We start from the raw sequence: 57,671 nt of genomic DNA on the forward strand, positions 1-57,671 counted from the left end.
GTCGTCGCACCCGCGGTGATCAACGAAGTCGTCGCGGCCGCACTCAAGATTCGTGGCGTCCGCGCCGGCAAAGCCGGACCGCTACCGGCCGCGCGTGCCCAGTTGTGGCGCTGGCGCGAAATGCTGATCGAGGCGGTGCCACTGACGATCGGTTTCGCGCTGCTCACCGTCCTGTCGAAAGTCGACGTGCTGATGCTCGGCCGGATGGACACCTTCGACTCCGTCGGCCTCTACACGGTGGGGTACAAATTCGCCGACCTGTTGTCGATGGTTGCCTCCACGGTCGTCGGGCCCGTCACCACGCTGCTCGTCGCGACGTGGCCGGCGCAGAGCGAGCAGTTCCGGCAGCGGACGCGTGAAGCGGCGATGCTGCTCGCAGTCCTCGGCGCGGCGGCGACCGCCGCATTCTGGCCGACCGCGGACGGTGTGCTGGCGCTGCTCTACGGAGAGCGGTTCGCCGAAGGTGCCGATGCCTCCCGAATGCTCGTGGCCGGCAGCGCACTGTCGATGCTCACCGAACTGGGCCTGATGGTTCTCGTCGCGACCGGCCGGCACCGCGTCTACCCCTGGGTCGCGCTCGCCGCGCTCGCCGCGAACGTCGCCACGAACCTGGTGCTGATCCCCCGGATGTCGTTCGAGGGCGCGGCCCTCGCGACGGTCCTCACCGAGGCGGTGATGGTGGTGGCGATCTGGGTCGTGGTCGCCCGGACGGTTGCGGTCCGGCGGCTGTTCCCGTTCGCCCAGGCGTCGGCCATCGCCATGCTGGGTGTAGCAGTGACCGTATGGGCGTCGCTGCTCGCCGAGCAGTTCGACGTGCCGTGGCCGATCACCGCCGTCGTTGCTCCCCTGTGTGTGTTCGCAGGTGTTCATTTCCTTCCCATCACCGGTGGGCTGGGACTCGTCGGGCTCGTGAAGTCTCGGTGAGTCCGCGCCGGGCACAGCAGTACGGAGAAACAGTGAGACGGAGAACGGTGCTACGGAGACGACTGCTGAGCGCAGTGGCGGTGCTGGTCGTGCTCGGTACAGTCGCGTGCGGAAGTACCGAGCCCGCCGGGTGCCGCACCGATCTGTCGGCCGACAGCCTCGGTGTGGCCACGGGTTCGGGGCTCGACACTCTCGGGGATGCGGATCTCGACCGGTACTTCGGCGCCGCCGCGGACAGCGGTGCGGCGTGGGTCCGGTTCGACTTCGACTGGTCGATTCTCGAGCCGAGCCGGGGAGAATTCGACTGGTCCGGAACCGACCGGGTCGTCGATGCGGCCCGCGCGCACGGACTGCAGATCCTCGGATTGCTGACCCACACCCCGGAGTGGGCACGCGCCGGTGACGCAGACGATACGCACGGCCGGCCCGCCGATCCGGACGAGTTCGGGCGGTTCGGCGCGGATGTCGCGCAGCGGTACCGGGACCGGGTCTCCCACTGGGAGATCTGGAACGAGCCGAACCTCGCGGTGTTCTTCGGACCGCAGCCGGACCCGGTGGCGTATGCGGCCCTACTGGAGTCCGCCTCGAGTCGTATCCGTGCGGCGGTGCCCGGCGCCGTGGTCGTGAGCGGCGGATTGTCCCCGGCGACCGACAACGGGACGGATATCGCTCCGACGACCTTCCTCTCGGAACTCTACGAACTGGGTGTGGCGGAGAGTTTCGATGTGGTGGGCATGCATCCGTACAGCTACCCCGCCTTGCCCTCCGACGCCTCGACCGAGAGCTGGAACTCCTTCTACCGGATGCGCGACATGCGCGACATCATGATCGGGCACGGTGACGACGGAAAGCCGATATGGGCAACCGAATTCGGATCTCCTACCGGAACCGGCACCGATGCGGTGGATGCGGAGCGGCAGGCAGAGATACTGCGCGACGGCATCACCGAGCAGCGGCGCCTCGGTTTCGTGGACAAGCTGTTCGTGTACAGCCTCGTCGATCGTGGCACCGACGAATCCGATCGCGAACAGAATTTCGGTGTCGTCGACCATGCCCTTGCACCGAAACCCGCCTGGCACGTGATGCGCACGGCGGCAACGACACCCGGATGCCTCTGATCAGACGGATTCACCTGCGGGCCGGAGCACGTCGCGTGCGGCGCGACGCACCGGCCTCACCCAGTCGCTGCCGCGCTCGGCGAGCTGGAGCATCCATCGGGCGCGGCGGCGGCGGACGGGTGTGGCAACGACGGTTCCGACCCGGTATTCGCCGTTCGCCCAATGCGATTTGAATTCCGAGACGCCGACCATGTAGTCGAATCTCGCGATGCCGAGGGCGTCGTGATGGTCGGCGAGCCATCGCTGCAACAGCTGACCGGGTTGGTACCGGCGCACATCGGGATGAAAGCGGGCCATCCACATCTCGGCCACGTCGCCGGTGCGGAACATGATTTCGTGTGCGCACCACCGTGTTCCGACGACCAAGCCCACCACGAGCAGAGTTCCCGCCCGCGCTTCGGCCTCGAGCAGAGGTTTGGTGAACGCCGCGAACGACGGCCCGAAGAAATTGTCGCGGTCGGTGTGCTCGTCGGCTGCCGCTGCGACGGCGACGATGTCGTCCCAGCGTCGCTCGAGGTGTTCCGGATCGCGGATCACCTCGACTCGCGCGGGTGTACCGGCACCCTCGAGTGCTCGTTCGGCACGGCGCAGTGTCTTGAGCGTACGACTGCCGCGCAGCGTCGTCGCACCGGCGCCGCTCGGCAGATCGATGGTGAGGCATCGATCGTCCACCTCGACGCCGACGTTCCACAGCGGCGACGTACGCAACACCTCCACCAAGGGATCCGCTACGTCGATGTGGGTGAGTTGCAGCGACATCCCGGTTGCGGCGATCCCGTCCACCAACTCGGCGAGAGCGTGATCGTCGGCTGCGACGAACGTGCCGATCGTGCCGAGGCCGTGCCCCGGAAAGCGGAGGGTCTGTACGCCGAGTCGATTGCGCCGGTGGAGCGGAGCCACCGCCACGAGTCGTCCACCGCGGCGTGCCGTACCCACTGCCAGTCGTCCCCGCCCGAGGTTCCGGTGCCAGTTCAGCGCGTACGACGGTCGCGCGGCGACACGTGTGCCCACGTGCCGCGTGAGGTCGGACCATTCCGGGACGAGGGCGTCGACTGCACTGCCCTCGACGATGTCGAAGGTCATTGTCCGGGGCGGCGTCCGCGCTCCGGCTCGGACCGCCGGTGCTCTGTGTGCCGGCCTCGCATGTACCCAGCTCCTTCTCGGGAGTGCGCGACGCGAAACCGGCCGCACGGGACGCGCCGTGTCGCGCCCCCCGAGAACGATCGTAGGCGGACGACTCACCGTTACGGCGTCCGCACCGAGCTACACCTCTCGGCTCCCGGCCGAGTCGACGCGTCTACCGGACTCGGGGCGCCGCGAACGGTGCCGCGGGTACATCGGCTCCGCTGCCGAGCGCGGAGATGACGCCCTCGAGGATCATGTCGAGAAGCTCGGCCGATGTCGCGAAGTTGATGCGCACGTAGTTGCGGCATCCGCTGCCGAACCGCAACCCGCCCTCGACGAGGATCCTGCCGCGCTCCCGCACCCGTTCGACCGGATCATCGAATCCGAGCGGACCGACGTCGATCCAGGTGAGATACGTTCCCTCCGGGAGGTGGTGCCGCGCAGCGGGGATTCTTTCTCGAAGCACGGCGTCGACGTGCCTGCGATTCCGTTCCAGGACCTGCATGAGGTCGCGCTGCCATGCGTCACCGTGCCGCCACGCGGCGAGCGTGGCGACCACTCCGGGCACGGACACCGCGCCGTACAGGTCGAACGGTTCGGCGTCACGCCGTCTCAGCAGCCGTTCCGATCCGTAATGCACCACCGCGCACCGTAACCCGGCGAGATTGAAAGACTTTCCCGCGGATGTGATCGTGACAGTGCGTTTCGCCGCGTCCGGGCCGAGTGATGCGAACGGGATGTGCACGTGGGGCTCGAAGACTATTTCGGCGTGGATTTCGTCGCTGACCACCAGCAGGTCGAACCGTTCGGCGATGTCTGCGATCTGTTCGAGCTCCGCGCGGGTGTGAACACGGCCGGTGGGATTGTGCGGGTTGACGAGCACCAGTACGCGGGGGCGGTGGCGCGCAACCCGCTGCTCGAAGGCTTCCATGTCCAGCACCCACCCGTCGCCCCGATCGACGAAGGGGAAATCGAGCTGCTGCAGGCCCATCCGGCGGATGGAGGCGAGAAACGGCGGATAGTTCGGGGTCTGAACGACGACCGAGTCACCGCGTCGCGTGCTCAAGTGGAGGATCAGTTGCAGGGCCTGGATCAAGTCCGTTTGCTCGCGGACCGAGCCCGGGTCCGGTTCCCATCCGTACCGGTCGCGCATCCGCGTCGCGAATTCTTCACGCAGCGGGGTGCCGTGCACCCAATTCGGGTAGCCGAGGTCGGTCTCGATCTGTTCGTGGAGCGCACTGCGGATGACCGGTGCAACGGGGAAGTCCATGTCGGCGACCCACGCGGGCAACAGGCCTTCGTCGACGGCTCGAGCCCACTTCGCCCCCGCGCGAGCCGACAACTCGGCGATGTCCAGGTCGTCGAATCCTGGGAAAGAAATCCTGCTCATCGGGCCTCCTCGGATGCGGAGAGCAGCAGATCGCGCGTGATCTCGATCTGACCGTGATGCTGCGCAAGCTCTTCGAGGACGTGGAGCAGGACCCCGTCGACCGACACCACGTCACCCCGGTACTTCTCCGGTACAGCATGCGCCAGCCGGGCGGCCGGGTCCACCGCAGCGAGATCCTCGGCCAGCCGGGTGCGCTGCTCGGCGACCATCCGCGCCAACTCCGCGACGGTGCCCGATGCACCGAACTCCGACTCGCGGTCGCGGTTGCTCTCACGGCCGAGGACGATGTGGCCCACCCAGAACTCGACGAGCGCGCAGCAGTGATAGGTGATCGCCCACACCGAGTTGGCGCCCGGCAGCGGCGGTGCCGTGTTCGCGCCGGCGTCGCCGAGCTTCGTCGACGCGGACAGCATCCCGTCGAAAGCACGATCGACGAAGTAGAGGTACTCGTCGGTTTTCATCGCCCTACCGCCGTTCATCCTCATGTTCGAGTGAGCTGAGAATGACACGGTTCGGGGAAATCCGCGCGGCGAACTCAGGCGACTTCCGCGGGTCTTTCGCCGGTGACGAAGAAGATGAGCCGATCGGCCACGTCGGCGGCCTGGTCTCCGAACCGCCCGTAGAAGCGCGCGACGAGAACGGTGTCCACGGCCGTCGGAACGTCACCGTCCCAGTTCTTGCCTTCGACGGTGGCGAGGATCCGCGAGTGCACCGCGTCCAACTCGCGCTGGAGCGCACGGACACTCTGAATCGCCTCGAGGTCGAGATGAGTGAACACATCGCGCAGCACGGCTGCGATCCGGGCTGCGACGTCAGCCATCACAGCGAGGTCGTCGTGCAGGGCACCTCGCACGAGCAGGTCCGGGAAGCGACGGCGTGCAACGCGCGCGATGTGGAGCGTGAGTTGCCCCATCCGGCTCAGATCACCGCTGATCCTGACTGCAGAGAACACGAGTCGGAGGTCCGCGGCGACAGGCCCCTGCAAGGCGAGGATCTTCATGGCCCGATGGGCGCAGTCCGTGGTCAGCTCGTCGAGGCGGGCGTCGAGGTCGAGCGTGCTCTGCGCCGCCAGCAGGTCACCGCGGAACAGCGCCTCGGTCGCCGACGAGAGGCCCTCCGCGGCCACAGCGCCGAGTTCCCCCAGCCGTTCGAGCAGTTCGTTCAGTTCGCCCTTGAACACTTCCCTCATGCAGCACTCCTCTCGGTAGCGCGCGGAAGTCCCATTCTGCTGCGGTGGGTGCCACCACAAGCTGAATGCCCGTCCCCCCACGTTCTACACAGGCTGATGATTCACTTCTTTGCGCTCGGTGTCACTCCGGGTGTCGGCAGGCGAGAGATCGTCCATGCGCGCAAGGTGAGCTTTGATCCATTCTGTACTTCCCGGTGTCGCGACGTGCTCATGCGTTGTACCGGCGATGCGGGTAGTCAAGGCAGTCCTTCGAGGTAATGTGCCGACGTTGCTCGGCTCGCAGGCCACCCCACACCCCCGGAGTGACCGCCATCACTATATAGCGAGACCGCGAGGATACAACTCGGCCTAGTCCGAAGCTCGGGGTGTGGAGTCCGGTGCAGGAGCCGAATCGCTGGACGGCGGCCGATTTCCCTGGTCGTCTCGGTTCCGGACGATCTCCTGGGCGTACTCGCGGTTGACCGACTCGCTCACCGGAGCATATGTCTCCTCCGCATGCGGCGGGTGCCCCTGCGGCGTGTCGACCTGCCCCTCCCCGCTCCGGTAGCGGGGATGAGGGGTGTTTTCCTGGGGCTCGAAGAGCGACTTCGAGAGCGCCGCGATGGGCCGGGTCGGCGGTGCCGGATCGACGAACGGAACGGGCCCGGACGACGGGTCGCGGTCGGGCACAGGCACAGGCGTCGGCATGGGAGGCCGGCGCTGCGGGTCCACGGGCACTTGCGAGCGCGCGTGCGGTTGTTGCGGGTGCGATTGCGGGCGCGGGTGGGGTTGCGGCTGCGGGTGCGGTTGCGGGGAGAGGGCAACACTGCTCGGCTCGGGCGCCGTCGGGGCGGCCACCGGCTCGTCCTTCTCGGGTGCCGGCGGCTTCTCGACGGACAAGACGACCAGCCTGGTGGGGACCTCGATCTCGGCCAGCGCACGAAGACTGTTCTCCACGGCGGCGCGGTCTTCGCTACCCGTCGTGACCACGATCAGGGCAAGCCCGACCTTCTCCTGACGCAGTTGCTTCCACCATTGCTCGGTCAAGCCGCACCGGATGATGCGTTCGGCGGCGTCGTCGCCGAAGACGTCCGGGTCCGCCTCCACCCCGGAACCGTCGAGAACGAGAATCGCTTCGCCGAGCGAGGCGCGCTGCTGCAGCATCACCACCGTGTCGAGCGGCAGGCGTGGGGTGCCGGAGGTATCGACCTGCAGGGCCGTGCGATACCGGCGGGAAGTCCGCCGCGCCCATGCCGGCGTGACGGTCCTGCCGAACCGGCCGTTGAGGGCGACCAGCAGCTCCGCGACCACGATCAGCGTGAACAGGAATGCGACCGCAGCCTCTGCCTTCGGTTTCGGCGAGACCTTCGTGCCGCTTCCGGCGGGCGCGGCCAGCACCTGGAGGTGTTCGGCACCGGCACCGGAGCGCACGGCACGAAGCTGGTCGAGGCGGGAATCCAGTTCGGCCTGCAACACCGGGTCCGGGCTGCCGTCGTCCGTGCTGTCGTCGGCACCGGCCGCGAGTTCGGCACGGAGACCCGCGACGATTCCGTCGAGATCCGCGATGCGCGATTCGAGTGCGGTGCGGTTCCGGGTGCCCTGAGCCTGGTCGAGCGCAGCAACGACCACCTGAGCGAGCCGGTCCGCTTCCTCCTGGGACCCGTCGCGTGCCGTCACCGTGAGCAGTGTCGGCGACGTTCCGTAGTCCACCCAGATGTTGCCGGACAACGCAGCCGGATCCTCACCGACCTCCGCCGCGATGGCGGCCACCACGCGGGAATCCTCCGACAGCGCGACGTAGGGAGCGATCAGCTGCCCGAGCGACGCGTCCGAGCCCGACACCGCTGCGCTGCTGCGAATCTCCACCACGACGGTCGACTCGTAGACGCCGGGTCCGCTGTCGCGGACGAAGAACACCGCGAGTGCCACCACCGCCGCCGCGACGGCCGCCGGAAGCGCGACCCGCGCCAGTTCGCGAGCGTGCCCGAGGAGATCGACGGCCGGAGGGACGCCGAGTTCACGACGCAACTCGGCGTCGCGGATGTTTCCTTCAAGCACGTCGCGGACCCTTTCGCGGAACTGCCGTATGGGGGGAAATGTCGCTTTTAGGTCGCGAAAATCCGGCCGAACGTTACCTCACTCCGGAGCGCGCGGCTACACGCCGAGGAGCCAGCGAGGGCGCGACCACATCTGCCAGTTCTCGACCACCTGCGCACCGGCCGAGACATACAGCGGGGTCACCTGCGGGCTGGTGAGACCGCACATCGGCACCGGACCACGCAGTGCGAACGTGCGGGCTGCCGCCGCATCCACGAGACGCCGCGCGTAGCCACGACGCTGCCGTCCCTTCCTCGTCCCCAGCGACCACACGGTTTCGATCTCGCCGCCGTCCGAAATCAGTGTGCAGGACTGTAAGCGAGCGTCGTCGAAGATGCCCGTCGCCGTCAGGCCGGGTGCTTCCGGAACGGTGTCGGCGTACGCAATCGCCGCGGTCCCCGGCGACACCCCGAACGCACCCGCAGCCAGGTCGCGCGCGTCGGACATGTCCTCACGCCCCAGGACCCGCAACGCGTCGTCCTCGGGTGCGAGGACCGGAACGAACACCGTCAGGTCGAGAGCCCCCGCGCACACCCAGCCGCGGTCGGCGAGCACCTGTGCGGCGGCGAGGCCTCGTCCGGCGAGCAACACGATCGCCGGGAAGCCGGCTGCGGTCACGATGTCGTATACGTGTTGCGCATGCGCGGTGACGTCGCCGTTGTGGACGAGCGCGAGGTTGTAGTCGGGATCCGGTGCTCCGGTGATCCCGGCCCACCATCCGTCACCGTCCAGGTACGACCCCGCAGTGGTGAGCGGCCGCATACTGCGTCCGTAGGCGCGGCGCAGGACGTCGAGCGTCACGGTGGTACCTGAGATGGAGCCGGGTGTCACTCGTGATCCTCCTGCTTCTCGGCACATCCGAGTTCGACCGGTACGAGATGAAGTTATCGTCCACTACCTCGCACACGCATCGGCGGCACCCCTGGAAGGGTGCCGCCGATGTGCGACGGAAGGGGACGTCAGGAAGGAGTGCCGATCAGGTCGCGAAGAAACTCGACGACCCCGCTGGGCAACTCGAAGCCCGGAACCGCCGGGATCGCGCCCGGTCCCGCGGTCGACCTCTGGCGCGCTCAGATCGAAGGCCTGCTGCCTCGGATCCGCCTCTGCCGGACGGTCCCGTCGGCGACGTACGCCGGAAACGGTACCGTGCCCGAGCTGTGCTGTCGCGACAACCGTTCTGGCAGAACTTGTTTCGACGTTCGGTATGCCGGAAATGCCGGCGGGAAGAGTGAAGCCCCGGGCGACTCTGGTGGAGTAGACCGGGGCTTCTGCGTAGGCCGGCGATGGGGGTTACCGGCCTGCGCAGTCGCCCGCACGATGGGATGTGAGGGCAACGGAAGAGACTTTATCCCGATGCGATTGCTACTCGCGAGTACACCGGAAAAGGGCAGGAACAGCGTGTGACGGCACAGTGCCTCGTTCAGGACACGCTGCGCGAGCGCCTTCCGTGAGCCGGTACCCCTGCTCGGAGCGCCGGGCCGCACTCATGCCCACAGCGCGGACGCCATGTCCGGCAGCGTTCGGTCGATATCGTGCAGTGACAAGACGCGCTGCCGGGCGATATCGGATATCTCGCGTCGCGCTACCGGGTCGTCGAGGAGGCGCGTCAGCGCCTCGGCGAGAGCCTCCGGATCACCGGGCCGCACCAGCACACCGGCGCCGTCTGCGAGGTATTCCGCCGTGCCGCCGTGATCGGTGCCCAGTACCGGCACGCCGTGCGCCATGGCCTCCAACACTCCGAGGGGCCCCGCTTCCGGTGACGTGCTCGCCGAGACCAGGACGTCCCACGTATCGAGCACCTGCGCGGGAGGGACATGCCCGAGGAAAACGACGCGTCCACGCAGATCGGGCATCGCAGCACGGGTGCGCAACTCGTCGAGGAATGCCTCGTCGCCGGGAAACGGCGTGCCCGCGATATCCAGCCGGACATCGGGAATGCGGGAGACCGCTTCCAGAAGAATCCGGTGCCCCTTCCACTCGGTGATCGAGGCCAGGATGCCCACGCGCGATGCGCCTGGGCCCGCCGGGTCGCGGCGACGCTCGCCGACGGATACACCGTTACGAGCGACGACCGTGCGAAATCCCAGTGCCCGGACGGGTTCTGCCGTCGCACGCGACACGGCGACAGCGGTGCCGACGCCTGGTCGGCCGAGTCGGGCGACGAGGATCTGACGTCGAGACGACAGGGTGTCGTGTACGAGCCATGCCGCGCGTCCGGCGCGCCGGGTTCCGGCGACGGCCAGGGAGACCGCCGGCAGCGCGAACAACGAATTACACACGACTCGAGCATGTTCCGTGGACTGTGCGCGGCGGATCCGGGCTCCGGCCCTCGCCCACCTCACGGGAAGAGATGCCAGGCCGAGCACACGACGGACACCTTGCTGTCCCTGCATCCCGAGCGGCGGTACCACCAGTCGCGCCACCTCGCCGGGCAGAGCGTCGGCGAGAGGCCCGTCGGGACATGCCACGATCACGCGTCGTCCTTCGTTCCGTGCGTGGTCGATCAGCGCGAGCATGACCTTCTCCGCGCCCGATCGCTGCCCGGTGTGTGCGACGAAAAGCAGCGGGTCGGTCACCGCGCAGCGACCGACCCGTGCGCCTCGTACAGCAGTTCGGTCAGACGGTGGGCCGTGGTCCGGATATCGAAGTGCTCGGCGATGCGCTCGTGGGCCGAAGCGCCCATCTCGCGACGGCGGATTCCATCGGCCAGCAGCAGACGCATCGCGGCGAGGAGCGCGTCCTCGTCGTCGTGGTCGATGAGCAGGCCGGTGTCGCCGTCGACCACCATTTCCGGAATCGACCCCACCGTCGAGGCGATCACGGGCAGTCCAGCGGCGCCCGCTTCGAGAATCACGTTGGGAGCCTGATCCATTCCCGACGGGAAACACATGAGGTCGGCGTCGGCGAGGATGTCCCACAACCGGTCGTCACCGCTGGTGAGGTCGTCGATCACGGTCACGGCGCGACCGGCCGGCACGGCATCCTTGGTCACGAGAACCAGATCGCACGCGTCGGCGAGGTGCTTCTGGTGCAGGCGCAGCAGGGTGTTGCCACCCTTTCGTTCCATGCTGGTGCCGATGAAGACGATGGTCGGTCGCGCTCGCCCCGTGCGATCGGGGAGCGCTCTCTCGCCGGTGAGAAACGGCGACCAGATTCCCGGGGCCATCGTCGTGACCTTGTCGTCCGACAGGCCGTACGTCGGCCCGGTGAGCGACGCCGCGGTACGACGGCCGTTCGCGACAACGGTCAGCGCCGCGTCGAGGACGGGTTGCTCGAAACGCACCGCCGCCCGAACGGCGAGGCGGGTGAACCGGGTCGCCGCGCGGTAGGGCAGGAGGTAGGCATTGAGTTCGTTGGTGCTGTCGGTCGTGACCACAGTGGGGAGTCCACGCACCATGTCGGCAGAGCCGAGCATGCAGTTTTGTGTGTAGACGTGCAGAACATCGACGTCGCCGTCCGCAAGGCGTTCCCGCAACCGGCAGCGCAGTCCGCGCGAATGCACGAGTTGTCCCCGCAACGCCTGCAGGTCGAGATCGAGCCGTCCGAGGCCGGGAATCGGCGCGCGCATGATCCGGCCGAGCAGAGAAGGCCCACCCGCGTCGAGGAATTCGACCTCGACATCGTCGCGCTCGGCGAAGGCACGGCGCAGGGAGTGGTGCACAGTTGCATGGCCACCGATGTTCTCGTTCACGAACAGCGCTTTCAGCGGTGCTCCCACGCACTCACGACCTTCCGTTTCGTCCGTTCCCTCCCGATCGAGCCATCGAAATCGGGAGGTTGCCCGTTACAGCCGTGACATGGTGCGGCGAAGGCCGACCGCGAAGCCCGCCTCTCCGATCGCATTCCTGTCGTCCACGGGAAGCGGCGGCGTGGCGATTCCGCGCCGCGCTCAGCTGGGACGGGCGTCGGGATGTTCGTGAACGAAGTTCAGATACGCCTTCGACGGCGTCGGGCCACGCTGCCCCTGATACTTGGATCCGACCTTTGCGCTGCCGTAGGGATTCTCGGCGGGGCTCGTCAAACGGAACAGGCACAGCTGGCCGATCTTCATCCCGGGCCACAGCGTGATCGGCAGGTTCGCGACGTTCGACAGTTCGAGGGTGATGTGACCGTCGAATCCGGGGTCGATGAAGCCGGCCGTGGAGTGGGTCAGCAGCCCGAGACGCCCGAGTGACGATTTGCCCTCGAGGCGGCCCGCGAGGTCATCGGGCAGGGTGCACCGCTCCATGGTGGATCCGAGCACGAACTCGCCGGGGTGCAGGACGAACGACTCTCCCTGCGGCACCTGCACGAGCGTCGTCAGCTCGTCCTGCTGCTTGGCGGGGTCGATGTGGGTGTAGCGGGTGTTGTTGAAGACACGGAACAGGCTGTCGAGTTTGACGTCCACACTCGACGGCTGCACGAGCTCCGGATCGTAGGGGTCGATACCGAGATGCCCGGAGGCGACCTGGGCGCGGATGTCACGATCGGAGAGGAGCACGGGGTAAAGGTTAACAACCACCGAAGATCGGCGACGAAGACGTCGTCAGCTCTCCGCGTCCTGCCGGAGTTGTGCGGACATCGTGAGCAGCAGTTCGGTGCACTGCTCGACCACGTCGTCTGCGTCCAGGGGAACCGTGCCGTCGAGCCACGCGGTCATCGCCTGCGCGAGCCCCCCGACGACATAGTGCGCGGCCAGGTCGAGGCGGGGTGTGTGAGTGATCGAGTAGATGTTCTCGGCCTGGGCGGTGACGAGCCCGGCGAACATTCGCGTCGAAGCGAGGCGTCGCTTGGCGAGTTGGGGATTGGCCTGGCTCACGGAGAACAGCATCCGCCCGAGCCGCGGGTCCTCGCCGATCTCGCGGACGATGTTCTCGACGCAGGCGCGGACGATCGCGCGGTCGTCGCCGGGCTGCGCACCGACGACCGCGGCAAGAGTGCTTTCCGCGATCCGCTGCACCGCGTAGTCGTACACCGCTCCGGTGAGCTCGTCGCGGTCCGCAAAATTCTCGTAGAAGTACCGTGATGCCAAGGCCGCCCGCTTGCAGACGCCGCGGACCGACAAAACGGGTTCGCCGTCGGCTCCACCGAGGATGTCGAGCCCGGCTTCGATGAGCTGAGCCCGGCGATCGGCCTGCCGTTCCTCACCCGCGCGTCCGCCGTAGAGCCGTCCTGTTGCCATGCGCCCATCTTCTCAGACCTCTTTACGCGACGCGCATATCTGAGTACATTCGTGTTCAGTTGAGTCGGCCGACAAGGAGCACGATGACGATCCTCGAGAAACCCGCAGGTCTGGACGACACCATGGACGGTCTCGGGCTCGCCGCGGGTGCGGCGAACATCATCATGCAACTCTCCTGGCCCCAGGTGGGCTACGGCGTCTTCGAGAGCCGCGTCGAATCCGGGCGGTTGTTCGATCACCCCCTCAAACGCACCCGCACCACCCTCACCTACCTGGCGGTCGCGGCACGAGGCACCGACGACGAGAAGCGGCTCTTCCGCGACGGCGTGAACAAGGCCCACGCTCAGGTCCGGTCGACCGCCGCCAGTCCCGTGAAATACAACGCCTTCGACCACGAACTGCAACTGTGGGTCGCCGCGTGCATCTACCGCGGCTTCGAAGATGTCCACCGTTCCCTCTACGGGCCGATCCCCGAGGACGCCGTCGACTACTTCTACCAGCGCGGAGCCGCCTTCGGGACCACGTTGCAGGTCCCTCAGTCCAAATGGCCGAAGGACCGCGACGCCTTCGAGCAGTACTGGAAGGAGGGACTCGAGAACGTCCGCATCGACCCGGTCGTGCGGGAGCACCTGCTGTCCATCGCGCGCATGGAATTCCTGCCCCAACCGATCCCGTTCCTGTTCGGCCGGCTCAACCTGTTCTTCACCGCGGGCTACCTGCCGCAGCGGTTCCGCGACGAGATGCTCATGGCGTGGGCGCCCCGCGATCAACGGCGCTTCGAACGGCTCATGAAGGCGCTCGGCGCGCTGAACAAGCGACTGCCGGTCGCGCTGCGCGAACTGCCGTACCGCGTCCTTCTCGCCGATACGCGCCGGCGGATCAGGAAGGGACAGACCCTCGTGTAGGGGTGCAGCGACCGATCGGGGAGTCTGCTAAAGTTTGCTCCTAGCTCGAGCGGAGCCGGTGAAAACCGGCAAAAGCCCAGCGTGCCGATGTAGTTCAATGGTAGAACATCAGCTTCCCAAGCTGAATACGCGGGTTCGATTCCCGTCATCGGCTCAGAAACGAAGGCCCCGGCCGACGCATCGCGTCGCCGGGGCCGTCTTCGTCCTCGAACCTTCAACGCTGGACCCGCTCAGCGCATGGGCAGCGCGCGGTCAGAACTCGAACACCACACGAGCGGGCACGGCTCCGCTCAGCACATCGCTGATGGACTCGTTCACCGATTCCAGGGGACGCGTTTCGGAGATGACCTGGGTGCGCCCGGCTGCGTGCAGCGCGAAGACGTCGGCCAAGTCGTTGCGCGTCCCCACAATCGAGCCGATGACGGACTTTCCGCCGAGCACCGTGTCGAAGATCGGCACCGGCAGCGACGCATCACCGGCCGGCAGCGCCACGCACACGAGTCGCCCGCCTCGACGCAGCGAGGCGTAGGCCTGCTGGAAGGACGCGGCCGAGGCCACCAGCGCAAGAGCCACATCCGCTCCACCGAGCCGGGCAATCGCCTCTACCGGATCCTCTGCCTTGGCGTTCACAACGTGGTCTGCGCCGAGACGCCGCGCCATCTCGAGCTTGTCGTCGGAGACGTCCACCGCAATCACGAAGCCACCTGCGATTCTGGCGTACTGCACCGCCAGGTGGCCCAGTCCGCCGATGCCGAAGACCGCGACGGTCTGGGCGGGACGCACCTGCGCCACCTGCACCGCTTTGTAGGTCGTGACTCCGGCGCATGTCAGCGGACCCGCATCCACGGAGGACACGCCATCGGGAACGGGGGTCGCGAAAGCAGAAGGGACAACGGCGTACTCACCGAAACTCCCGTTCACGGAGTACCCGGAATTACGCTGGTTCTCGCAGAGCGTCTCCCAGCCGGAGATGCAGTATCGGCAGGCGCCGCACGCATATCCGAGCCACGCGATAGCAACCCGGTCCCCCACCGCGCGATCGGTCACCTCCGACCCGATCGCTTCGACACGGCCGATGCCCTCGTGACCGGGCACGAACGGCGGCGACGGCTTGACCGGCCAATCACCGTGTGCGGCGTGGATATCGGTGTGGCAGAGACCGCTGACCTCCATCTTCACCAGCACGTCGGTGGGTCCGGGGTCGGGCACGGGCAGATCTTGGATCTCGAGCGGTGCTGTGAAATCGGTGACGACTGCTGCTTTCATCGCGATTCTCCTGTGGTGGGCGGGCCCGCACATCCACGAGCCGTTCGACCCCGAGAGCCCGCATGCTCCCCGAACCCGAAGAGCGTGCATCCTTCTCCCGGCGTCGTGTCTCCATCCTCGACCACGAGGTGTCGGGATATCAGGCTTCTCGGTCACGGATCGGTATGCAGTTGCTACCCGCTCCCTTCGCGAGATGTTCCGCTCAACGCCATGGTGCGTCGCTTCCGCAGCGACGAGCGGGCCGACTAATGGTGGAACAGCACCGGCTGACCTTCACGTGGAATCGGAGTCTCCAGCCGATCGAGGAAGTCGACCTCGGTCTTGATCTCGGCCAGAAGCGCGGTGGCGAGGTCGTGACTCAAACCGTTGCGGACGACAATCCGCTGCACCGTGACGTCCGCGAGGTCGTCGGGCATGGGATACGCGGGTACGAGCCACCCTTTCATCCTCAACCTGTCCGACAGGTCGTAGAGGGTCCACTTGTCGGTGTAACCCTTTTTCAGCATCCACGCGAACACCGGAATGTCGGAGCCGTCGTTCCACAGTTCGAATGCCGGAAGCTTGGCTATTTCCTGCGCGAGATACTGCGCGACTGCCAGCGACTCCTGTTGGACTCGCGTGTAACCGTCGGACCCCAGGCGAAGGAACATGTAGTACTGCAACAGCACCTGCGCGCCCGGACGTGAGAAGTTCAGCGCAAAGGTCGGCATGCTGCCGCCGAGGTAACTGACGTAGAAGATCAGTTCGTCCGGTAGCGCCGCTTTGTTCCGCCAGACCACCCAGCCCACGCCCGGATAGACGAGGCCGTACTTGTGGCCCGACGTGCTGATCGACGCCACCCGGTCGAGCCGGAAATCCCACACCAGGTCCGGCTGGCAGAAGGGCGCGATCATCGCTCCGGACGCGCCGTCGACATGGATCGGGACATCGACGCCGGTGTCGGCGGCGATGCGATCCAGTGCCGCACTGATCTCGGCAACAGGTTCGTACGCTCCGGTATAGGTCACGCCCATGATGGCAACGACGCCGATGGTGTTCTCGTCCACATACTTGTCGAGTTCGTGCCCGTCGAGGGTTCTGTGCTCCATGGTGATGGGTACATACCGTGCTTCGACTTCGAAATAGTTGCAGAATTTCTCCCAGCACACCTGAACAGCGCTCGAGAGCACGAGGTTCGGCGCCTCGGTGGATTTGCCCTCGGAGCGCCGGCGCTTCTGCCACCTCCGCTTGAGTGCCAGCCCGCCGAGCATGCACGCCTCGGAGGAACCGATCGTGGACGTTCCGATGGCGTTGTCGGGATCGGCCGCGCTCCACAGATCGGCAAGCATTGTCCAGCACCGTGTTTCGATGGCCGCCGTCTGCGGATACTCGTCCTTGTCGATCATGTTCTTGTCGGCGGACTCGGTGTAGAGACGAACGGCAAAGTCGTCCATCCACGTGCCAACGAACGTGGCCAGATTCAGGCGCGCGTTGCCGTCCAGCATCGCCTCGTCGTGCACGATTTGGTAGGCGGTGTCGGGATACGACTCCGACTGCGGCATACGGTTTTTCGGGAGTTCAGTGGCCTCTCCTGGCCGCTCGAACACCGGATTGGCCGAGATCGAATCGCTGGTGCCGACACCGCGTCCGCGGAAGTCGGTGGGATCGGCCGGTTCGGACATGACTCCCCCTCAGAATGCGGATGGGACAGTACGACCGAACCTCGACCGGACAGCCATACCTGTTCCTTACAGTTCCAGGCACCTATGGCATGCAATCGTATCGCGGCGGGAAACAGGAGAATCGGGAAAGAACCAAATCAGCAGAAACCGAAACGGACCGAAACCGGCAAAGCGTCCGCGAGACAGACGTGCACACTCTCCCGATCTACGTTGCGAACCTTCAACCCTTGGGCGGCTTACCAGCGGTAGTCCAGGAACTTCCCGTCGAAGGTGACAACGACGCGGTCACCGTCCGGATCGGGACGTCGCGTGATGTCGACGGTGAAGTTGATCGCGCTCATGATGCCGTCACCGAACTCTTCGTGGATGAGCGCTTTGAGCGCCGGTCCGTACACCGAGAGCGCTTCGGAAAAGCGGTAGATCGTCGGATCGCGCATCACCTCGGGTGAGGAACCGCGGTGCGGTTGCAGTGCAAGACTTTCGGCGACGGTGTCGTTCAACTCGAGTCGTTCACACACGAGCCGCGCCTGGTCCGGGCTGAGCGGATGCTGCCCGAGGAGGGCGGCTGTCGTCCACACCAGCGGGGTGCCGAGGTGTTCGGCGAGGTCCGCCCACGTGAGTCCCTGCCGGATTCTGGCCGCGTCGACAATTGCGGCAGCGTCGGCCTTCGGAAGAATGGGGTTCATGGGTACTCCCTGTCGATGTCGTTGTCGGAGCAGCGGGCGAACTGCCCGCTGCTGTCGGGACGGATGCCCGGTCAGGCCGGCGTGAGTTCCGATTCGGCGGTTTCTGTGTCGGTTCCCGCTCCCCGCTTGGGAGCGGTGCGCATGTGGGTCACGTAGATCACGGCGCCGACAAAAACGATTCCTCCCACGAGATTACCTATGACCGTGGGGATTTCGTTCCATACGAGGTAATCGCCGAGGGAGAATTCGCCGCCGAGCAGCAATCCGGAGGGGAACAGGAACATGTTGACCACCGAATGCTCGAAGCCCATGTAGAAGAACAACATGATCGGCATCCACATGACCAGGACCTTGCCCGGAACACTCTTGGACATCAGCGCGGCAACCACAGCGGTGGACACCATCCAGTTGCACAGCACGCCGCGCAGGAACAGGGTCATCATGCCTGCCGCGCCGTGCTCGGCGTAACCGACGGTGCGCGCTTCACCGATGTGCATGAGTTGCTGGGCCACATCGTTCGGCGGGATGGAATACCCGTAGGTGAGGATGTAGGTGATCATCACGGCGACCGTGAACGCGCCCGCGAAATTACCGAGGAACACCAGACCCCAGTTGCGGAGGACCGCACCTGCCGTCACGCCGGGACGCTTGTCGATGTAGGCGACCGGAGCAAGCGTGAATACCCCGGTGAGCAGGTCGAATCCGAGCAGATACAGCATGCAGAAGCCGACCGGGAAGAGAACCGCGCCGAGCAGTGCGTTGCCGGTCTGCACGGTGACCGTGACAGCGAAGGCGGCCGCGAGCGCGAGGATCGCACCGCCCATGTAGGAACGGATGAGCGTGTCCCGAGTGGACATGAGGACCTTGCTCTGGCCGGCGTCGACCATCGAGCGAGCGAGTTCGGCGGGGGGAACGTAGGACACATCAACCTCCTGGTCGGACAGTGCCGGGCAAGCGTGTCGGCAGTGTGTGTCCGGCATGGTGCCGATCGGAGAAACGCGGCGTTACGTTTTCCTCGCACGGGTGTCCGGCACAGCGTGAGCCCGTGCGTGTCCGCTAGCGCGGTAGGCCGGGACTACGGCCGGGTGTCGCGGGGGCGCTGTATTCGCGGTGAGGAACGAATTCGAAGGTCAGCATCGCGAACGCTGCCGGCAGGAGGTACCGCAGTTTGAACAGGACGAACCGCCGGTCCGCTCCTGCGTGGAACTTGTCCAGATACCGATACAGCGACTCGAGTGCGATGACCGAGTCTCCGAGGCGGAACACCAAGCGCACCGCCGCCCGCCACCGGCCCGTGCCGTTCGGGCCGAGCAGGTCCGGGAACGGGGCGAATGCCAGCGACACCGACGTTCCGCCGGCGCTCCGGACGTGGTCGATGACCTCGACGGCCATCCGCTCGTCTGTGCCGTTCGGTGCCCGCGGACTGCGCCACGGTACGTCCAGGCTCCATTCGTCACCGTGATGCGCAAGGCCGTAGCGCTGAAACCCGACGGGAACCATGTCCCGGTCGCGTGCGATGACGATCATCATGTCCGGGTACGTCCCGTCGAGAAGATGGTCGAGGATCATGGAAAACCCCCGGCGCTGGTGGCCGGAGCGAGCGTGGGACACGATCTCGAGCAGTTGACTGCGCACTTCCGGGGAGAGGTCTCTCTCCGCGACGATCTCGGTGGTGACTCCCGCGTTCTGGCTGCGGTGTACCGCTTGGCGCAGATTGCGGAAACGCCTGCCGACGAGGGAAAAGTGTCCGACGTCGACGACCACGTCGCACCCGATACACACCGACCTCAGGCGCGGGCGACCCCGACCGCCCGCCTGCCACAACCGGGCGGTGGTCTCACTGGCCCCGAGAACAGCCACCCGCCATCCCCGGTCGGCAGCGAAGTGCGAGAAATCCGACAGCAGGTTGTCGAACGCCGGCGCGTGGCCCACCGGGTCGCCCGACACCACCGCGATGCCGGCGCGGGTCCGATACCCGATCGCGGCGGTGCGGCCGGAATTGTAGAAGTACGACTTGGTCGAATTGAGCGCGAACGGCGCCAAAGGGTCGCCGCTGGACTCCCGCACGAGCGAGGCGATCCGACCCTCCTCCTCCGGCTCCGGCTTGCTCGCCACGGGAAGCACCAGCACGGGCCCCGACACCGCGATAGCGACGAACGCGACATGACTGTGTCCCCAGGCATACGCGAGACCGGCTACCAGCAGACACAGCAAGGCCGCTGCCGCGTGCATCCGGGTCACGGGACGGCGCAGCCAGACTCCGCGTGCGACGAACGCGATCGCCACAGCGAGGGCGACGATCAGCGCTGTGCCCCTACCTGTCCGATACGCCGAGATCTCGACCAGGATCATCGCGAGTAGGTACAAGCGGAGTCCGACGCGCTGCACGCCGGGTGTCGCAGAAGAAGCGGCGGATTGCAGGGTCGTCATGGGTGTCTCTCGATTCTCCGGGACATCGGGCGCCCCTACGACCGTATGCCGGATGAATCCCCGGCTCCGCGGTTTCGGATGAAGAGGGAGCGCTCGACAGCGCCGACACGGCGTATCCGGCACGTCGCCGGGGGTTGTGCTCGCTCAGGACGGCAGCAGCCCGCTCGAACCGGATCCGGTTCGAGCGGGCGCACGGCCTCCGGGTGGTTCAGGCAGCTATCAGATCGTCGATCTGGCCGATCGCTGACGAGGAGCCCTCGATGATCCCCATGTCCACAACCTTCTCGAGTGCTTCCGCCGACTCGTAGGTGCTCACGTACGTCGCCCGGGTGCCTCCGTCGTGCTCGGTGAAGGTGTACACGTTCACCGACACCGGCAGGATGGGATCGGGATTGAAATCCGCGTCGGCGAATCCGTCGGAAAAGGAGAAACTCGTCGGTTCGTCGACCGCGGTGACCTCCCAGTATCCCGGGTACTTCTCCCCTTCGGGACCGGACATGAAGTAGGTGATGCGTCCCCCGGGCGAAAGGTCGTGGTCCACGAATGTCGCGGGATATTCCGGAGGCCCCCAGACCTTTTCCAGTTGACGCGGGTCCGCGTAGATCTGCCAGACGCGCTCCACCGGTGCGGCGAAGTCCGCGGTGATCGTCAGGCTCAGGTTCTCGGTGTCCTTGCGAATGTCTGTCACAGGCATGACTCATTCCTCCTGGGTCGAGTCGGACGCGATCAGTTCGTCGATGCGCGCGATACGGCCACGCCAGATCTGTTCCAGCTCGGTGAGCATCGAGGCCACCGACCGCACCGCTTCCACGTCGCCTCTGGCAAGCTGCTCCCGGCCGCTGCGACGCTTGGTCAGCAGACCGGCTCTCTCCAGCACGGCGACATGCTTCTGGACCGCGGCGAAACTCATGTCGTAGTGCGCCGCGAGTGCGGAGACCGAGCGCTCTCCTGCCAGCACCCGCCGCATGATGTCGCGGCGGGTGCGGTCTGCGAGTGCGTGGAACAGGGCGTCGGCCCGGTCCTCGTCGTCTCCGTTCACGACTCTCAACGTACAACCATACGGTTGTAGGTGCAATGGTTCCGCGCGGCCTTCCTTCCGGGCGCCTCGGCGAGTTCATATGTTGCGGCAGAGAGGGATACAGGAACCCAGGGGTCGCAGCCGAAGCGCGGGGTTAGTGTGGACCTGACGACGCGCACTGCGCGGAGGCGCAACCGGCGTCTCGATGCGCACCTCACGGCACGCCGAGCCGTCGACCGGGCAGGGGCATCCGATGAACGAGTTCGATCACGACAGCCTCGGCCGCGCCATGGCCCAGTTCGCCCGTACGCTCGATTCCCAGGGTGCCGATCTGGACAGCACGCTGAGGCATATCACCGCAGCCGCGGTGCACCTGATCCCTGGTGCGGAATGTGCCGACATCCTCACCGTCACCGGCCGCAACAAGTTCGTATCGCATGCGGCGACCTCACAGACCCCTTCTCGGATCGATTCGCTCCAGGCGAGACTCGGGGAGGGACCGTGCATCGACGCGGCGGAAGACGTAATCGTCACCCGCAGCAACGATCTGTCGACGGAGTCGCGGTGGCCGACGTTCTCTCCACTGGCAGTCGAGGCCGGGGTACTGAGCGTGCTGTCGTTCCAGCTCTACACCGGTGACGATCAGGTAGGGGCGTTGAATCTCTTCGCGGGACAGCCACACGTCTTCGATGCGGAGTCGTTGCATCTGGGAGAAGTACTGGCTGCGCACGCTGCCATCGCGCTCGTGGCGGCACGACGGCAACTGCAACTGCAGTCCGCAGTCGCGTCGAGGGATCTGATCGGCCAGGCCAAAGGCATGATCATGGAACGCTTTTCCGTCGACGCCGAGCGCGCGTTCGAAATGTTGGTCGCCTTGTCGCAGGAGTCCAACACGCCGGTGGCCCGGATCGCCGGTCGGATCGTCGAACTCGGCCCCGAGGGACGTTGATCGACGACCCGCGCCGACGCTCCGAGAAGCGAAGGTGCTCAGGTCAATCGCCGAAACGTGCGACCAGGCGGCCGGACACCTCGTTGCGACGCAGCCGTTCCAGGCCCGCCCCGATCTCCTCGAACGCGATGTCCGTATAGGCCGGTTCGATTTCACGATCGAGCAGCAGGCCGCACACCTCTTCGATGTCCTGAACCGTGCCTCCCAGCGAACCGACGAGGGTCTTGCCGAGAATCGACGCGGACTGGATGGTGAAGGTCGGGAGCCCCAGACCGACCTGGACGACCGTTCCGGTCCCTCGCTTCACGGCGTCGACAGCTTTCTGCGTAGTGTCGAAGCCCGCGTAGTCGACCACGAGATCGAAACCCTTGCCGGCCCATTCGGAGGCATCGCCCACGACATCGGCGACGCCTGCCGCCCGGGCCAGATCCCACACGGATTCCTTGGTTTCGGCGACATGCACCTCGGCGCCCGCGAGTACCGCAGCGCGAGTACCGATCTGGCCCAGTCCTCCGTACCCGATGACACCGACCTTCATTCCGGTGCTGGCGTGGCCGACCTTGATCATCGCGTGATAGGACGTCATTCCCGCATCGGTCGCGAGGGCCGCCAGCGACAGGTCGAGCCCCTCCGGCACACGGGCAAGATCAAGGGCATCGGCGACGAGTTTGTCGGCGAACCCACCGGGCGTGAACATCCCGAGCGGCGGGCGCACTCCGGAGGAACAGACGCCCACGACGTCGCCGACCTTCCAGCCCTCGACCCCGTCACCGACGGCGCTGATGACCCCGGCATTCTCATGCCCCTGGGTCATCGGCAGGAACGGCATGGTCCCTTCCCCGACCTCCATGTACATGATGTCGCTGTGGCACAAGCCCGCAGCCTTGACGTCGATGACGACCTCTCCGGCACCCGGCGTCGGTTCCGGTACCTCGTTCAATGCGATCGGTTTACCGGATCCTTCGAACTGCCATGCCCTCATCGCTGCACCTTTCCGTTGGATCGGGCCGAAGCCGTGCGCCCGACTTCTTTCCACCGTAGACAGCCGCTCGTTGGAGCAGGGATGTTCGCCGTGATGGCAGAGTGGACTTCGACGGTTTCATCTATGAAAGGCAACGATGGCGTTCTGGGATCAACTCAAGGCCAAGACCACCGAACTGAGCGGTCAGCTCAAGACCAAGAGCGATCAGTTCCGGAACAAGGAATTCGCGAACGCGAGCATGGCCATGTGCGCGCTGATCGCGGCTGCCGACGGCAGTATCGATCCGAGCGAGCGGCAGAAGACCGCCGCGCTCATCATGAGCAACGACGTCCTGTCGGTCTTCCCGCCCTCCGAACTTCGTGAGAAGTTCGACTGGTACTGCAGCAAGCTCGAGTCCGACTTCGACTTCGGGAAGGTGGAGGCCACAGCCACCATCGCGAAGCTCAAGGCCAAGCAGGATCAAGCGCGTGCCGTGATCCAGATCGGAATCATCATCGGCGGTGCCGACGGATTCTTCGACGATCATGAGAAGGCCGCGGTGCGGGGCGCGGCGCATGCGGTCGGCATCAACCCGGCAGAATTCGACCTCTGACCGCAGTACACCTGCGGATCCGCCGCCCTTCGATCCGGGCGCACGCATAAAAAGAACGCTCGACCGGGGCCGACCCGGTCGAGCGTTCTCGTTCGTGGCGGCTTCGGCCGCCGCACGCATCACATCTTCGCGTCGCGTGCCCGGACGAAGCTGTAGATGCCGTACATGATCAGCCCGAGTCCCACCGCGATGAGCAGGAACACCCCGAACGGCTGCGCACCCAGCGTCTTCAACGCGGCGTCGAGACCGGAAGCCTTCTCCGGATCGGCCTGGAAGACCGCGGCGATCACGAGACCGCCGATCAGCGTGACGGCGACACCCTTGGCGATGTAACCGGCCATCCCGAGTCCGCGGACGAACGAACTCGTGTTGCCCTTCAGGTCTTCGACGAACTTCTTCGTCGCGCCCTTGTAGATGTGGTAGAGGCCGACACCGATGATCACGAGAGCAGCAACGACGAGCAGGAACTTTCCGCCGCCGGACTCGAGGAGACGCGCGGTGATACCGGAGCTCTGTTCACCGCTCGACTTGCCGCTACCACGCGCATACCCGAATGCCGTGAAGGCCAGACCGAAGTACACGAGAGCGACACCGACGGCCTTGATCCGGCCGAACGTCTCGTCCTTTTTGTCCTGGCCGGCCGACGACGAGTGCGCCGCCCCGCCGAGCACACCCTCCGCAAGACGCCAGAGGGCCAATACGAAGAGCACGACGCACAGGACGGACAGCAGGAACTTGCCGCCGGGCTTGGCCGCGATTTCGGCCAGAGCGCCCGACTGTGATGCCTCCTCGTTGCTGCCCAGGGCAACGCGGATCGCGAGGTAGCCCACCAGCAGGTGCACCAGCCCACTACCGACGTAACCCGCGCGGGCGAGTCGCTCGAACCAATGATTCCGTGAGAGCCGCCCCGTTACCGAGGAGCCCCTCGAAGTCGAAATTTGCCCTGTCACTTGTCCACCCATCCTCCGGCACCGCGCGGCCGGCTTCGCTCGCCCACCCGATGCTCATCAACCTGCGCTCGTTGTCCTGTCCGGTATGCCCGAAGCCTTCGGAGATCAAACGCATTCGACTCGCAGTCGGTAGATTGGCGAGCAGCATCGAAGCCGACCACGGAGGTTCGTCGTGCGAATTGCTCATATCCCGCTCCGAGTTGCCACCGGTGCATTCATCCTCAACTCGGGACTGGGAAAACGGAATCTTCCCGCTGAGAATGCGGAGGCACTGCAGGGCATGGCCTCGCAGGCGTTCCCCTTCGTCAAGCAGTGGCGTCCGACAACGTTCGGTACGGCCTTGTCGACCGCCGAAATCGGGATCGGTGCAGCGCTACTGGCACCCGTCGTTCCGTCCTTCCTGGCGGGCGCGGCGTTGACGGCCTTCGGCGGCGGCATGATGGCGATGTACTGGAAAACCCCCGGCATGCACGAGGAAGGGGACCCGCGCCCCACCCAGGACGGACTGGCGCTCGCCAAGGACGTCTGGATGCTGGGCGGCGGCTTGACCTTGATGCTCGACGGGCTCCGCAAACGCTAGCCGTCCGGAGCCGGACCGCCCCGTGCCACCGTGGGGGCGGTCGATGATCGGAGTGCAGCCATGACGGAGAGCACGCACGCACCGTATCCACCCGGGGCGATCGCAGACGATGCGGTCACGCTCGCCCGCCGTTGGATCGAAGAGTCCGCCACCTCGACTCCCGACCGGGCAGGCCGCCAGCTGGCGGGTGTGCTGAAGGATCCGCACGGCCTCGACTTCACCGTCCGTTTCGTCGACGGGGTGATCCGTCCGGAGGACCCGACGGTCGCGGCGCACAACCTGGCCGAACTCTCCCGCGAGGTACCTTCCTTCCTTCCCTCTCATCTGCGACTGGCGTTGCGTGCCGGTGGCACGCTCGGTCCCGAGTTCCCCCACCTCGTCGTACCCGTCGCGCGCCGTGCGCTGCGGGCGATGGTCGGGCACCTGCTCGTCGATGCGACCGACCGGCGGCTCGGACGTGCCCTCGCCGTGATCCGGCGCCGTCGTGTGCGGCTGAACCTCAATCTGCTCGGGGAAGCGGTGCTCGGCGACAAGGAAGCGGCCCGCCGCTTCGAAGGCACACGGACGCTGCTGGCGCGCGACGACGTGGACTACGTGTCGATCAAGGTCTCCGCCACCATCGCCCCGCACGCCGCGTGGGGGTTCGACGAGGCCGTCACCGACATCGTGGAGAGGCTCACGCCGTTGTATCGGCTCGCGGCACAGTCGGCCCCACCCAAGTTCGTCAACCTCGACATGGAGGAATACCGCGACCTCGAACCGACCATCGCGGTCTTCACGAGACTGCTGGACCTGCCCGAGTTCCTGCACCTCGAGGCCGGCATCGTCGTCCAGGCTTATCTTCCCGATGCGCTCGCCGCGTTGATCCGGCTCCAGGAATGGGCTGCCGCCCGGCGTGCCCGCGGCGGCGCTCCCGTCAAGGTGCGCGTGGTCAAGGGTGCAAATCTGCCGATGGAACGCGTCGAGGCGGCGCTGCGCGGCTGGCCGCTCGCTACCTGGAGCACGAAACAGGACACCGACACGAACTACAAGCGGTTGCTGCACTACGCGCTGACACCCCAACGGATCGACAACGTCCGGATCGGGGTCGCCGGGCACAACCTGTTCGATATCGCCTACGCCTGGCTCCTGGCAGGCAGACACGGCGTGCGACACGGTGTCGATTTCGAGATGCTCCTGGGCATGGCGCAGAACCAGGCCGACGTGGTGCGCCGCCACGTAGGTGGTCTGGTGCTCTACACCCCCGTCGTGCACCCCGAGGAGTTCGACGTCGCGCTGTCGTACCTGGTGCGCAGGCTCGAAGAAGGCGCGGGCCAGGACAACTACATGTCGGCCGTGTTCGATCTGCGCGAGGATCCGTCGCTGTTCGAGCGGGAAGCGCAGCGATTCCGGGATTCGGTCGCTGCGCTCGACGAACGAGTCCCTGAGCCGAATCGGCGACAGGACCGCCACGAGGTTCCGGACGCCGCGGACGGCGAGGGCTTCTTCAACACCGCGGACACCGACCCGTCGCTGCCCCGGAATCTGGCCTGGGGGCGGGCGATCCTCGAACGGGTTCCCTCCTCCCGCCTCGGCTCGGACCTCGTTCGCGCGCACACGGTGACGTCGTCCGACCGGCTCGACGCCATCGTGGCGGCAGCGTCGGACGCAGGGCGGGGCTGGGGGGCGCGCAGTGCCGCGGACCGGGCTACGGTGCTCGAACGGGTCGCGCGGAGACTCGAGGCGCGTCGCGCCGACCTGTTGGAGATCATGGCGGCCGAGGGCGGCAAGACTCTCGACGAATCCGACCCGGAGGTCTCCGAGGCGATCGACTTCGCCCGCTACTACACCGACCGGGCACGCGATCTCGCAGCCGTGGACGGAGCCCGCTTCGTGCCCTCGGCGCTCACCGTGGTCACGCCGCCGTGGAATTTTCCGGTAGCGATCCCGGCAGGGTCGACGCTGGCGGCGCTGGCATCGGGGTCGGCGGTCGTGCTCAAGCCCGCCGCCCTGACCGCACGCTGCGGTTCCGTACTCGCCGAGGCAATGTGGGAAGCCGGGGTGCCGCGCGACGTGCTCCACCTCGTCCACCTGGGAGAACGCTCGCTGGGCACGCAACTGATCTCGGATCCTCGCGTCGACCGGGTCGTGCTCACCGGTGCCTACGAGACCGCAGAGCGATTTCGATCGTTCCGCCCGGGACTTCGGCTCATGGCCGAGACCAGCGGCAAGAACGCGATCGTGATGACACCGAGCGCCGATCCCGACGCCGCGGTGCGCGACATCGTGCAGTCGGCGTTCGGCCATGCGGGGCAGAAGTGCTCGGCTGCGTCGCTCGTCGTCCTCGTCGGGTCGGTGGCATCGTCACGGCGGTTCCGGGACCAGCTCGTCGACGCCGTCACGTCGCTCACTGTCGGGCCGGCGCACGACCCGCGTACCCGGATGGGGCCGCTCGTCGAACCTGCGCACGGGAAGCTGCTCGACGCCCTCACCACACTGGAACCGGGCGAATCGTGGTTGACGGCACCGCGTCGGCTCGACGACGAGGGCAGGTTGTGGACTCCGGGCGTGCGAGAGGGCGTGCAACGCGGGTCGCGCACGCATCTGGTCGAGTTCTTCGGTCCTGTGCTGGGAATCATGACCGCGGCGGACCTCGATGAGGCGATCGACATCCAGAACGAAGTCGACTACGGGCTCACCGCCGGTCTGCATTCGCTCGACACCGCGGAGATCGCCCGCTGGCTGGGCCGCGTCGAGGCCGGGAACGTGTACGTCAATCGCGGGATCACGGGTGCTGTGGTGCGCAGGCAACCGTTCGGCGGCTGGAAGAAGTCGTCGGTCGGCGCGGGATTCAAGGCGGGCGGTCCCCAGTACCTCTTCGGGTTCGGTTCATGGGAGTCGCTGCCGCACAAGGCCGTCGACGCCGTTGCTGCCGACGGAGCCACCGAGGCGGTCGTCGGCCGTCTCCTGACTGCGTCCCGAGAATGGACCGGCACCGATTCGGGGATGCTGCGCCGGGCGTTCGCCGATGACGCCCGCGTATGGCGTTCGGAGTTCGGCGTCCCGAAGGATGTCAGCCGCCTCGTCGTGGAGCGGAACCTCTTCCGTTATCTCCCGGCGCGGGTGTGCGTCCGACTCGGCGAGGACGGAAACCCGGTAGATTTCGTGAGGGTACTCGGCGCGGCGGCACGCACCGGTGCGCAAGTGGAAGTGTCTTCCGCTCTTGAGATTCCACGCGCCGTCCTGTCGGCAACCGGGCAGATGATCGACACGAGCGTCACCGAAACCGACGCGGAGTGGCTGGATCGGATCTGCTCCGGCGACTCGGTGCGCGTCCGGATGATCGGTGGAGAGCCCCGCACTGTCGCAGAGCGCCTCGGTGGCCGTTGCGACGTGCCGGTCTGGGATCACCCTGTGACCGAGTCCGGTCGGGTGGAGATGCTGCCCTTCCTTCTCGAACAATCGGTATCGATCACGGCACACCGGTTCGGCACCCTCCACCACCTCACCGACGAGATCATCTGAGTTCGCCCCGTCCGATTGACCGGAAGCCCTGTGGAACGAATGGATCTGAGGTGCAATAGGAGCATGGATATCGCCACGACACCCCCCACCGAACGCCGGAAATTGGCGTTGGCGGCTGTGAAGGAATTAGGTCCCAATCGCACGGAAAAGGCGGCATTGAAGGTTCGGTGTCCCGCCGGCCACACCATCGCGGCCGTGTACGAGACTTCCGCGGGCCCGGTGGTCGTGTCCAAGAGCGGACCGGGCGGGCGTGGCAACCGCGACCGTGAAGCGACCGGTCACCACGGCGACAAGCTCCATTCCGAGTTCGTCGACACGCTCGAGGCGACGCAGTTCGAGGACGACGGCATTCCGTCCGGATGCGCGTGCGGACCGAAAGGGCTGTCCCGCAAAAAGTTACAGGCCGCCTTCGCGGCACAGGAACATGTAGTGAACCTGACCTGACCGGTCAGATCCCCAGGTTCCACCGAATCCGGAACAGATCGAGAACCTGGTCCGCCCAACCGAGCACCGACAGCGACGAGTCGACATTCTGCGGAGGCGCCTGCACCAGGGTGTCGTTGCGGAGCAACCGGGCGAAATCCACTTCGACGCGACCCTCGCGCACCGCACCGCGGGGATGCCGGAACTCCACGCCGGCTCGCACCATGATGTCGACGATCTCCTGCGCGAGGATGCCGTAGCCGACAGTCGTCGGATGCACGCCGTCCAAGGAGAACACGCCGCCCGTGGCGCGTCCGCCGTTCCCGTCCGCGGACAGGAACCGGGTGTCCGGGACGGGCATGAGAGCGGCGAGCAGCGGCGGCAGCGGATACGGAGTCCACCACTCCGGACGCGCCGCGAGATCATCGACGTAGCGGCGCGCGGCCAGACGGTCGAGGATTCCCGCAGAGTCGAGCAGGTACCAGTCGAGACCGTCCCGGCGAGCATCGGCGACTGCCTCCGTGATGGTGATGTTGTAGAGGTCGATCGCGGTGTCGACCGCGTACGCCTGCGCACCCGTGAGGTGCTCGTCGCGAGCAGGGTCGAAGCGGCCTTCGTCGATCCAGGGCCGGGTGTAGTACGGAAAGTACGGTGACCCTGACTTCGTGCCGATCCCCCGGGCTATCGGCGCGATGGTGACGTGCGGGACGGTGCACAGGATGATGTGACGAGCCTCGACCGTCCGGAGTCGCGCCACGACCTCGGCGAATTCGGCGTCGAAGTGCTCCGGTGTCCAGATCGTGGCGTCGCGGGTGCGCTCGAGTTGCCGGAAGTCCTCACCGCTCCACACGACCCGCAGTTCGGTGGCGGCGCGCAAAGCGTTGTTGGCGCCCAGGAAGACCACCAGCGTCTCGATACCGGCATCGGTGCCGTCGTCGTGCTCGGCACCGAGCGCCCGCGCGGCGTCGAACACGGTCTCGTGACGACGCTGCTCGTCCCAGCGCGGATAGACCCTGAGAGCGGCGCGCTCCGCATTGTTCTCGACGATTTGGTCGACGAGGTTGTCCCGCGGGGTCGCGAGCGCACGTTCGCAGTGTGCCGCGGTCTTCTCCAGCGCGTCCCGCAGATCCCAGCCGTAGCAGGAGAGATTGTGGTTGTAGCCGGCCACGATCGGCGCCTCGGCACCCGGGCCGCGCTCCCAGTAGTCCTCGACCTCGTCCATGAACCCGCGCACAGCGAACAAGGCCGTCGGAAGTTCCCACACGTCGAGACGGCCCCCGTATCGATCCTCGAGCCGGCGCAACAACAATTCGACGTTGAGTGGCAGCCCCCCGGGTCCTCCGAAGCGGGGATACCGGAAGGCCGCAAGGATGCCCAGTTCGTAGGCGACGATCGCGGGTACCGACACCTCCGTCCGGTAGATCGCACCGCTCTGGAATCCCTGGAGAAGCGAGTCGCCGACGGCGACGAGCCGATGGGGCGGAACCCCGCGCGGGGTCGGGCGGTCGACGGCGATACCGGCGGTCGGATCGAAGACCGGCGGGCGGGGAGCGCGCTGGGCCTGTGCCACGACAGAGTCCGGGGTTCCCTCCGGCAACGCGGCCTGTGCGGACACGGGGCCACCCCCTCGGTGTGTCGTCCGTCGAGCGTGGGCCGCGTGCGTGAGGTCTGTCAAGGGTGCGGTGAGGTGTCGCCGGTGCGCGAGAATATGCAGACTGGACGGGACCATCGTGGCCGTACGGCCACCGAACACGGAGAAGCAGGAGGGTGGATGACGAGCGCCGACTTCGCCCACACCGACCGCGCCGAGAAGAATCGCCGGGAGAAGGCGGTGGGCCTCGCCCGCTACACCTGGAACCGCGGTGTCTCCGGCGCGGAGTTGCTGGCCATGTCCGACGACACGCGCAGGCGGCTGGCACGAGCCGCAGACGCCCACCCGCCGCGCACGATGGAAACGTGGGCGCTCGTGGCGCAGTTGCTCGACGAGAAGACCGCATGGGCGCACGAGCACCCGGATCATCCTTCGGCCACGCGCACCCACCCCGACGAGAAGATCATGTGGGTCAAGCCGCCGGTCAGGTCCTGGCTCGACTGACGCGAGGGTGCGACTGCGGGGCGGAGGTGGTAGAAATGCACTCCGTGTCCGAGAGTGCAATTTCTATCGACGAGGGTGCCCGGACCCGTCGCATGCAGCGCACACGCGCCGCGCTCGTCGAGCACGCACGCACACTCACCGCCCGTCGGGGTCTCGCCGGCTTCACCGTCGAGGAACTGTGCGAACACGTCGGCGTGTCGCGGCGAACCTTCTTCAACTACTTCGCCTCGAAAGAGGATGCGGTGCTCGGCAACCCGCCTGCAGCACTCGCCCCGGAAGACCGCGACGAGTTCGTGGCGGGGGGCGACCGCACCGGGCCCGGCTCCTCGCCGGCCCTGCTGCGCGATATCGCGCGGCTCGCCGTTGCACTGTTCGAACGCAACGATTTCACTCGGGAACAACATCGACTCCGCTGTGAGATCGTGCGCAGCGAACCTCAGTTGCTCGCCCGCATGATGTCGCTGGGCGAGTCGCACCAGCAGGACTTCGCCGAACTGATCGCCGCACGCGAAGGGCTCTCCGCCGACGACCCCTTCGTCCGCGTCACCGTGCGATTCGTCGCCGGTCTCATTCACGACGCCGTCGACGAGTTCTTCCGCACGCCCGACAGCCCACCGTTCCGCGACCTGCTCGAACGCGACATCGGATGTGCCCAGCGGTTGCTCGAACACCCTCTCGACCTCGACGACCCGACAGGAATACGGTGACCTCTACCGCAGAACCACTGGTTCTCTCCCAACGCCGAATCTGGATCATCTTCTCGGCCCTGATCGCCGGCATGCTGCTGGCGAGCCTCGACCAGACGATCGTCTCGACCGCGATGCCCACCATCGTGGGCCAGCTCGGCGGCGTCGAGCACCAGGCGTGGATCACCACCGCATACCTGCTCGCCACCACGATCGTGATGCCCGTCTACGGCAAGTTCGGCGACGTCTTCGGCCGCCGGTACCTGTTCATGATCGCCATCGCGATTTTCACCCTCGCGTCGGCGGGCTGCGCGTTCACCGACGACTTCTGGACGTTCGTGGTCTTCCGCGCTCTGCAGGGCGCCGGAGGCGGCGGCCTGATGATCTTGTCGCAGGCCATCATCGCCGACATCGTTCCCGCCAGCGAACGTGGCAAGTACATGGGTCCGCTCGGCGCGATCTTCGGTCTCTCCGCCGTCGGTGGCCCGCTGCTCGGCGGGTTCTTCGTCGATCACCTGACGTGGGAATGGTGCTTCTACATCAACATTCCCGTCGGCATCGTCGCGCTGCTGATCTCGTGGTTCATGCTCACGCTGCCGACGAAGAAGCCCACCAAGCGCATCGACATTCTCGGTGTGATCACGCTGTCGCTCGCGACGACCTGCCTGATCTTCTTCACCGATTTCGGCGGCGACGCGGACCGCGGCTGGAGCGACCCGCTCACCTGGGCATTCGGCATCGGCCTGCTGGCCATGGCATGCCTGTTCGTGCTCGTCGAATCCCGGGCACAAGACCCCATCATCCCGCTGTCGCTGTTCCGCAATTCGATCTTCGTCAACGCGACCGCGATCGGTTTCGTGCTCGGTCTCGGTATGTTTGCAGCGCTCGCGTTCATGCCCACGTTCCTGCAGATGTCGTCCGGCACCTCCGCGGCGGTATCGGGCCTGCTGCTGCTGCCCATGATGGTCGGCCTCCTGATCACCTCGATCGGCTCGGGCCTCGCGATCACCAAGACGCAGCGCTACAAGATGTACCCGATCGCCGGGGCCTCGATCACCGCGCTGGCGATGCTGTGGCTGACCACCCTGCAAGGCAGCACACCACTGTGGGTGATCTGCTCGATGCTCTTCGTCTTCGGACTCGGGCTCGGCCTGATCATGCAGGTGGTCATCCTCGTCGTCCAGAACGCCGTGCCGGTCGACGAGATCGGTACCGCCACGAGCTCGAACAACTACTTCCGCGAGGTGGGCGCCGCGCTGGGTGTCGCGATCTTCGGCACGATCTTCACCAACCAGCTGTCCGTGAAGCTCACCGACGTGTTCACCACCGCGGGGGCCGATCCGGAGCAGGCCGGACAGGCCACCGCCACCCTCGACCCCGCGATCATGAAGGCACTGCCCGACGAGGTGCGGCAGGGCGTCGTCGACGCCTACGCGGACTCGCTCGCCCCCGTCTTCTGGTACCTCATCCCGTTCCTGATCGTCGCCATCGTCCTGGCCTGCTTCCTGAAGGAGATCCCGCTCTCCGACGAAGCCGGCATGGTGGCGCGTGGCGAAGCGATCAGCGCGAAGGACGCGGAAGCAGCGCGCACGGCGTCCGCCGAACACGACACCGTGGCGGTGTCCGCCCCCGGCGACCGGACGGAACCACCGGCGTCACCGGGCTCGTAGCGGCCGGTTCCGCACGCCAGGGACCGAGAGGTCCGGCGCAGCGCGCGGAACCTCACGTGATCGAATGGACGCCCAGAGGCGACATGCCGCGGCGGGCAGGCAACGGGAGGCGACACATGGGTCGGAGCATCACACCGGTCCGCGTCAAGGACGTGACGATCGGCGAGGGCACACCCAAGATCATCGTGCCCGTCACCGGCCGGACCCCGGACGAGCTGCACGCGCAGGTCGAGGCACTGTCCGGGCAGGTCGCCGATGTCGTGGAGTGGCGGGTCGACTTCTTCGGCACCCTCGAGGACACCGCGTCGGTGGTCGCCCAGGCGCACGCGCTCGCCGGCGCCCTCGGTGCCACGCCGCTGCTCGCGACCTGCCGGACCGCGCACGAGGGCGGACAGGCCACCTCCGGCGACGACGCGTACGCCGAGCTGGCGATCGCGCTCGCGGAGAGCGGTGTCGTGGATCTGATCGACGTGGAGTACCGGCGCGAGAGCCGCGCGGTGAAGCGGATCGTCGCGTCCGCCCATGCTCGGAACGTCGCGGTGGTCGCGTCCAACCACGATTTCGATGCCACGCCCTCGAAAGACGAGATCGTCTCGCGGTTGCGTGCGATGCAGGCACTCGGAGCGGACATCTGCAAGATCGCGGTGATGCCCCGGTCCGCTGTCGACGTGCTCACCCTGCTCGATGCGACACGCATCATGCACGAGGAGTACGCGGATCGCCCGCTGATCACCATGTCGATGGGTGGCCTGGGGGTGGTCTCCCGGCTCGCCGGTCAGGTGTTCGGTTCCGCCGCGACCTTCGGGATGGTGGGCACGGCATCGGCACCCGGGCAGGTCGACGCCTCGGAACTGCGCGCGCTGCTCGACGTCCTCGAGCGGTCGCGGTAGGCGCCGTCCGGCACCTCTACCGGCCGGCGTCCGCGTCGTCCCACAGTTTCATCAGCGTCGTGAGAATCTCCTGGGCGGCACCGAGACCGGCGAGATGACTCTCACCCGGCAGATGATGGAACTCCGCGTCGGGCAGCAGATCCACCATGTGCAGGCCGTGTTCGAACGGAATGATGTGGTCGCTGTCGCCGTGCCACCAGCGGACCGGCACCTTCACGTCCGACACGCGAAAGCCCCAGTCGCGGGTGAACACCACGATGTCGGCGAACGGCGCGGAGATGCGGTGCCGGCTGCCGTTGAGCAGGTCGTCGAGGAACATCGCCTTGAACTCCGGCCTCGCGAGCAGACGGCGGTCGGCCTCCGGCGAGAGTCGTCCGTAGAGGTCGATGATCGGCGACCCCAAGGGCCGGACCAGCCGGATACCGGCGCTCAGTGCGGTACCGATGGGGGCGCCCGCCACCTGAAGGACCGGCGCGACGAACGTTCCCAGTCGCATCAGCGCACTGCTGATCGCCTCCGGACCGACCACCGGGGCGACACCGCCGAGCACTGCGGCCGCCACCACCCGATCCTGCAGCGCGTACGCGGACGCCAGCGTGAAGGGACCGCCGCCGGAGAGGCCGACAACCGCCATCCGATCGACGCCCAGGGTGTCGGCGATGATCTCCAGGTCGTCGGTGAAGGCCAGGACGTTCTCGTACAGGTGCGGGGTCGACGACCCGATCCCCGGACGGTCGATCCCGATCAGCCGGATGTTCTCCCGTTCGGCGAAGGCGCGGGCTTCGACGGGGATCTGGCGGCGCGCTCCCGGGGTGCCGTGCAGCCAGAACACCGCGCGTCCCTGCGCGGAGCCGAATTCGGCGAAACCGAGACGGCGACCGTTTCCGACCGCGACCGTACCTTCGAGCTTCGGTCGTTCGACGTCCATGCGCGTCAGCATGGCATGTGTCGGCGGTCACGTACATCTCCGCGACGTGCTTCGGCCGGGCGATTTCGCAGACCCCGGCGCCCGGACGGTGGTCTGATGGAAGCGTCACCCACGAAGGGACCGATTCATGACCGAATCCTCGAACTCGGGCCGCGTGGCGGTGGTAACCGGCGCGTCGTCCGGCATCGGTGCCGCGACCGCACGTGCCCTCGCGGGCGCGGGCTTCCGCGTCGCGCTGCTCGCACGTCGCCTCGCCCGGATCGAAGCTCTCGCGGCCGACCTGGGCAGCGGTGCGCTCGCGATCCGGGCCGACGTGACCGACCGCGATTCCCTCGTCGCCGCTGCTCAGCGGGTGCAGGACGCGTTCGGCGGAGCGGACGTCCTGATCAACAACGCGGGCGTCATGCTGCTCGGACCGTTCTCGCCGAAGTTTCACGACGACTACCGCAGGATGATCGAGGTCAACCTGCTCGGGGCCATCACGACCACCGAGGTCTTCCTCGAGCAGCTTCGGGACGGTGGCGGGGACCTCGTCAACATCTCCTCGGTTGCCGGACGTACCGCCCGGCCCACCAACGGTGTCTATGCCGCCACGAAGTGGGGAATCAACGGCTGGTCCGAGTCACTGCGCCAGGAACTGCACCCCGACGTGCGCGTGATGCTCATCGAGCCCGGAATCGTCGACACCGAGTTGCCGACGCACATCACCGACAACGCGACCCGGCAGGTCGTGCAACAGGGTTACGACGCCTCCACGGTGGAGCCACCCGACATCGCGGACGTGATCGTCTTCGCGCTGACCCGTCCCCGTCATCTGACCATCAACGAGATCCTTCTCCGCCCCTCCGACCAGGCCGGCTGAGCGTGCCCGGAGTACTGCGGTCGCACGCGGATGTCGATCGAACGCCACACTCGGTGTGATGCGGGTTACAGTAATCTGACCACAGCCAGAGTCAGATCCCGATCCGACGGGAGATGTACCCCGTGACGAAGATGCTCGCTCCCCCGCCGCCCGGTCTCGAGCCCGTCCCCGGCGACAGCGGACTCCCGTACATCGGCTACGCGCTGGACTACATGCGGGACCCGATCAAGGCCTACGACAAGCGTTTCCACCGGCACGGCCCCGTGTCGTGGTTCCGGTTCGCCGGGCGCCCGTGGGTCGTGCTCATCGGGCCCGACGCCGTGGGGGCGGCATTGCAGAACCGCGACCGCGCCCTGCAGAGCGGCCCGGGATGGCGCGCGTTGATCGGCCCCTTCTTCGACCGCGGACTGATGCTCATGGACGGCGACGAGCACACCGCGCATCGCCGGATCATGGCGAAAGCCTTCACGCGCGACCGCCTCGCGCTCTACACCGACGCGATGCATCCGTCGATCGAACGCACGCTCGACACCTGGGTCCCCGGTGACGGCTTCCGGGCCTACCCCGCGCTCAAGGAACTCACCCTGAGTCTGGCCACCGAAATCTTCATGGGCGGCGCCGAGGGCTCGTCGGACCAGGAGATGCAGGAGGTCAACCGCGCCTTCATCGGGTGCGTACAGGCGGCGACCGCGATCGTCCGCTATCCGTTGCCCGGCAGCAGGTGGCGCAAGGGCATCCAGGGACGCAAGCGGCTCGAGGCGTTCTTCCGCCGCTACCTGCCCGCACGGCGCGCAGCCGAGGGCAACGACATCTTCTCGGTCTTCTGCCACGTGGAGTCCGAGGACGGGGAACGGTTCTCGGACGACGACGTCGTCAACCACATGATCTTCCTGATGATGGCAGCACACGACACCTCCACCATCACGCTCTCGACGGCGATGCAATACCTCGGCCAGTACCCCGAGTGGCAGGAGCGGTGCCGCGAGGAATCCGAAGCGCTCGGCACCGCGACGCCCGGCTTCGCGCAACTCGACGACCTCACCGCGCTCGATCTGGTGATCAAGGAGTGCCAGCGCCTGGTCACGCCGGTACCCGGCGTCGTGCGCCGGGCAGGGGCCGACACCGAGATCCTGGGGCATTTCATTCCCAAGGGCACGCTCGTCAACGTCGGTGTCCACTACAGCCACCACATGGCCGAATTGTGGCCGGATCCCGAACGTTTCGACCCCGAGCGGTTCGCTCCCGAACGGCGGGAGGACCGCGTCCATCCCCACGCGTGGACGCCTTTCGGCGGTGGCGTGCACCGCTGTCTCGGGCAGCACTTCTCGGGCGCCGAGATCAAGTCGGTGCTGCACCACCTGCTGCTCCGGTACGAGTGGGACGTACCCGCCGACTACGTCGCACCGATGAACTTCACGTCGCTGCCGTTTCCCGACGACGGAGGGCCGATCAACCTCCGCGCCAGGTGACCGCTCCGCTTCAGCACGCCGAGAGAACGCGGGCCATGGCGTCGCGCTCTTCCGGGGTGACCCACAGCCGGTACTCGACCTTCACCTCGACCTGGCGCGCCACGTAGTCGCAGTGGTAACCCGCGTTGGGTGGCAGCCAGGCGGAAGCGTCGGAGTCGCCTTTGGACTGGTTGGTACGGCCGTCGACCGCCTGCAGATTGCGCGGATCGTTGGCCAGGTTGCGACGCGCCTGGTCGTCGAGGTGGCGCGCACCCTTCTTCCACGCGTCGGACAATGCCACGATGTGGTCGATCTGCACCGCGGAGGACGTGTCGGTACCGCGTCGGAAGAAGATCTCCAGGTTCGTGTACGTATCCCGCAGGGTGCCGGTCCGGACCGTGCAGTCCTTCGTGGCGGGCTCGAGCGAGATGTCGACGAGGTCGCGCTTGAGAATGTCGTTGCGGGTGTCGCAGCCGTTGCGGCCGAACCCGACCGTGACGTTGTCGGTCCAGGCGGGCCCGAAGAGCTCACGGCTGTAGCCGTCCTGAGGATCGGCGGCGCGTACCGGCAGCGCCGAGAGCGCCGCGAGGACCGCCGTGGGGTCGCCTCCCGTGGCAATCCCCACCGGCGGCTCCGCTGCCCCCGACTCGTCGGTGACGACGGGTTCGAGGACGACGACCGCGATCGAGACCGCGATGAAGCACAGAATCCACAGCCATCGAGGAATCGACGGCTGTCCTGTACGGGCCATGTACTACTGCGCCAGCGGAGGCATCTTCACGATCTGGCCGGCGTAGGACAGGCCGGCACCGAACGCGAGGAGAAGGGCAGTGCTGCCCGCCTCGACCTGACCGGTGCGCAGCATCTTCTCCATCGCCAGCGGGATCGACGCGGCAGAGGTGTTGCCGGTCTCGATGATGTCGTCGGCCACCTGCACGGACTCGGGAAGCTCGAGCTGCTTGACGATGACGTCGTTGATCCGCAGGTTCGCCTGGTGCGGCACGAATGCGTCGAGGTCGGCGAGAGCGACCCCGGACTTGTCGGCGATCTGGCGGGCGTACTTGCTCATCTCGAAGGCTGCCCAGCGGAACACCGCGGTGCCTTCCATGATGATCCAGGGACGCTTCTGCTGCGGGTTCTGGGCGAAGTCGACCCAGTCGGGCTCCTGGCGGATGGCGTTGCCCTGCGAGCCGTCCGATCCCCACACCGTGGGGCCGACACCGACCTCGTCGGAGGCACCGACGACGACCGCGCCCGCACCGTCACCGAAGATGAATCGCACGGAGCGGTCGGTGGGTTCGGTGGCGTCGCTCATTCGCTCGACGCCGACGACGAGCACCTTCTCCGCGGTCCCGGCGCGCACCAGGTCGGATGCGACACCCAACGCGTAACAGAAGCCTGCGCAACCGGCCTGGATGTCGAGGGCGGCGGCGCCGCCGGTACCGAGGCGGTCCGCGACGAGCGCGGCGGCCTGCGGCGTCTGGAAGCCGTAGGTGGAGGTCGCGATGATGACGGTGTCGATCTGCGGGCCGCTCAGTCCGGCTGCGTCGAGCGCCTTCGAGGCGGCATCGACCGACATGTCCACGATCGTCTCTTCGGGGTGCGCCTTCGCGAAACGGCGTTCCTTGATTCCGGATCGCGACTGGATCCACTCGTCGCTGGAATCGATCTGTTCACAGATCTCCGCGTTGGTGACGACCCGCTCGGGCCTGTGCACACCCAACCCGAGAAGCGCGCTGTTCCTCAGCGTGGCGGGGACGGCGATCTGTGCACCCATCAGGCGAACTCCTCCTCCTCGGGCACTGCTCATCAGTGCGCCGCATCGAGACACGGTAGCGCGGGTTACGAAAATGTCACAGCACGGGGTCCGGGCAGGCCGCGCCCAGTGGTATCGCACCTCGTCGGAGCCGGTATCGCGCCCGGTCGCTACCGTGCCGGTATGGACGCACAGGACTGGGACGACCGGTACGAATCCTCGGAACTGGTGTGGGGCGCTCCGCCCAACCCGGTGGTGGTGGAGTTCGCGACGTCGCTGCCGCACGGGCGCGCGCTCGATCTCGGCTGCGGGGAGGGCCGCCACTCGTTGTGGCTCGCGACGCGCGGCTGGGAGGTGGTCGGCACCGACTTCTCGGCCGTGGCGCTGGACAAGGCCCGCCGAATCGCTGCGCAGGCGCCCAAGAGATCGCGCGACCGGTTGCGATATCAGCTCTCCGATGTGATTTCCGACACCTTCGACGGCACGTATGACTTGATCCTCTCGGTATTCCTGCATTTCCCTCCGTCGCAACGGAAAGCACTCGTCGACAAAGCCATCAGTTCGCTGAAACCTGACGGAATCCTCATATTTCTCGGCCACGACTCGACAAATCTCCAGCACGGAGTCGGAGGCCCCAAGGATGCCGAGATCCTCTACACACCAACAGATGTCGTGAACGACATCGACGGCCGACTCGATATCGAGGTTGCCGAACGCAGGCACCGCGAAACGGAAGCGGGAACTGCCGTCGATGCCTTGGTGGTGGCACGCAAAGTCAGTCTTGGAAGTTAGTTGCCCGACGAGTAACATAGAGATGTTACCGACGAGTAATAAGCTTGGGCGGTACTTGATCCAACTGGACCGCACCACACCCCCGGGAGACATCAGACATGGGCCATTACAAGAGCAACCTCCGCGACCTCGAGTTCAATCTCTTCGAGTTCCTGCAGATTCAGAAGGTCCTCGAAACAGGTGCGTTCGGCGACCTCGACGAGGAGACCTCGCGCGGCATCCTTTCCGAGGTCAAGGCGCTCGCCGAGGGTCCCGCTGCCGAGGCCTTCGCGGAAACCGACCGCACTCCCCCGGTCTTCGACCCGGAGACCCACTCGGTGTCCATCCCCGAGGGCTTCAAGAAGGCGTTCCGGGCGTGGTGGGATGCCGGCTACTGGTCCATGGGCATCCCTGAGGAGCTCGGCGGCACCGAGTCGCCGCGCGCGCTCCTGTGGGCGGTCAACGAGATGATGCTCGGCGCGCAGCCCGCCGCATTCATGTACGCAGCAGGTCCCGCCTTCGCCGGCGTGCTGTTCGAGAACGGCACCGACGAGCAGAAGCAGTGGGCCGCCACCTGTGTCGAACGCGGCTGGGGCGCCACCATGGTGCTCACCGAGCCCGACGCCGGATCCGACGTGGGCGCGGGCCGCACCAAGGCGATCAAGCAGGACGACGGCTCGTGGCACATCGAGGGCGTCAAGCGCTTCATCACCTCGGCCGACTCCGACGACCTGTTCGAGAACATCTTCCACCTCGTCCTCGCCCGCCCCGAGGGCGCCGGCCCCGGCACCAAGGGCCTGTCGCTCTTCTTCGTCCCGAAGTTCCACTTCGACTTCGAGAAGGGCGAGATGGGCGACCGCAACGGCGTGTTCGTCACCAACGTCGAGCACAAGATGGGTCTGAAGGCCTCCGCGACCTGCGAGCTCACCTTCGGTGGCCACGGCGTCCCGGCCAAGGGCTGGCTCGTCGGTGAGGTCCACAACGGCATCGCGCAGATGTTCGACGTCATCGAGCACGCTCGCATGATGGTCGGCACCAAGGCCATCGCCACCCTGTCGACCGGCTACCAGAACGCACTCGCGTACGCCAAGGACCGCATCCAGGGCGCCGACCTGACCCAGATGTCCGACAAGACCGCCCCGCGCGTGTCGATCCTGCACCACCCCGACGTGCGCCGCTCGCTCGCGATGCAGAAGGCGTACTCCGAGGGCCTGCGCGCCGTGTACCTCTACACCGCCGCACACCAGGACGACGTTGTCGCCGAGCAGGTCTCCGGCGCCGACGCCGGCCTCGCCCACCGCATCAACGACCTGCTTCTGCCGGTCGTCAAGGGCTGTGGCTCGGAGCGGGCCTACCAGTACCTGACCGACTCGCTGCAGACCTTCGGTGGTTCCGGCTTCCTCCAGGACTACCCGATCGAGCAGTACATCCGCGACGCGAAGATCGACTCGCTGTACGAGGGCACCACCGCCATCCAGGCGCAGGACTTCTTCTTCCGCAAGATCGCCCGCGATCGCGGTGTCGCTCTCGCCCACGTGGCCGGACAGATCAAGAAGTTCCTCGAGCGCGAGAGCGGCGACGACCGTCTCAAGGCGGAGCGTGCACTGCTCGCCACCGCCCTCGACGACACGCAGGCCATGGTCGCGACGCTCACCCAGTTCCTCATGGGTGCGCAGGAGCAGCCGACCGAGCTGTACAAGGTCGGTCTCGGATCGGTCCGCTTCCTCGAGTCCTTCGGTGACCTGATGATCGGCTGGCTGCTGCTCGAGCACGCCGAGATCGCACTCACCGCGCTCGACGCCGGTGCGGACGCCAAGGACAAGGCCTTCTACGAAGGCAAGGTCGCCGCAGCGTCGTTCTTCGCCAAGAACGTTCTGCCGCAGCTGACCACGTCGCGCAACGTCATCGCCAATGTCGACCTCGACATCATGGAGCTCGACGAAGCCGCATTCTGATCCCGGCGTAACACCCGAGGACACAACGAGACGACAGTGGCTCCCGCCGATTATCGGCGGGAGCCACTGTCGTCCGGTTACCGCTCGATCAGAACACGACCACCCCGCGCAGATTCCTGCCCTCGTGCATGTCGGTGAAGCCTTGGGCGATGTCGTCGAGCTTGTAGGTGGACGTCACCAGCTCGTCGAGCATGAGCTTGCCCGAGGTGTAGAGGTCGATCATCCAAGGGATGTCGGCGGTCGGCGCGAAGGCGCCGAACAACGAGCCCTGGAGTCGCTTCTGGTACAGCACCAATTCCATGGCGCTGATAGGGATCCCGAAGTCGGTCATCTTCCCGAGACCGGTCACCACACAGGTGCCGGCCTTCCGGATCGACGAGAACGCCTCCGCGATGTGCTCGCCGGTTGTCACGCCCACGGTGACGATCGCGGCGTCGGCGCCCTGCCCGTTGGTGTACGAACGTGCGATCTCGGTGGCCTCCGTCATACCCGCGACGGCATGGGTCGCACCGAACCGCAGTGCACTCTCGCGCTTGAACTCCACCGGGTCGACGGCGATGATGTGGGCCGCTCCGGCGTGCGCGGCTCCCTGCACGGCGTTGATGCCGATTCCGCCGATTCCCTGCACGATGACGGTCTGCCCGGGATACACCTCTGCGGAGTTGACCGCCGCGCCCCATCCGGTGCCGACACCGCAGCCGAGCAGGCACAGCTTGTCGAGCGGGAGATCCTTGTCCACCTTGATCGCGGAATCGACGCTGACGGTGGTGTATTCGCTGAACGTGGACAGGCCGCACGTCTGTGCGACCTCGACGCCGTCGAGGCTCAGCCGGAAGCTCGCCGGATCGTCGGGGCGGCTGCCGGTCATGATCGCCGCACCTCGATCGCACAGGTTCTGGAGGCCTTTCGCGCACCAGCGGCACCGTCCGCACGCAGCCAGGAACGAGAACACCACATGGTCGCCCTCGCTCCATCCCGTGGTGCCGGGTCCGACCTGCACCACCACACCGGCACCCTCGTGACCGCCGCAGATGGGGTAACTGCCGACCGCGTGGTCACCGGTGGCGATGTGGTCGTCGGAATGACACAGCCCGGCGGCCACCATCCGGACCATCAGTTCGCCGTGGCGCGGTTCGTCCAACTCGAGGTCGGCGATCTCGTAGGTACCGGGTGCTGTGCGGATAATCGCGCCACGGGTCTTCATCAGGTGTTCTCCTCGGGGTGGGGGCGAGCGTGGGGTAGCCGGGCAGTCACGGGGTGATCTGAGCCGCCATCGCGGCGCGGTATCCCTCGCCGTACGGCGGCAACATTCCCCACTCGCGGCGCGGATCATGTTCCGGTGACTCGAAAATTGTTCGGCTGTGGCTGAATTCGAGGAATCCTTCGCGACCGTTGTAGTGACCCATCCCGGATTCACCGACACCGCCGAACGGTGCGTCGAGCATCCCCGCGTGCATCAGCACGTCGTTGATCGTGACGCCACCGGACGTGGTGCCGTCGACGACGGTCCGCTGCTCGTCGGCGTCCCTCCCGAAGTAGTACAGCGCCAAGGGTTTCGGACCCGAGTTGACGGTGTCGAGGACGTGCGTGAGATCGTCGTATGTCCGCACCACCAGGGCGGGTCCGAAGATCTCTTCCCGCGAGATCGCCGCAGACTCTGGCGGGTCGAGCACCAAGCGCAGCGGCCGACGGCGTTCCTCGGTGCTGATCGGCTCGTCCGGAGCCACCTCGACTCGTGCGCCCAGTCCTGCTGCCTCGCTGACGTATCCGTCGATCCGTGCGGCATGCCGGTCATCGACGATCGCGGTGGCGTCCGGATTTCCGGCCACCGTGGGCAGCAACTCCGCGTAGGACCGGGTTATCGCCGAAACAAACGACTCGAGGGATTCGGCGGGCACGTACACGGTGTCGGCGTTGACGCAGAGCTGACCGCCGTTGGTGGCCTTGGCAACCGCGATACGGAACGCCGCCGTGTCGAGGTCGGCCGAGCGCCCGATGATCACCGGCGACTTCCCGCCCAGTTCCAGGGTCACCGGGACGAGGTTGCGGGCAGCGTTCTCGAGCACCGAGCGACCGGCGGCCACACCACCGGTGAAGACGATGTGGTCGAAGGGCAGCGACGTGAGGGACCGCGCGACATCCGGGCCACCGGTGACCACCGCGACGTCCACGGGATCGAGGAACTCGGCGGTCGCCTCGGCCAGCACCTGCGCGGTGCGCGGGACCACCTCGGACGGTTTGAGCACCGCGCGGTTGCCGGCTGCGAGGACACCGGCGAGTGGGCCCATCAGGGTGTAGACCGGAGCGTTCCACGTTCCGATGATCGCGACCGAGCCCTTGGGCTGGTAATGGATCGCAGCGGTAGCACCGAGTTGGTCGTACGGCGCGAACACCGTCCGCTGCTCCGGCTGCATCCAGCCGTCGAGGTGATCGCGCGCGTACTTCAGAGCGGTCACCGAGCCGAGCACGTCGTTGACGGTCGTGTAGCCCGGATGACGTCCACCGAAGTCGGCGTCGATCGCCTCGACCAGTTCGTCGCAGCGGGCGACGAGCATGTCGATCACCCGCTGGATGCGGGCCCGGCGTTCCCCGGGAGAACTCGTCCGCTGAGAACGGAACTCGGCCTGCTGATCTGCGAGAAGCTCGCCGGCCGACGACTCCGCGCTGATGTGTGTGGTCATGCCGCCGAGGCTATGAGCGGCGTCACACTCCCCGACGTGGAATCTCGCTCAGCGGGACCGGCCGAATCTCAGTTCCCGGGTGCAGTCACGGACTCGGGCTGTCTCCGCGCGGGCGCCGCGGCTTCCGGCTCCGCGATCGGGTCGGCCGCATCGGACGCGGTGCCCTCCGCGGGCGCCTGCGCCGGTGCTTCACCGGCCGGAGCGCTCGCGGGCGTCGACGACGCGGGCGCCGGCGCCGGGCTCGCCGGAGCGGGCGCGTCGCCTCCCGCGCCCTGATCACCTTCGGAGTCCGCACCGTCCTTGTCGTCGGGCTCGACGCACTTGACGATCGGCACCGGGTCGTAGCGCACCGTCCGCGTCGTGTTCGAAATCTGCGCACCCGTCTTTGCGTCGGTCACGACACGAGTGTCGGAGACCGTGAATCCCTGGGCTCCGCTCGACGCGATGCAGCCGGGGCCGGCAGGCAACGTGATGGTGTTCGGCGTGGTGAAGTTCGTGCGCTCACCCGTGATCGACTGCACGTCCACGGTCTTGGTCCCCCACAGACGCACGGTGACGTCGGAACCGGTGGTGATCGTCTGGATGAGCACGCCCGTCTCGAACGGATTGCGGAACTGCAGGTCGATCGCACCCTCGAAGACAGTGGCCTCACGGGCGGCGGGATAGCGGGAGATGTAGTAGCTGTGCTCGGTGTGGGCGACGTCCTCCATGCCTGCGAAGTAGGACGCGTTGTAGAGCGTGGTCGCCAGCTGGCTGATGCCACCGCCGACCGCTTTGCCGGGGCGTCCCGCCTCGATGATGCCCGATTCGACGTAGCCCTCCGCTGCGCCGCGGGGGCCGGTGTACCCGTTGAGGGAGAAGGTCTCTCCCGGTTTCAGGACCGCACCGTTGATCTCCGCGGCGGCCAGGCGGATGTTGACACCGGACGCGTATTCGAAACCGCCGGTCGTGTACTCCCCGATGACCTCGTTGATGCCGAGCTTCTCGGCTGCCTCGGTGGTGAGCGCAGGGTCCACGGTCTGATAGACCGCCTCGACGACCCGGTCGTCGGTGACGGCGAGCAGTTCGGGGAACGTTTCGAGGGTCTTGGCCCAGTCGACGAGTTCGCCCTTCACACCGGGCACCACCGCGGGACGTCCGCCCTGGATCTCGATCCGGGCGTCGCGGGGCTCGGTTTCCGTCGGCCGGAGCTGAGGCGCGAGAATCTCGACTGCCGCCTCGGGATGGTATTCCGGCGTCAATCCGCCTTTGCCGTCCGGCACGAACGACAGCACCGCACCGATCTGGTCGCGAGCGAGGGTCGCCGGCGTCCCGTCCTTGCCGCGCACGACGAGGTCGGCGGAGACCGCCGGAACGGCGATGTCGGCGAGGGCGCGGTCCAGGCCTTCACGCGTGACCGTGACATCGACCTGCTCGACCGGCAGCGACACTTCACCGAATGCCCAGCGCTCGGCGAACACGTCGGATGCGGTAGCGACATCTACGCGCTGACCGGGCTGCGGGGTGACGGGGACGGGGGTACCGCCCTCGAACACGATGTTGCCCTCGCGAGGCGAATACGCGGCGGCCGCCGTGAACTCGTCGATGGCAACGGCGAGCGTTGCGTCGTCTCGGGTGGAGACGACGCCGATCTCCTCGTCGCCGAAGAACGAGGCCAATCTCGTGAAGGGGTTCAGAGGCTGCGATCCGACGCGGTCGAGCGTCGCATCCCAATCGATACCGATCCCCGCCTGAGCAGGCACGATTTCCCCGCTCGTCTCCCCGGCGACAACCGGGACGGGCTCGTCGAGGCGCTCGCTGAGCACCTGACGCAGGTGCGCTTCGGCCTCGTCGAGCGACTCCCCGCCGATCTCGATGCCGGCAACGGTGACGCCGCGCGGCACCTTGCCGGAACTGACCGCGAGGTCTGCGACGTACAGCACGGCGAGCAAGGCGACGACTCCGCCGACGACCAGCGCGACCGTGCGCTTGGGCACGCCCGACCACCAGGAGCCCGATCCGTCGCCGGACGATCCGGAGTTGCCACCGGGCGGAGGCGCGACCGGGGGCGGTGAACCCGGCGGCGGTGTGGGAGGCGATGCCGGGGGCGGCGCGTTGCGGGAATCCGGAGCCGACGAAGGCAGCGGTGTACTTCCGGCGGGCTTCGCGGACGAGGCATCCGACGAGCGGTGGATACGGGCGGTGGACGCGTCTTCGCGACCGGATTGCGTCACCACCGGAATCACCGCCGTGGCCGCTTCGGACGGGTCCGTCTCGGAACGTGCGGTCTCGGGGCGCGGTGTCTCGGGGCGCGGTGTTTCGGGGCGCGCGGTCTCGAGTTTTGCCGTCTCGGGCTGCGGCGTCCCGGAGTGGGGCGTGCCGGACTGCGGCTTCTCAGGCTCCGGCGGCTCGGTGCCGGGGTCGGCAGGCTCTTCACGGGGAGTCTCCGGGACCCGCGGCGCCGAAAAAGCAGCGAACTGCTCGGTCGGAGCCGACGAACTGTCTGCCTCGCCTGCCGACGAACCCCGCGAATCGGGCTCGGCCGGTCGAACGTCGTCGTTCTCGTGTTCGGAGCCGTCGGTCCCGTGTGTGCCGCTCACCCAAATCCCTTCACCAACTGGGCGCGCCGGGACGGAAACCCCGTGCGCCGGTTACCACACCCAGAGTAGTTCCCCGGTTTCACCGTGCTGCGGCCGGAATGCAGAAACCCCGTGTTGCTACCAGGTCGGGGGTCAGGCAGCAACACGGGGTCGACCGGTCTATCGCTGTGCTCGCCGAGGCGTTACAGACCTACCGGATTTTTTTCGTTCGGTGTGGTCTACGCCTCGAGAATTGCGGTCACCCCTTGGCCACCGGCAGCGCAGATGGAGATGAGGCCGCGGACCGGCTGCCCGGTCTCCTGCTTCTTTTCGTGCAGCATCTTGGCGAGCGCCGCCACGATGCGTCCACCGGTCGCCGCGAACGGATGCCCGGCCGCGAGTGAAGAACCGTTGACGTTGAGCTTGGTGCGGTCGATCGATCCGAGGGGTGCGTCGAGTCCGAGCTTGCCCTTGCAGTAATCCTCCGACTCGAACGCCTGCAGCGTGGCGAGCACCACGGATGCGAATGCCTCGTGGATCTCGTAGAAGTCGAAATCCTGCAACGTCAGCCCGTTGCGCTGCAGCAGACGCGGAATTGCATAGGTGGGAGCCATGAGCAGGCCGTCGCCGCCGTGGATGTAGTCGACCGCGGCGGTCTCGGAGTCCACCAGGTACGCCAGCACCGGAAGCTTCCGTTCCGCCGCCCACTCCTCGCTGGACAGAAGCGCCGCGGAAGCGCCGTCGGTGAGAGGAGTGGAGTTACCCGCCGTCATGGTGGCGTCGCCGAGCTTCTTCCCGAACACCGGCTTCAGCGTCGACAGCTTCTCGACCGAGGAATCAGGCCGCAGATTGTCGTCGCGGGTGAGGCCGAGGAACGGGGTGACGAGATCGTCGAAGAATCCGCGATCGTAGGCCGCGGCCATGTTGCGGTGGCTCGCGACGGCCAGTTCGTCCTGATCCTCGCGCCGGATTCCGAATTCCTTGGCGGTGATCGCGGCGTGCTCGCCCATCGACAGACCGGTGCGGGGCTCGCCGTTGCGGGGGATCTCGATGCCGAGCATCGACGGACGGACGTTGCCGAGCAGCTTGGCGCGTGCTCCGGTGCCGCGTGCCCGGTTCAGCGAGAGCAGGAATTCGCGGAGTTCGTTGCTCACGGCGATGGGTGCGTCGGAGGTGGTGTCGACGCCACCGCCGATGCCGGCCTCGATGCGGCCGGCGGCGATCGCGTCTCCCACCGAGATGATCGACTGCAGACCCGTGCCGCAGGCCTGCTGGAGGTCCCATGCGGGCGTGTACGGGCTGAGTGCGCTGCCCAGGACCGACTCCCGGACGAGGTTGAAGTCACGGCTGTGTTTGAGAACGGCGCCACCGACGACTGCGCCGAGGCGTTCGCCCTGGAGGTTGAAGCGACCGACGAGGCCGTCGAGTGTCGCGGTGAACATGTCCTGGTTCGATGCGCGCGCGTACTTGCGGTCGGACCGTGCGAACGGGATCCGGTTGCCCCCGAGGACGGCGACACGGCGCTGTTGCGTGGAACGGGCTTTGGTGGTCACTGGTGTCTCCCGGATTCAGATGGACTCGAATTCTGGTTACTATTCTTACTCACGGGTAAGTTTGTTGTCGACCACTGCATCGACGACCGAAAAGAAGAAGGTGGAACCGTGGCAGAAGCCAAGGGCGCTCCGAAGCTCTACGCCCAGCTCATCTCGTCCGCACCCGGATCTTTCCTCGCCAAGCAGTTCGGCCTGCCGCAGCCGGAGAAGCTCAGGCGTTACCAGCCCGGCGAACCCGCACTCCCCGGGCCGCTCCTCGTCGGTGGCAACGGCCGGCTGATCGAGCCGATCCGGTCGCTGCTGAGTGACTACCCGATCGCCGACCCCGCCGACACGTCGTTCGGCGGACTCGTCTTCGACGCTACGGGCATCACCGACTCCGCGGGCCTCGAACAGCTCTTCACCTTCTTCCAGCCCGCGATCCGAAACGTGGCCCCGAGCGGACGCGTCGTCGTTCTCGGCACCACGCCCGAGGACGCGTCGTCGGTGGACGAACGCATCGCGCAGCGCGCGCTCGAAGGATTCACCCGCAGCCTCGCGAAAGAGCTTCGCCGCGGTGCGACCGCCCAACTCGTCTACGTCTCGCCCAAGGCGTCGACCGGACTGTCCGGCGCCGAATCGACCCTGCGGTTCCTGCTCTCGGCGAAATCCGCCTTCGTCGACGGTCAGGTCATCCGCATCGGAGACGGCGACGCGACCGCTCCGGCGTCGTGGGACAAGCCCCTCGCCGGAAAGGTCGCCGTCGTCACCGGTGCGGCGCGCGGCATCGGCGCCACCATCGCGGAGGTCCTTGCGCGCGACGGCGCCACGGTTGTCGCGGCAGACGTCCCCGCGGCCGGGGAAGCACTCGCGCAGACCGCCAACAAGGTCGGCGGCACTGCGCTCGCCCTCGACGTGACCGCGCCCGACGCAGGCGACAAGCTCGCGGCGCACCTTCTCGAACGCCACGGCGGAGCGGACATCATCGTGCACAACGCGGGCATCACCCGCGACAAGCTGCTCGCGAACATGGACGACGCCCGGTGGAACGCCGTCATAGGCGTCAATCTCGTTGCACCCCAGAAGATCACCGATGTCCTGGTCGAGAAGGGCGCGCTCAAGGAGGGCGGCCGCGTCGTGGATGTCTCCTCGATCGCGGGGATCGCCGGCAATCGTGGCCAGACCAACTACGGTGCGTCCAAAGCCGGGGTCATCGGACTGGTCCAGGCCACCGCTCCGGTCCTCGCCGAGAAGAACATCACGATCAACGCCGTCGCCCCGGGCTTCATCGAGACCGCGATGACCGCGGCCATCCCGGTCGCGACCCGCGAAGGCGGACGACTGATGAGTTCGTTGCAGCAGGGTGGCGAGACGGTCGACGTCGCGGAAACCGTGGCGTGGTTCGCGAGCCCCGCGTCGAGCGCCGTGACCGGCCAGGTCGTCCGCGTGTGCGGTCAGTCCATGCTGGGGGCCTGATGGCGGTCATCGAACTCGATTCGAGCCCTTCGGTTCTCGGCGTCTACGGCCGCGCTGTGCTGTCGGCACTTCCGGTCGTGGGAGCCAAGGGCGACACGCTGCCCGACGACACGCTCGTCCTGCGTGGACTGCGTGTGGATTCGGACAACCTCGCCGAGTACACCAAGGTGTGCGGGCTGACGTTCGGCGACACCCTGCCGCTCACCTACCCGTTCATGCTCACCTTCCCGGTGGTCATGAAACTCATGGTGTCCAAAGGGTTTCCGTTCGCAGCCGTCGGCTCGGTACACGCCGAGAACGTGATCGAACAGTACCGGCCCATCTCCGTCACCGAACCGCTCGACGTGCGGGTACACGCGGAGAACATGCGCGAACACCGCAAGGGTCTGCTGGTCGACGTGGTGAGCGAGGTCGCGGTCGGCAGGGAACCGGTGTGGCGCCAGACCTCCACGTTCCTTCATCAGCAACGGACTTCACTGTCGGGGCAGCCCAGGCAGGACCCACCGGAGGTGGAAATTCCGCCGGTCCCGACTTCCACACTGAGGGTGGATCAGAAGGTCATCTCCCGGTATGCTGCGGTATCCGGAGACCGGAATCCGATCCACGTTTCGACCCTGGGCGCCAAGGCCTTCGGCTTCCCGAAGACCATCGCCCACGGAATGTGGAGTGCGGCGGCAGCATTACGCGCCGTCGAGGGCAAGGTCCCCGGAGCAGTGACCTACGCGGTGAAATTCGGTAAACCGGTACTTCTTCCGGCGACCGTGAATCTCTACGCGCGGCGCGACGCCGACGGCTGGGATATCGCGCTTCGCCATCCGAAGAAGCTCTACCCACACCTCACCGCAACACTGCGCTGACGATCGGAGGGCAGGTTCCGGGACGCGATGGGGGCGTCCCGGCACCTGCCCTCCGACATCCGGCGGTGTTTCAGCCCGGCGGATCCGAGCGTTTTCTGCCCGCGAGACCGCGCCACGCCAGGTTGTCGAGGAGTTCGGCGGCCTTCGCGACGTCGATCTCGCCCCCCGCGATCCGGTCGGCTACCGCTTCTCCCGCACCGACCAGCGCGACAGCCATGATCGTGAAGTCCGTCCCCGGTTCGGGGTCCCGGGTGCTCGACTCGAGCAGATGTGCGGTGAGTTCGATGAGCCGATCCCGGCTGCCCCGCACCTGTCCTGCGAAGACCTGTTGCGCAAGCGCCTGGCGGTAGAGCACCATCCACGAACTGCGGTGCTGGTCGACGAAGCCGAGGAACGACTCGAGCGCGACCCGCAGTTGCTCACGCGGCGACAGCGACGGATCGCCGGCCGGGGTGAGCGCTTCGACGAAACGCTGCCCCTCGCGGCTGATGCACGCGGCGAACAACTCGTCCTTCGAGCCGTAATAGAGGTAGAGCATCGGTTTCGAGATCGATGCCCGTGCTGCGATCGCATCCATGGAGGTGTCGTGGAAACCGTTCTCGGAGAAAACGTCCACCGCGGCATCGAGCATCTGCTGCTCCCGCACCGCGCGCGGCAATCGTTTGGTTCCGCCGGCCATCGACCCTCCCCACCTCCTCGAATCGGTTTCTTACTCTACGGTAGGGAAGTCTGCGCACAGGCGCGAACATGCGTATCAGCAGTCCAGGGCGCCCTTGGCCCGAGCGACCGTACGGACGGCGTCGTCCACCCGCGACTGCGGCAGTTCCCCCGCCGCCACGGCGTCCTCGAGGTGGTCGAGGACCTCGGGGACCTCGTCCGTGGTCAGCCACAGCGCCTGGTCGACGCCGGCCACCAGCGCAGCCTCGACCGCTTCGGTGATGTCGTAGGTGTCGGTGATCGCCCGCATCCCCGACAGATCGTCGGTGAAGATCACCCCGTCGAACTCGGGTGCTCCGTACGAGCCCGACCGCAACAGCTCCACCGCTTCCGGGCTGATGCTGGCCGGCAACCCGCCCGTCAGTCCCGGAACATCGAGGTGCCCGAGCATGACGGCGACATCGGGCGCGACCAGTGCCCGGTAGGGCACGAGATCGCTCTGCTCCAGCTGCTCGAGCGGCGGAGCAGTGACAGCACCGGTGTGCGAATCCCCCGACGCCGACCCGTGGCCCGGGAAATGCTTGAGCACCGGCATGATGCCCGCATCGCGGAGACCCTGCGCGTAGGCGCCGGCGTACTCGACGACCACCTGCGGGTCGGACGAATACGAACGGTCGCCGATGACCGAGTCGTCGGGCTGACTGCTCACGTCGACGTCGGGAGCGAAGTTGACGGTGATACCGAGCTCGCGCAGCTCCCGTCCACGCTCGAGTGCCATCTGATAGGTCTGCTCGACCGTCATGGTCTCGGCGGTGACGCGCGCCGACGGATCGGTGCCGAGCAGTGCCCCGACACGCGACACCCGTCCGCCCTCCTCGTCGATGGTGACCATCAACGGCAGCGTGCTCTGCGCCGCGACACCCTGAACCTGCCGTTCGGCGAGCATTGCGGGGTCGGTCCAGCTACCGATGAAGATGCCGCCGATCTGTTCGGACTGCACCGCCGCACGTGCGTCGTCCGCTCCGGTGACTCCCACATTGAGCAACTGCGCAAGCTTCTGCCTGCCCGTGAGCGAGGCGAGCAGATCGTCGCCGCACGCCGGTGGCGCAGCTGGAAGGGCCTCCGCGGACGAGGTGGCGGTCCTCGACTCGGACGTCGCGGTGTTATCCGTTCCGCTGGTGGTCGAGACATCGGAGGTGTCGTTCGCGCCGCATCCCGCGGCTGCGAGTGCAGCGGTGAGAACGACGGCGAGCGTGTGGCGGGTCCGCATCGTTCCGACGGTAGCGGACCGCCGCGACGAACCCTCCCGCAGCCGGTCGCCGCACGCTAAGGTGCACCCGAGCATTCGTCCCGCATCCCGCAGTCGTAGAGGCCTTCCCGGGCAGACCCGGACTCCACTCGACCCCGTATCACTCGACACAGGAGGTGCCCGGTGGCCGCAGATCTGATCCTGATCGCCTACGACGGGTCCGAGAATTCCAAGCGCGCCGTGCAGTACGCGGGGCGGTTCCTCGAGTCGTGCCGAGCGGTGGTCGTCACAGCCTGGGAGCCGATGGTGCGGCAGGCAGCGCGCATGTCGGGACTCTCCGGCGTCATGCAACCGGAATGGGTTCCGGACGAGGACCGTGAGGACATCGCGCTGACCGATGCGAAGGTCACCAACGACGAAGGACTCGCACTCGCCAACTCCCTCGGGTTGCAGGCCGAGGGTCGCACCGTCGAGGTGGTCAACGCGGTGTGGGCTGCCATCGTCGAAGCGGCGGACGAACTCGACGTCGACATCATCGTCGCCGGCACGCGTGGCACCACGGGCCTGCGCTCGCTGCTGCAGTCTTCGGTGGCCGACCACGTCCTGCGCCACAGTCACCGTCCCGTGCTGATCGTGCCACCTGGACGCTGAGCGCGGCGCGCGCAGGAATATCGTCGAATCACCATGGACGGTTTTCTGCTTTCCCGCGCCGATCGCACCGTGCACGCCACCGGCACGCGTCGTCTCTTCGACGATGTCGCGTCCGCGTCTCGCGCCCTGCACCGCGGAGACGCCGACATCGTCGTCGGCGCCCTGCCGTTCGATCCGACACGACCGGTCGCGCTGGCCCAGCCGGAACACACCGACGTCACCGACGGACCGTGGGCCGCGCCGGACGACCTCCCCGACCTTCCGGACGTCTACCGGACCACCGAGCTTCCGCTGCCGCGCGTGCATGTCGCGCGGGTCCGCGCACTGGTGGAACGGCTCGAACTCGGCGAATTCGACAAGGTCGTGGCGGCCAGGAGGGTCGCCCTCGAGGCCGACGCACCCATCGACCCGCTCACCCTCGCCACCCGCATGATCGAGCGGCATCCCGACGCGGCGACGTTCGCGGTCGATCTCAGTGCGGCGGGTGAACGATTCTGGGGACACACCTTGGTCGGTGCGAGCCCCGAATTGCTCGTCAGCCGCCGGGGGGACACCGTCACGTGCCGGCCACTCGCCGGGACGGCGGCGCGGTGCGACGACCCCGACGACGACCGCCGCGCCGGCAAGGAACTGCTGGGGTCGGCGAAGAACCTGGCCGAGCACGGGTACGTCGTCGAGTGGATCCGTGCCCGTCTCGCGCCGCTGTGCCGCGACCTGCAGATCCCCGAAACCCCCGAGCTCACCTCCACGCCGGATGTGTGGCACCTGGCCACCCCCATCACCGGGACGCTGCGCGACCCGGAGACGGACGCGCTCACCCTCGCGGCCGCATTGCACCCCACCCCCGCCGTGGCCGGTACGCCCACCGAAGCAGCCATGGACGCCATCGCGCGGGTCGAGGGCGACCGCAGGTTCTACGGCGGCGCGGTCGGCTGGTGCGACGCCGACGGTGACGGCGACTGGTTCGTTGCGATCCGCTGCGCCGAGCTGAGTTCGGACTGCCGGCGGGCGGTCGCGTGGGCAGGCGGGGGGATCGTCGCCGATTCCGATCCGCACGCGGAACTCGACGAAACCACCGCGAAGCTGCGCACGCTGCTGGGTTCGCTCGGCGTCTAGATCCTTCTCGTGGTGCAGGCGGTCGGACATCGCGCGCCGGGGTGATAGTTTGGCGCGAGCAATATGACATGCGTTACGAACGATGGGGAGATTGGTATGGCGAAGTTCCTGGGTCCGGGCCTGGGCAGCGCGGTAATCGGTGCTGTTCTCGGCGTCGTCGCGGTGTTCGGAGTTACTGCTGCAGTGCAGGAGAACACGCGTCCCCAGATCGACCGCAGCGGAAACGCCGAGTCCTCCCTCCTGAACCAGGTTGAGTACGGCAGCCGCTGACGGCTCCGGCAACGCTTCGAGTTCACTCACGTACCGAGGCGCGACGGACACTCCGTCCGCCGAACCCCTGTCCCGCCGGTGGCTGTTCGGCGCCACCGTGGTGGCAGTGCTGTTGTCGTTCGCTCAGGTTCCAGGCCTGGTCGTCGCCGACACGAAGTACGACCTGACACAGAACCCTCTCGGATTCCTCGCGCGCGCCGCTCACCAGTGGAGTAGCACCGCACCGCTGGGACAGGTACAAAACCAGGCGTACGGCTACTTCTTTCCTCACGGCACGTTCTTCGCCGCCGGGCAACTGCTGCACATCCCGCCGTGGATCACGCAGCGTGCCTGGTGGGCGGTGCTGCTCGTCGTCGGGTTCTGGGGAATCGTGCGGCTCGCCGAGGCCCTCGGAGTCGGGAACCGCGGTTCCCGCGTTGTCGCGGCGGCCGTGTTCGTTCTCTCCCCCCGCGTTCTGACCACGCTCGGATCCATCTCGTCCGAAGCGCATCCGATGATGCTCGCCCCGTGGGTGCTCCTGCCGGTGGTGCGGTATCTGAGCACTCGGTACGTGGGCTCGCCGCGCAGGCTCGCGGCGCAATCGGCCGCGGCAGTCGCGCTCATGGGTGCGATCAATGCCGTCGCGACGGCCGCTGCATGCCTGATCGCAGCGTTGTGGTGGGCCGCGCACAAGCCCAACCGCCGATGGTGGCGGTTCACGGCGTGGTGGCTACCGCTGTGCCTCGTCGCCGTGACGTGGTGGATGGTGCCGCTGCTCCTGCTCGGCCGCGTCAGCCCGCCGTTCCTCGACTTCATCGAATCGTCGGGTGTGACCACCCAGTGGACATCGCTCGCGGAAGTTCTTCGCGGAACGAGCAGCTGGACGCCGTTCGTCTCACCCGAACGCATCGCCGGCGCCGTACTGGTCACACAGCCCGCCGCCGTGCTCGTCACCGGTGCGATCGCCGCCGCCGGACTGGCCGGGCTCGCGATGCGCTCGATGCCGGCACGTGGCCGGCTCACGCTGATCCTGTTCGTCGGAATCGCGGGCCTCGGCGCCGGATATGCCGGGGAGCTCGGATCGCCGGTCGCCGATCAGGTGCGCGCGTTCCTCGACTCCACGGGCGCGCCGTTGCGCAACGTGCACAAACTGGAACCGCTGGTGCGGCTGCCGCTCGTGCTCGGTCTCGCGCACCTGCTGCGCCGGGTTCCACTTCCCGGTTCGGTGCCGTGGGCGCGCACCCGGACGGCGTTCGCCCACCCCGAACGCAACCCGATGGTCGCGTGCGCCACGCTCATCCTTGTCGCCCTCACCCTCGCCACGTCGCTGGCGTGGACAGGCAAGCTCGCGCCGCGCGGCGCCTACGACGAGGTTCCGGACTACTGGCACGCCACCGCTGCATGGCTCGACGAGCACACCGACGAACGCGGTGAACGCGCTCTGATCGTGCCCGGGGCACCGTTCGGCAGCCAGATCTGGGGACTGACGCGAGACGAGCCGCTGCAGGCGCTCGCAACCACGCCGTGGGCCTCGCGCGACGCCGTGCCCCTCGTCCCGCCCGGAGCGATCCGCGCCCTCGATTCGGTGCAACGGCAGATCGCGGACGGCCGCCCGTCGCCGGGACTCGCCGCAACCCTGCGTGGCCAGGGCATCGGGTTCCTCGTGGTGCGCAACGACCTCGATCCCGAGACGTCCCCGTCCGCGCGACCCGCACTCGTCCATCGAGCCCTCGACGAGTCGCCCGGGATCGAGCGCGTCGCCCGGTTCGGCAACGACATCGTGTCGGCGAGTGCCGACGGGTTCGTGACCGACGCGGACCTGCGGCCGGCATATCCCGCAGTCGAGATCTACAAGGTCGCGGCTACCGAATCGACACCGATCGGGCCGTACATGGTGGACGCGGCCGATGTGCCCGTCGTCCAGGGCGGTCCCGAATCGCTGCTCAACCTCCGCGCGGGAGACCCGGATCTGGCCGGGCCCACGCTTCTCTCCGCCGACGCTGCCCGCACGGGGCTGCCCGTCGACGAGGTCACCGTCACCGACACCCCCACCGACCGGGAAACCGACTACGGCCAGGTCGATCACCATTCGTCGGCGATTCGTGCCGCGGACGACCCACGCCGCACCCGCAACGCGGTACCCGACTATCCGGTGCCCGGCGCCGAACTCGTCCGTGCCGAATGGGAAGGCGCACGGATCACCGTGTCGAGCGCGGCGTCGGACGCCACGCAACTCGGAGGCACCGCGGTGGGCAGCGGACCCGCAGCCGTCGTCGACGGAGATCCCACCACCGGGTGGCACAGCAACGGCCTCGAATCCGCCGTCGGACAGTGGTTGCAACTCGATCTCGACACCCCGGTCCACTCGGGCATGCTGCAACTGACCACCAGTTCCGGTGCGCTCGGCGATCCCGTCCGGTGGCTCGAAGTGACCACCGAGCGGGGCAGTACCGCCGTGCGGGTCGAGGAGCCCGGCCGCCCTCAGACCGTCGCGTTGCCGCTCGGTACCACGTCGTGGATCCGCATCACCTCGACCCACACCGAAAGTGGTTCGCGCGGAAACCAATTCGGGATCGCGGAACTTGCGGTCGACGAATTCACCGACGGCCGCAACCCCGAGCGCCTCGACATCCGGCGCCGCATCGTCGTTCCGGG

51 protein-coding genes and 1 tRNA gene (2 of these 52 cut by a window edge) are annotated in these 57,671 nt (G+C 67.0%); 23 read left to right on the forward strand and 29 right to left on the reverse strand.

Annotation, left to right across the window (positions count from 1 at the left end; translation table 11 throughout):
• Together HF886_RS02425 and HF886_RS02430 are read left to right on the forward strand one after the other, a co-directional pair.
• Positions 1–924, forward strand: the 3' portion of a protein-coding gene (locus tag HF886_RS02425) for an oligosaccharide flippase family protein (RefSeq protein WP_346765281.1). The gene continues 768 nt to the left of window position 1, outside the view; the window shows 924 of its 1,692 coding nt (coding positions 769–1,692); its start codon lies off the left edge, out of view; the stop codon is at positions 922–924.
• A 32-nt stretch (positions 925–956) separates the two neighbouring features.
• A complete protein-coding gene (locus HF886_RS02430) occupies positions 957–2,042 on the forward strand; it encodes a cellulase family glycosylhydrolase (RefSeq protein ID WP_296550478.1) in 1,086 nt (361 codons plus the stop codon).
• Here HF886_RS02430 and HF886_RS02435 read toward each other — a convergent pair whose 3' ends face one another.
• The 10 genes from HF886_RS02435 to HF886_RS02480 all read right to left on the reverse strand — a co-directional run bounded on the left by HF886_RS02435 (position 2,043) and on the right by HF886_RS02480 (position 12,983).
• On the reverse strand, positions 2,043–3,125 hold the full coding sequence (locus tag HF886_RS02435) for a GNAT family N-acetyltransferase (RefSeq protein WP_169651448.1): 1,083 nt from the start codon (positions 3,123–3,125) through the stop codon (positions 2,043–2,045).
• A 214-nt stretch (positions 3,126–3,339) separates the two neighbouring features.
• Entirely contained in the window at positions 3,340–4,557 is a 1,218-nt protein-coding gene (locus HF886_RS02440) for an aminotransferase class I/II-fold pyridoxal phosphate-dependent enzyme (RefSeq protein ID WP_169651449.1), read from the reverse strand.
• Positions 4,554–5,018 carry a DinB family protein gene (locus tag HF886_RS02445; protein WP_169651450.1) on the reverse strand — a complete coding sequence of 155 codons (465 nt, stop codon included), beginning with the start codon at positions 5,016–5,018 and terminating at the stop codon, positions 4,554–4,556. The genes HF886_RS02440 and HF886_RS02445 overlap by 4 nt, the downstream gene beginning before the upstream one ends.
• A 74-nt stretch (positions 5,019–5,092) precedes the next feature.
• On the reverse strand, positions 5,093–5,746 hold the full coding sequence (locus HF886_RS02450) for a PhoU domain-containing protein (protein ID WP_169618883.1): 654 nt from the start codon (positions 5,744–5,746) through the stop codon (positions 5,093–5,095).
• A gap of 348 nt (positions 5,747–6,094) precedes the next feature.
• Positions 6,095–7,783 carry a hypothetical protein gene (locus tag HF886_RS02455; RefSeq protein ID WP_169651451.1) on the reverse strand — a complete coding sequence of 563 codons (1,689 nt, stop codon included), beginning with the start codon at positions 7,781–7,783 and terminating at the stop codon, positions 6,095–6,097.
• A gap of 96 nt (positions 7,784–7,879) precedes the next feature.
• Positions 7,880–8,623: an N-acetyltransferase gene (locus HF886_RS02460; RefSeq protein ID WP_346765282.1), complete on the reverse strand. Its 744-nt coding sequence runs from the start codon at positions 8,621–8,623 to the stop codon at positions 7,880–7,882.
• A 683-nt stretch (positions 8,624–9,306) separates the two neighbouring features.
• The gene (locus HF886_RS02465) at positions 9,307–10,398 is read right to left on the reverse strand and encodes a glycosyltransferase family 4 protein (RefSeq protein ID WP_169651453.1); all 1,092 of its coding nucleotides are present in this window, start codon (positions 10,396–10,398) and stop codon (positions 9,307–9,309) included.
• Positions 10,395–11,540 (reverse strand): glycosyltransferase family 4 protein, encoded by a 1,146-nt coding sequence (locus HF886_RS02470; RefSeq protein ID WP_169651454.1) that lies wholly within the window; start codon positions 11,538–11,540, stop codon positions 10,395–10,397. Before HF886_RS02470 ends, HF886_RS02465 begins: the two co-directional genes overlap by 4 nt.
• 171 nt (positions 11,541–11,711) lie before the next feature.
• Positions 11,712–12,302 (reverse strand): dCTP deaminase, encoded by a 591-nt coding sequence (dcd, locus tag HF886_RS02475; protein ID WP_169618873.1) that lies wholly within the window; start codon positions 12,300–12,302, stop codon positions 11,712–11,714.
• Between the two features lie 45 nt (positions 12,303–12,347).
• The gene (locus HF886_RS02480; protein ID WP_169651455.1) at positions 12,348–12,983 is read right to left on the reverse strand and encodes a TetR/AcrR family transcriptional regulator; all 636 of its coding nucleotides are present in this window, start codon (positions 12,981–12,983) and stop codon (positions 12,348–12,350) included.
• An 83-nt stretch (positions 12,984–13,066) separates the two neighbouring features.
• Between HF886_RS02480 and HF886_RS02485 the strand changes: the two genes are divergently transcribed.
• Positions 13,067–13,888 carry an oxygenase MpaB family protein gene (locus HF886_RS02485; protein ID WP_169651456.1) on the forward strand — a complete coding sequence of 274 codons (822 nt, stop codon included), beginning with the start codon at positions 13,067–13,069 and terminating at the stop codon, positions 13,886–13,888.
• 83 nt (positions 13,889–13,971) lie between these two features.
• Positions 13,972–14,042, forward strand: a tRNA-Gly gene (locus HF886_RS02490).
• Positions 14,043–14,140: 98 nt separating this feature from the next.
• Here HF886_RS02490 and HF886_RS02495 read toward each other — a convergent pair.
• The 7 genes from HF886_RS02495 to HF886_RS02525 all read right to left on the reverse strand — a co-directional run bounded on the left by HF886_RS02495 (position 14,141) and on the right by HF886_RS02525 (position 20,970).
• Positions 14,141–15,154, reverse strand: coding sequence for a zinc-dependent alcohol dehydrogenase (locus HF886_RS02495; RefSeq protein WP_169651457.1), 1,014 nt, complete (start codon positions 15,152–15,154; stop codon positions 14,141–14,143).
• Between the two features lie 245 nt (positions 15,155–15,399).
• The gene (locus HF886_RS02500) at positions 15,400–16,815 is read right to left on the reverse strand and encodes a glutamate decarboxylase (RefSeq protein ID WP_169651458.1); all 1,416 of its coding nucleotides are present in this window, start codon (positions 16,813–16,815) and stop codon (positions 15,400–15,402) included.
• Between the two features lie 236 nt (positions 16,816–17,051).
• A complete protein-coding gene (gene cynS / locus HF886_RS02505) occupies positions 17,052–17,501 on the reverse strand; it encodes a cyanase (protein ID WP_169651459.1) in 450 nt (149 codons plus the stop codon).
• A 71-nt stretch (positions 17,502–17,572) separates the two neighbouring features.
• Complete coding sequence (locus HF886_RS02510; protein ID WP_169651460.1) at positions 17,573–18,424, reverse strand: formate/nitrite transporter family protein; 852 nt, start codon at positions 18,422–18,424, stop codon at positions 17,573–17,575.
• 133 nt (positions 18,425–18,557) lie between these two features.
• The gene (locus HF886_RS02515) at positions 18,558–19,931 is read right to left on the reverse strand and encodes a phosphatidylglycerol lysyltransferase domain-containing protein (RefSeq protein WP_240954837.1); all 1,374 of its coding nucleotides are present in this window, start codon (positions 19,929–19,931) and stop codon (positions 18,558–18,560) included.
• Between the two features lie 208 nt (positions 19,932–20,139).
• Complete coding sequence (locus tag HF886_RS02520; protein ID WP_169651461.1) at positions 20,140–20,625, reverse strand: SRPBCC domain-containing protein; 486 nt, start codon at positions 20,623–20,625, stop codon at positions 20,140–20,142.
• Between the two features lie 3 nt (positions 20,626–20,628).
• Entirely contained in the window at positions 20,629–20,970 is a 342-nt protein-coding gene (locus HF886_RS02525; RefSeq protein ID WP_169622174.1) for a metalloregulator ArsR/SmtB family transcription factor, read from the reverse strand.
• Between the two features lie 232 nt (positions 20,971–21,202).
• On the opposite strand from HF886_RS02525, the gene HF886_RS02530 reads away from it, so the two are divergent.
• Positions 21,203–21,898 (forward strand): GAF and ANTAR domain-containing protein, encoded by a 696-nt coding sequence (locus tag HF886_RS02530; RefSeq protein WP_169622173.1) that lies wholly within the window; start codon positions 21,203–21,205, stop codon positions 21,896–21,898.
• A 43-nt stretch (positions 21,899–21,941) separates the two neighbouring features.
• Here the strand turns inward: HF886_RS02530 and HF886_RS02535 are convergent, their stop codons facing one another.
• Positions 21,942–22,880, reverse strand: coding sequence for a zinc-binding dehydrogenase (locus tag HF886_RS02535; RefSeq protein WP_169651462.1), 939 nt, complete (start codon positions 22,878–22,880; stop codon positions 21,942–21,944).
• A gap of 136 nt (positions 22,881–23,016) precedes the next feature.
• On the opposite strand from HF886_RS02535, the gene HF886_RS02540 reads away from it, so the two are divergent.
• Entirely contained in the window at positions 23,017–23,472 is a 456-nt protein-coding gene (locus HF886_RS02540) for a TerB family tellurite resistance protein (RefSeq protein WP_169622171.1), read from the forward strand.
• 119 nt (positions 23,473–23,591) lie between these two features.
• On the opposite strand, the gene HF886_RS02545 is transcribed toward HF886_RS02540, so the two are convergent.
• Complete coding sequence (locus tag HF886_RS02545; protein WP_346765192.1) at positions 23,592–24,422, reverse strand: DUF1206 domain-containing protein; 831 nt, start codon at positions 24,420–24,422, stop codon at positions 23,592–23,594.
• 172 nt (positions 24,423–24,594) lie between these two features.
• Between HF886_RS02545 and HF886_RS02550 the strand changes: the two genes are divergently transcribed.
• The 3 genes from HF886_RS02550 to HF886_RS02560 all read left to right on the forward strand — a co-directional run bounded on the left by HF886_RS02550 (position 24,595) and on the right by HF886_RS02560 (position 28,950).
• Positions 24,595–25,002, forward strand: a complete 408-nt coding sequence (locus HF886_RS02550; RefSeq protein WP_169622169.1) for a hypothetical protein — start codon at positions 24,595–24,597, stop codon at positions 25,000–25,002.
• A gap of 60 nt (positions 25,003–25,062) precedes the next feature.
• Entirely contained in the window at positions 25,063–28,506 is a 3,444-nt protein-coding gene (locus HF886_RS02555; RefSeq protein ID WP_169651463.1) for a bifunctional proline dehydrogenase/L-glutamate gamma-semialdehyde dehydrogenase, read from the forward strand.
• Positions 28,507–28,701: 195 nt separating this feature from the next.
• Positions 28,702–28,950, forward strand: a complete 249-nt coding sequence (locus HF886_RS02560; RefSeq protein WP_240952518.1) for a hypothetical protein — start codon at positions 28,702–28,704, stop codon at positions 28,948–28,950.
• Positions 28,951–28,954: 4 nt separating this feature from the next.
• On the opposite strand, the gene HF886_RS02565 is transcribed toward HF886_RS02560, so the two are convergent.
• Positions 28,955–30,544 carry a hypothetical protein gene (locus tag HF886_RS02565; RefSeq protein WP_346765191.1) on the reverse strand — a complete coding sequence of 530 codons (1,590 nt, stop codon included), beginning with the start codon at positions 30,542–30,544 and terminating at the stop codon, positions 28,955–28,957.
• Positions 30,545–30,700: 156 nt separating this feature from the next.
• On the opposite strand from HF886_RS02565, the gene HF886_RS02570 reads away from it, so the two are divergent.
• The 4 genes from HF886_RS02570 to aroD all read left to right on the forward strand — a co-directional run bounded on the left by HF886_RS02570 (position 30,701) and on the right by aroD (position 34,270).
• Positions 30,701–31,024 carry a hypothetical protein gene (locus HF886_RS02570; protein ID WP_169651464.1) on the forward strand — a complete coding sequence of 108 codons (324 nt, stop codon included), beginning with the start codon at positions 30,701–30,703 and terminating at the stop codon, positions 31,022–31,024.
• 92 nt (positions 31,025–31,116) lie between these two features.
• On the forward strand, positions 31,117–31,731 hold the full coding sequence (locus HF886_RS02575) for a TetR/AcrR family transcriptional regulator (RefSeq protein WP_206038466.1): 615 nt from the start codon (positions 31,117–31,119) through the stop codon (positions 31,729–31,731).
• A complete protein-coding gene (locus HF886_RS02580; protein WP_296550462.1) occupies positions 31,728–33,380 on the forward strand; it encodes an MDR family MFS transporter in 1,653 nt (550 codons plus the stop codon). Before HF886_RS02575 ends, HF886_RS02580 begins: the two co-directional genes overlap by 4 nt.
• Before the next feature lie 116 nt (positions 33,381–33,496).
• Positions 33,497–34,270, forward strand: a complete 774-nt coding sequence (gene aroD / locus HF886_RS02585; RefSeq protein WP_169651466.1) for a type I 3-dehydroquinate dehydratase — start codon at positions 33,497–33,499, stop codon at positions 34,268–34,270.
• 16 nt (positions 34,271–34,286) lie between these two features.
• Here aroD and HF886_RS02590 read toward each other — a convergent pair whose 3' ends face one another.
• Entirely contained in the window at positions 34,287–35,198 is a 912-nt protein-coding gene (locus HF886_RS02590) for an alpha/beta hydrolase (protein ID WP_169622162.1), read from the reverse strand.
• A 127-nt stretch (positions 35,199–35,325) separates the two neighbouring features.
• On the opposite strand from HF886_RS02590, the gene HF886_RS02595 reads away from it, so the two are divergent.
• On the forward strand, positions 35,326–36,060 hold the full coding sequence (locus HF886_RS02595) for an SDR family oxidoreductase (protein WP_169651467.1): 735 nt from the start codon (positions 35,326–35,328) through the stop codon (positions 36,058–36,060).
• 122 nt (positions 36,061–36,182) lie between these two features.
• On the forward strand, positions 36,183–37,529 hold the full coding sequence (locus tag HF886_RS02600) for a cytochrome P450 (RefSeq protein WP_169651468.1): 1,347 nt from the start codon (positions 36,183–36,185) through the stop codon (positions 37,527–37,529).
• Between the two features lie 10 nt (positions 37,530–37,539).
• On the opposite strand, the gene HF886_RS02605 is transcribed toward HF886_RS02600, so the two are convergent.
• Both HF886_RS02605 and HF886_RS02610 read right to left on the reverse strand, forming a co-directional pair.
• A complete protein-coding gene (locus HF886_RS02605) occupies positions 37,540–38,259 on the reverse strand; it encodes an HNH endonuclease family protein (protein WP_169622159.1) in 720 nt (239 codons plus the stop codon).
• Between the two features lie 3 nt (positions 38,260–38,262).
• A complete protein-coding gene (locus HF886_RS02610) occupies positions 38,263–39,285 on the reverse strand; it encodes a beta-ketoacyl-ACP synthase III (RefSeq protein ID WP_169622158.1) in 1,023 nt (340 codons plus the stop codon).
• A 162-nt stretch (positions 39,286–39,447) separates the two neighbouring features.
• Between HF886_RS02610 and HF886_RS02615 the strand changes: the two genes are divergently transcribed.
• Positions 39,448–40,056 (forward strand): class I SAM-dependent methyltransferase, encoded by a 609-nt coding sequence (locus HF886_RS02615; RefSeq protein WP_169651469.1) that lies wholly within the window; start codon positions 39,448–39,450, stop codon positions 40,054–40,056.
• A 98-nt stretch (positions 40,057–40,154) separates the two neighbouring features.
• Positions 40,155–41,990 carry an acyl-CoA dehydrogenase gene (locus tag HF886_RS02620; RefSeq protein ID WP_169622156.1) on the forward strand — a complete coding sequence of 612 codons (1,836 nt, stop codon included), beginning with the start codon at positions 40,155–40,157 and terminating at the stop codon, positions 41,988–41,990.
• Positions 41,991–42,078: 88 nt separating this feature from the next.
• On the opposite strand, the gene HF886_RS02625 is transcribed toward HF886_RS02620, so the two are convergent.
• From HF886_RS02625 to HF886_RS02640, 4 genes are all read right to left on the reverse strand, one after another.
• Entirely contained in the window at positions 42,079–43,194 is a 1,116-nt protein-coding gene (locus tag HF886_RS02625) for an NDMA-dependent alcohol dehydrogenase (protein ID WP_169651470.1), read from the reverse strand.
• Positions 43,195–43,240: 46 nt separating this feature from the next.
• Positions 43,241–44,671, reverse strand: a complete 1,431-nt coding sequence (locus HF886_RS02630) for an aldehyde dehydrogenase family protein (RefSeq protein ID WP_169651471.1) — start codon at positions 44,669–44,671, stop codon at positions 43,241–43,243.
• A 68-nt stretch (positions 44,672–44,739) separates the two neighbouring features.
• On the reverse strand, positions 44,740–47,250 hold the full coding sequence (locus HF886_RS02635; RefSeq protein WP_169651472.1) for a VanW family protein: 2,511 nt from the start codon (positions 47,248–47,250) through the stop codon (positions 44,740–44,742).
• A 218-nt stretch (positions 47,251–47,468) separates the two neighbouring features.
• Positions 47,469–48,782, reverse strand: a complete 1,314-nt coding sequence (locus HF886_RS02640; RefSeq protein WP_169651473.1) for an acetyl-CoA C-acetyltransferase — start codon at positions 48,780–48,782, stop codon at positions 47,469–47,471.
• A 108-nt stretch (positions 48,783–48,890) separates the two neighbouring features.
• On the opposite strand from HF886_RS02640, the gene HF886_RS02645 reads away from it, so the two are divergent.
• Positions 48,891–50,237 carry a 3-oxoacyl-ACP reductase gene (locus HF886_RS02645; protein WP_169622151.1) on the forward strand — a complete coding sequence of 449 codons (1,347 nt, stop codon included), beginning with the start codon at positions 48,891–48,893 and terminating at the stop codon, positions 50,235–50,237.
• Positions 50,237–51,094, forward strand: coding sequence for a MaoC/PaaZ C-terminal domain-containing protein (locus HF886_RS02650; protein ID WP_169622150.1), 858 nt, complete (start codon positions 50,237–50,239; stop codon positions 51,092–51,094). Before HF886_RS02645 ends, HF886_RS02650 begins: the two co-directional genes overlap by 1 nt.
• A gap of 70 nt (positions 51,095–51,164) precedes the next feature.
• Here the strand turns inward: HF886_RS02650 and HF886_RS02655 are convergent, their stop codons facing one another.
• Together HF886_RS02655 and HF886_RS02660 are read right to left on the reverse strand one after the other, a co-directional pair.
• Positions 51,165–51,773: a TetR/AcrR family transcriptional regulator gene (locus tag HF886_RS02655; protein WP_169622149.1), complete on the reverse strand. Its 609-nt coding sequence runs from the start codon at positions 51,771–51,773 to the stop codon at positions 51,165–51,167.
• 75 nt (positions 51,774–51,848) lie between these two features.
• Positions 51,849–53,021, reverse strand: coding sequence for a glycoside hydrolase family 3 N-terminal domain-containing protein (locus tag HF886_RS02660; protein ID WP_169651474.1), 1,173 nt, complete (start codon positions 53,019–53,021; stop codon positions 51,849–51,851).
• A gap of 162 nt (positions 53,022–53,183) precedes the next feature.
• Between HF886_RS02660 and HF886_RS02665 the strand changes: the two genes are divergently transcribed.
• From HF886_RS02665 to HF886_RS02680, 4 genes are all read left to right on the forward strand, one after another.
• Positions 53,184–53,651 (forward strand): universal stress protein, encoded by a 468-nt coding sequence (locus tag HF886_RS02665; protein WP_169622147.1) that lies wholly within the window; start codon positions 53,184–53,186, stop codon positions 53,649–53,651.
• A 33-nt stretch (positions 53,652–53,684) separates the two neighbouring features.
• The gene (locus tag HF886_RS02670; RefSeq protein ID WP_169622146.1) at positions 53,685–54,767 is read left to right on the forward strand and encodes an isochorismate synthase; all 1,083 of its coding nucleotides are present in this window, start codon (positions 53,685–53,687) and stop codon (positions 54,765–54,767) included.
• Positions 54,768–54,863: 96 nt separating this feature from the next.
• Positions 54,864–55,037: a DUF2613 domain-containing protein gene (locus tag HF886_RS02675; RefSeq protein WP_169651475.1), complete on the forward strand. Its 174-nt coding sequence runs from the start codon at positions 54,864–54,866 to the stop codon at positions 55,035–55,037.
• On the forward strand, positions 55,018–57,671 hold the 5' portion of the coding sequence (locus tag HF886_RS02680) for an alpha-(1->3)-arabinofuranosyltransferase (RefSeq protein ID WP_169651476.1). The gene runs 1,642 nt beyond the window's last position; only the first 2,654 of its 4,296 coding nucleotides appear in the window; the start codon lies at positions 55,018–55,020; its stop codon lies beyond the right edge, outside the window. Before HF886_RS02675 ends, HF886_RS02680 begins: the two co-directional genes overlap by 20 nt.

The organism is Rhodococcus sp. 105337 (genome assembly GCF_012844225.1).
GTDB lineage: Bacteria > Actinomycetota > Actinomycetes > Mycobacteriales > Mycobacteriaceae > Rhodococcus.

What these genes read in the sequence shown, in the direction of transcription:
- HF886_RS02670 (WP_169622146.1), top strand. Translation starts at nt 53,685, where the DNA reads ATGGACGGTTTTCTGCTTTCCCGCGCCGATCGCACCGTGCACGCCACC.
- HF886_RS02480 (WP_169651455.1), bottom strand. Translation starts at nt 12,983, where the DNA reads ATGGCAACAGGACGGCTCTACGGCGGACGCGCGGGTGAGGAACGGCAG.
- HF886_RS02445 (WP_169651450.1), bottom strand. Translation starts at nt 5,018, where the DNA reads ATGAAAACCGACGAGTACCTCTACTTCGTCGATCGTGCTTTCGACGGG.
- HF886_RS02595 (WP_169651467.1), top strand. Translation starts at nt 35,326, where the DNA reads ATGACCGAATCCTCGAACTCGGGCCGCGTGGCGGTGGTAACCGGCGCG.
- HF886_RS02575 (WP_206038466.1), top strand. Translation starts at nt 31,117, where the DNA reads ATGCAGCGCACACGCGCCGCGCTCGTCGAGCACGCACGCACACTCACC.
- HF886_RS02520 (WP_169651461.1), bottom strand. Translation starts at nt 20,625, where the DNA reads ATGCCTGTGACAGACATTCGCAAGGACACCGAGAACCTGAGCCTGACG.
- HF886_RS02655 (WP_169622149.1), bottom strand. Translation starts at nt 51,773, where the DNA reads ATGGCCGGCGGAACCAAACGATTGCCGCGCGCGGTGCGGGAGCAGCAG.
- HF886_RS02660 (WP_169651474.1), bottom strand. Translation starts at nt 53,021, where the DNA reads ATGCGGACCCGCCACACGCTCGCCGTCGTTCTCACCGCTGCACTCGCA.
- HF886_RS02610 (WP_169622158.1), bottom strand. Translation starts at nt 39,285, where the DNA reads ATGGGTGCACAGATCGCCGTCCCCGCCACGCTGAGGAACAGCGCGCTT.
- HF886_RS02590 (WP_169622162.1), bottom strand. Translation starts at nt 35,198, where the DNA reads ATGGACGTCGAACGACCGAAGCTCGAAGGTACGGTCGCGGTCGGAAAC.
- HF886_RS02500 (WP_169651458.1), bottom strand. Translation starts at nt 16,815, where the DNA reads ATGTCCGAACCGGCCGATCCCACCGACTTCCGCGGACGCGGTGTCGGC.
- HF886_RS02440 (WP_169651449.1), bottom strand. Translation starts at nt 4,557, where the DNA reads ATGAGCAGGATTTCTTTCCCAGGATTCGACGACCTGGACATCGCCGAG.
- HF886_RS02555 (WP_169651463.1), top strand. Translation starts at nt 25,063, where the DNA reads ATGACGGAGAGCACGCACGCACCGTATCCACCCGGGGCGATCGCAGAC.
- HF886_RS02605 (WP_169622159.1), bottom strand. Translation starts at nt 38,259, where the DNA reads ATGGCCCGTACAGGACAGCCGTCGATTCCTCGATGGCTGTGGATTCTG.
- aroD (WP_169651466.1), top strand. Translation starts at nt 33,497, where the DNA reads ATGGGTCGGAGCATCACACCGGTCCGCGTCAAGGACGTGACGATCGGC.
- HF886_RS02535 (WP_169651462.1), bottom strand. Translation starts at nt 22,880, where the DNA reads ATGAGGGCATGGCAGTTCGAAGGATCCGGTAAACCGATCGCATTGAAC.
- HF886_RS02540 (WP_169622171.1), top strand. Translation starts at nt 23,017, where the DNA reads ATGGCGTTCTGGGATCAACTCAAGGCCAAGACCACCGAACTGAGCGGT.
- HF886_RS02675 (WP_169651475.1), top strand. Translation starts at nt 54,864, where the DNA reads ATGGCGAAGTTCCTGGGTCCGGGCCTGGGCAGCGCGGTAATCGGTGCT.
- HF886_RS02570 (WP_169651464.1), top strand. Translation starts at nt 30,701, where the DNA reads ATGACGAGCGCCGACTTCGCCCACACCGACCGCGCCGAGAAGAATCGC.
- cynS (WP_169651459.1), bottom strand. Translation starts at nt 17,501, where the DNA reads ATGAACCCCATTCTTCCGAAGGCCGACGCTGCCGCAATTGTCGACGCG.
- HF886_RS02625 (WP_169651470.1), bottom strand. Translation starts at nt 43,194, where the DNA reads ATGAAGACCCGTGGCGCGATTATCCGCACAGCACCCGGTACCTACGAG.
- HF886_RS02515 (WP_240954837.1), bottom strand. Translation starts at nt 19,931, where the DNA reads ATGACGACCCTGCAATCCGCCGCTTCTTCTGCGACACCCGGCGTGCAG.
- HF886_RS02630 (WP_169651471.1), bottom strand. Translation starts at nt 44,671, where the DNA reads ATGACCACACACATCAGCGCGGAGTCGTCGGCCGGCGAGCTTCTCGCA.
- HF886_RS02495 (WP_169651457.1), bottom strand. Translation starts at nt 15,154, where the DNA reads ATGAAAGCAGCAGTCGTCACCGATTTCACAGCACCGCTCGAGATCCAA.
- HF886_RS02450 (WP_169618883.1), bottom strand. Translation starts at nt 5,746, where the DNA reads ATGAGGGAAGTGTTCAAGGGCGAACTGAACGAACTGCTCGAACGGCTG.
- HF886_RS02620 (WP_169622156.1), top strand. Translation starts at nt 40,155, where the DNA reads ATGGGCCATTACAAGAGCAACCTCCGCGACCTCGAGTTCAATCTCTTC.
- HF886_RS02530 (WP_169622173.1), top strand. Translation starts at nt 21,203, where the DNA reads ATGAACGAGTTCGATCACGACAGCCTCGGCCGCGCCATGGCCCAGTTC.
- HF886_RS02485 (WP_169651456.1), top strand. Translation starts at nt 13,067, where the DNA reads ATGACGATCCTCGAGAAACCCGCAGGTCTGGACGACACCATGGACGGT.
- HF886_RS02435 (WP_169651448.1), bottom strand. Translation starts at nt 3,125, where the DNA reads ATGACCTTCGACATCGTCGAGGGCAGTGCAGTCGACGCCCTCGTCCCG.
- HF886_RS02650 (WP_169622150.1), top strand. Translation starts at nt 50,237, where the DNA reads ATGGCGGTCATCGAACTCGATTCGAGCCCTTCGGTTCTCGGCGTCTAC.
- HF886_RS02615 (WP_169651469.1), top strand. Translation starts at nt 39,448, where the DNA reads ATGGACGCACAGGACTGGGACGACCGGTACGAATCCTCGGAACTGGTG.